Here is a 57,671-nt window from a genome sequence, read left to right on the forward strand (position 1 = left end):
GGAGAAGAATTCCTGCTCGTGATGCCGGCAACCGGGCCGGAAGACGCCATTGCCATCGTCGAGTGCATGCTGACGGTGATCCGCTTCTCCCGGCCTCTGCCTGAATCTCCCGACTTCAGCTACACCTGTTCTGCCGGCATCGCCGCTTGTGTCCCGTCAGACAGCGCGTCGGACCTTTATCGACGCGCCGATCAAGCACTCTATGCCGCCAAGTTAAGCGGCCGGGACAGGGTGCGCGCAGCGTAGGCGCCTGGGCTACGGTTGAACCTCAATTTGGTGTGCCGTTCTCAGAGCAGGCACTTCGTCGCGCGCCGCAGTCGTGGCGGACGGCGATGTGAGACCTGTTCGCTGAGGCAGGAACCAATGTGAGTGGACGCGATTTCTTAAATTCCCGACCCGTGAAGCTCCTGCTCATCGTCGCCTTCCCAGGGGGAGGGCATCGAGGTGCGATTGGCCGAGGGCATCGGCATCCAACACTTCAATTCCGGCTCGGCATATTCGATGATGTGCCCGGGCGAGGAATCAGAGGCGCGCCAGCCTTCTGCACCGAACTGATCGCCATGCGACCAATAGGCCAGGTCAACTTCTGCCGGCCCCTGTTCGGACGGGCGAATCGTGACGAGGATCCTGCTACCGTCTCTCGGTGCGCTTGCCATGTCGCGCCAGCGGTCTGTGTCGTCCATCGTCTTTCCTCCTGCCTCGCTGCAGGTTGCAAGTGTCGCCTCGCCATCGGAAACGGTCAATTGAAAGTTTGCAGAACCGATTGTCTGTCGGGCCGGAGGAAGATGGCCGCCGCTTTTGGGTCCTGGCCGTTGTCGACGACTTCACCCCCGAATGCCTGAAGCTGGTCGCCGACATGTCGCTCTCAGGTCGGCGGCTTGCGCGGGAACTCGATGCCGTCATCGTACGCCCAGGGGCTTCTCCACGAACTGCCGCTGAAAATGACGCCTCAGTCGCCCGTTTGCGGGATCTCCGCCATCACCGGGCCATTACGAAGCATGCTCTGTTTTTATGGTTATTTGACCGTGGAGGAGCCGAGTATTCGGCTACTCCCCGACGGGCCTATATGTCTGTTCTTCGGGAGCCTGCAATATTTCACTTGCCGTCTTGATGACCCGAGTTATCCTCCTCCCGAGGATACTTTTCTTGAGATCCGAGCGTATTGAATCTGTTCCCGACGGCTGAGACGAAGTCATCAAACTTAGGGTTTTCGCGGATCATCTCGACGGTTGTTTTGTGCGAGGAATCGGAACCGTGTGTAGAGTAGACGACGCCTTCGTTAGGAAACGTGATTTCACCGTCCGATTTCCGGATTTCGTAAAGCCTGACCGTTTCGTCAGTATCGCCGTCTAGCGTCCCGGTCACTTTGATTTGGCCAGGGTCCCCCTTTTCTCCCTCGTCAACATCGATGTCGAACGTTTTGCCGCTCGGTAGTTCCAGGTCTTTGATTTTTTTGCCCTCGCTATCTTCGCAAAAGCCGCCAGCGAGATCGTAAATGGAAAAAACTGAGCACTTCCCAACCGTTACTTCAACGAAATAGGTCATCACATTCTCCATCAATCTCGGTTCAAACGACCGTCACGGTGCGCCATCCTCAAGGTGATTGCGTAGGAACTGGGGGATCGTTTGCCCGGTAAATTTGCATCAAGGATGAGTGAACGCGCATCACCATAGTTTGTGGTAAGTTCGAGCAACGCAGTCGATGCCCGAATACGCCACATTTTGTAACCCAAGCCGTCGAACCCACAACCGACGGCCGGTTTCGGCGATGCTTTCTTAATAAGGAACACGCGATTTGTATCAAATCGATAGCAGTGACCTTCGAAAGCGTAGCCATAAGCAAGAACAACTGAATACTCTCTTGACTTGTAGGCGTAAGGAACCTTGTCCTCTCGATACAACTGGAGCCGAACCGCGTTGAGTTGTCCTTCGCCGATGTCGAAGCTCGCGTAATCAAATGTCTCATTCAATTTCACACCATAAATAATCAGAGCGTCAGCCTCGTAACGATCCGTTGCTGGTGCTGGGACGTCGTCTCTATCTCTCATCGATGCCTCCCGAAAAATTGTCAAAGAATTCCACGCCACCTCATGCAATCTTCAAGTTGTTGGAGGTATGCATTGCCACGCTCCCGATAGCTGGCTTCGAGAAAGGCTTCTGCAGCAGCTGCAAAGGTGATGCTGTCCGGTTCAAGGTAAGCCCATGAGCGCATTACAGCTTCCCCAACGATATCTCTTGCTTCCTCAAGGGCGGCCTTAGCGGCAAAGTGGCGTAGCTCGTAAGACGACCTGGACGTCCGCATCGCTTCATCCATAAGGGCAGGCGCTAGCTGTTGCCGCAGATCTGAGAAACGTTTTGGATTGAGATCAGATAGACCGCGTTCGAACAGGAGCGATTGGTAGACCTCAATGAGGCAGTCGAAGAGGGCCGCAGCAAACGGCTTCGATTGGTCGTGAACCTCGCCGCTAACATCACGCATCTTAAGTGAATTGTTGAACGATCGAAGTTGCTTCTCGTCGCTTAACTCGGCGAATCTGTCCAGTTCATTGTGCAGGAGAAGATTCCCCTTAGTTCGACGGAGTAGCCGATCAACTGCCGTGTCGAATTGCAGTAGCCCCAGCAAAGATATGAAATCGGCTATCGATTCATGGTAGGCAAAGAAATCGCAGCCGCGACCGTCTCCCTCAAGAATTCCGAGTTCGCTCAGCAAAATAAGGTGGCCGATTTCATGAGCGATCGCGTCAAAGTTCAGGGCAAAATATGAAGTCGGCGTTTCTGGCTCGCTCTCGCCCAATTCAAGGAAACCAAATCCGGATTGTGCGTTCTCCCAGTGTGGAATCCGTGGAATAATCTCAAGACGTTCGACTGTAGGTTCAAAAAACCAGCCTATTGGGTGCCCAACGTAGCTCTCACAAATATCGAGAACACGACGTGCACAGGCAAAGCTGTGTGTCGAAAGGAAAGCGGGGGAGTCGGGACCGATGTGGTCAAAATGGCCGTCGGGGCCGGGTTCTGCTGGCGGCCTCAAAACCCCCCGATATGGGGGCAGATTCGGCGATGCGTAAGGGATTTTCGGCTCAATCGGATTTGCGACGTACATCCGGCTGTCCGACGGCCCTGCGAGAATCGGGCCCGCAGACGCTCCGATCCACACCACCTCGGGCTTTTCATAACCTGGAATAAATGGCGGTTGCGGAAAAATGAGAAATCGGGTTCCCAGTGACGGCTCGAAAGCTGCCCCACCTGCGCCTTCTGGATGTGTAATCGCATCCAACGTCGCCCCCACCGCTTCATTGCCCACATAAGCGATAAAGTATCATACCACTACAACGCGCCTTTAGACAATACTGCGTCCGACAAATTGTAGTAATCCATATCGTACGCGAATGCCTCGGTGAGTTTAAATTCGGGACTACATGGTGGGGCTTCCGTGATGTATTTGTTGCTACTGAGGTATCTGAGTAAACCGATCGCATCAGCTCTCTTCTGGGCTACGAATCCGTTTGCCAGCCAAGCCTTCAGAGCACCAAGCTGTTCAATAGGCCCGAGACTTACATCGGCGACCGACATGAGTTTATGGAGGCTTCTGGTCATGAAGTGAAGGGAACGTGATAGTTCCTCAAGTTGCTGGCGGACTTTTCTCTCTATGATGCCTTCACGCTCTGCTCTTTTTAAAGTCATCCTGATGTCGAACAGCGCTTCGCCTATCCCCTTGGAGCCCATGTCGGAAGGAGCCATGGGTACCGCGACGTCGGCGTCGTCGGCGAGAACGTTTCTACGATACCATCTGAAGATCAGCCCGTGCCCGGTCATGCCGAATGGCGCAAGCTCAGCCGCCCGAAGGGCGCCTATGCTTGCCGCACCATAGAGCCGGACCCCCTGCGACATCGCCCAGAGGATTTCTTGATGGCGAACCGCTGGTGACTGGGCGAATACTCCGTCGATGAGAGCAATTGTGGATGGAGCGTATTGAACCACCGCTCGAACAACATCTCCACACCCTGCGGGAGGGAGGTAGCGGGCGTCCATGTGCAGCCGTGCCTCAGCGGCGCTAATGGTTGGGCCGAGAAAAATGACGACATCACCACGCAAGATGGAACTCCGGATTGGTTTCTAAGGGGGGAGCAATCACTTTCGCTACATGAAGCGGTATTCGTTCATCGGAGTGTAGATGGACAAGAATTGCCGCCTGAGCGCCCGCAAGCTGAAGAGCCGTCAATATCCGTCTTAGCGGATCCTCCAGAGGTCCGTTGTTTACGTCTGTCTGATACGTCCGCTCACCCTTTGCTAACTGGGCCCGCCAACCCGCCAGTTCGGAAGCCCCGGGATAGCTATAGAGATCGGTCCTAACATCCTCTCGGGCCGCTGAAATGACGCCTAGTCTGGACTGACACGCTTCAAGAAGAGCGCTGGCCAAAGCATTATCGTGAGTGAAGGCACATCCAAATCCTTCAGCGGGCAACGGAGCAAACGGCGCTTGCTCCCCATTCTCCATGATATGAACCCAGTAGACGGGGAACTCATGCGCCGTTGGAATCCGCCAAATGCCAACCCCAAAGCCCGCAGCACGCACCTTGATCACGATTTCGCCGGAAAGCCCTGCGGTAACGGATTGAGTGTTTATTTGGAAACGGTCAAAGAAATGCGGAGTTTCCAGTGCCGAACAGCGGGCTTGACGCTCCAAAATCTCGAAGCAGGCGTGGAGGACCGCGTGTTGGACGCTCGCGCTGGCCGCAAGGCCCGATGTATCGCGCGGAACCCACTTTGGGTGAGGGGATGGTATCGTGTAGGCGGTATCCACCAGCCCTAACGGAACTGAGGTTTTCAGGCCAGAGAACAGATCGACCCCATCTATCCAAGTCAGCGTCTCGGCGGTGTCTCTGACGCCAAGATGTGACCAGAGCCCTTGTTCTTTGCTTTCGCGAAAGGGCGCCGTGAATATCGAGTCAGGGGCGATCCGTTCTGAAGCCCAACCTTCAAGGGACTCCATTAACGCTGATATTGCGGCCAAGGGAAAAGTCATGCCTTTACCTTGGCTTACCGTCACCGACAAAGATTGGGGGCGAACTACCTGAACGACTGGGATTCCGATCCAGTCCAGATTGGTAACCGAGCCCAACCTTGTGATGCCAAATTCGTTCTTCCGCGCCAAAATCCTCTTCGCTGTCTGCCAAGGATCGGGCAGCGTTCGAAGGTGAGCATCAAAGATGATATTCAGCAGCCCTTCGTCCAGTTCCTGCCTCCTCTACTCGATCATCCTGGAAAAACGTCCAACTCGCGTCTCGCTCTGTTCGCAAGCCAAGCGGCTTTTTGCCCCTCGGCAATTCGGACTGCGTTTGCCAGGTCTTTTTTGACAGACGACGGTTGTTTGCTTAAGGCACGCCTCAGTTTCGCGCTGCGCCTGTATAACTCGGGGAGCCAAAACAATTGGCCGCTGTTACGTCCGACATCGATTGCATATTGCAAGGTTACGAGCGCCTCATCATTTCGGCCAAGCCTTTGGAGGACCTGTGCATGCATGTCGCTGTGCATCGAGAAATTGTCATCGGTCCCCAATTGTTGCTGAAGCTGAAGGGCATCTTCAAAGCGCTTTCCTCCGTTTCCGTCGGCGGACGTCATCATTTCCGCCCACCCGCAGTACATGTTGGCCCTCGCTTCGCTCGCTGCCAGCCCGTGTTTTTCAGCCAGCGACAGCATCTTCTCCCCTAAAGCGTAGACGTCATCGTACCTTCCTTGGCACCGGCGAAGTACGATCGCGTAGTAAAGTCCGTGGACCATACTCCCAACGTGTTCGGTGGAGTTAGCCCAATCTAAGCATGCTTGGATCGCCGATTCACTTGCGCCAATCTCGTTGAGAAGCAGGTAGGAGAGAGCACTCTCGCCCAACCCACATACCTTGGCGTCGTGTCCGCCGAAAAAGGCGCGGTTTCGAACTGCTCTGTAAGAATCATATAACCCAAGGCCTTTCGCGACGCAGTCGAGACAGAAGCCGTGCTCACCCGCATGAAAGCTGGTGGCCCACCCGCAGTGATACGACTGAAGCCTTGTTTCCTGGTCCTCGACGGATTGCATGTCTTCAACAAGGATTCGTGCGCGAGATTGTTGAGTCTGGATATTCGGCGCTGTGAACCACCATCCCCAATACAAAGGGAAATGCCTCTCCCGAACGGCAGAAGGTTGTTTTCGCAAGAGCTGTGTCGCTCTCGAATAGATCCGTCGCGCAACTTCGGAGCCTTCCCCTTCAAGCGCAGTTGCAACGACTCCTTGCAGCTTGAGCAGGTTCAAGATGAGGTCAGTGCGATCGGCTTCCCGCGAAGATATGTTACTGATCGCCTCGGCGCACAGTGTGAGGGAAACGTTGGCCTCATGCATTGCGGATCGAAGGACGCTGGCCTCCGCCGCTGCCGATGCGAACCTGGCGGCAGCAACGTGTAAGCCAGCTTCGGCGCACTGCCAGGCAGCTATAGCTGCAGGCAAACTCGGGGTCCGCTCCTGAATCAGAAAGTCTGCAATCCGCCGGTGTATTCGTCGTCGATCGCTCTTAAGGAGACTTCCGTACGTAGCTTCTTGCATGAGAACATGGCGAAACTGATAGGTGCGGGGAGCCGTTGGCAACGGTTCAATGATGCCTTGAGAAAGCAGTCGCTCGATGTGGACGTCAACGGCTCGGCGGCTTGTTTCCTCAAGAAGATAGGTGAGCAGGGAGATGCTGAATTCACGACCTATGACGCTAGCAAATTGGGCAACCTTTCGAGCATCGCCGGTTGACGCCAACCTTGCGGAGAGCAGATCGTTTAGCGAAGTAACGCCGCCGTCGAGGAGCAACCCTTTCCATTCCGAAGCAACTTTCCCAAGTGCGTGCCGTCCCCGGAAAAACTCGGCCAACTCTTCGGCGTAGAGTGGCATCCCATCGCATTGGTCTAGAATGAAATCAGACAAACCTGGAGGGGGACGTTCACCCCAGATGGATGCCACCAGATCCCGGACCGCAGTCGGAGCCAAGCCAGTGAGTTCTATTTCGGTTGTGGCCGCCAACGATCTCCTTATCCGTGAGGTTTGCAATATTAGGACCGGGAGCTTGTGAGCCAACGAACCAAGGCGATCCATCAACTCGACCGTCATCCCATCGGCCCAATGGACGTCCTCGAATACGAGGAGCGTAGGGATAAGGTTGGCATTGCACGTCAGCAGATGAGCGGCGGCTTCGATTACCTCCTGTCGAAACGCCCGACCAGATAGATCTGTCGTACGGATCTGGCCGGGGTTGCTTGATTTTTGCTCGGCTGTGAACGAAAGGATCGTGGTGGCGGAAGCTTCACTTACCTCTCTCTTGGTTGTTTGGAGAGCCTTCAAAAAAGCTTTCGCGTCTCCCTCCCTCAGAGTGGAAGTTCCCACGACGGCCTCAAGAAAGGCAACAAACGAGTGCAACGGTTGGCTTTCCAGGCGTCTATTGCATTGAAACACCACACTATCGTGCTGAGTCTTCGCCAATCGATCCGCGAATTCCCGGATAAGCTTCGACTTGCCTATGCCGGCTTCGCCGACTAGCGCTATCGCGCTTCCGTTACCCACGCAGGCCGCTTCCCAAGCTTTCGAGAGTGCCGTCAGTTCCTTTTCCCGGCCCCTAATGGGTCTGTTTCGGTCTTGAGGCAGCGCTCCTACAGATGACTCCTCCAATCGGCCGTTGGGTTGCCAAAGACCAGTCGGTTCGTCAAAACCTTTGAGTTTGGCTTCTCTCAACAATCCGTATCGAAATTTACTGCGCGTCAGCTGATAAGTTGACTCGGCGACGAGCACCGAATTCGGATCGGCCTCTGCCTGCAGGCGGGCGGCCAGAATTGGCGCCGTTCCTATAATTTCATTGCCTTCAGAGGAAAACACGACGAGGCTCGTTGCGACGCCGACGCGCAACTTGAATGCCAGTCGGGACTTCGCTTTAGATTTGGCGACAAGCTCAATCAGTTCCAGCGACGACTGAACCGCGCTTTCTGCGGCATCTTCGGCTTGTTCGGGATATCCAAAAAAGCAGCAGCCACCGTCTCCAAGGCGCTGATGAAGAAAGCCGCCGTGCCTTTTTATGATCGTTTCAGCGTTTTGATGCAGAGCGGAAACGGAACGGAAAAACTGTTCCGGCTCGCTCTTCAGCAGAAGCTCTGTCGATCCAACTATATCGTAAAATAGGGCAGTTACCTGCCGTCGCTCGCCTGAGAACCGAAATCGCGCGTCGAGGGTCTTCATGATAGATCGCCCAGCATCGGAGAAGCCAAGCAAGGACAGCCGATTTGTTGTCCTAATGCAAGCTTTAACTAGGTTTGCTCAACTATTTCGAGCGGTCGAAGTGAACCGCGCCGGGTTTGCCGGAGGCTCCAACAAAGTGGAGCCGATATGGGCAAGACAACAAACAAGTTTTCCCTGAAGTCCGTGACCGGGCCATCCGCATGGTGTTGGATCACGAAGCCGAGCGTCCCTCGCGGGGGGCTGCCGTTTCATCTATCGCGGCCAAGATTGGCTGCTCGCCAGCCACGCTGTACGAATGGAATTCGATTCCGGGCCCACAGGTTGTCCTCGAGGCCCTTGTACGAGCGGAATGCCTGGCGCTCGAACTTGCTCGGTCGATCGCAGAGGGGTGTCATATCCCGGTTGCTCGTCCGCCAGGTTTGACGTCGATGACCCTCCGCCCGAAGCGCGGTGTTGCGCGTGGAACGAATTGCGGCGTCGGGACGTTTGGTAGCGCGAGTTAGAGGAGAATATCATGGGAAGTACTGCAGACAAGATTAAGGGAAAGACGAACGAAGTCGCCGGCAAGGCACGGCAGGCAGCCGGCAAAGCGGTCGACAATCATGACGAGCAGGCCAAGGGCGCCGTTCAGGAAGCCAAAGGTAAGGCCCAGGTTGCCAAAGGCGACGCCAAAGATGCCGTGAAGAAGGTTGTCGATAAGGCCTAGCGCCTTTCAGCATTTGAGTTTCCCCTTAAGCCCGCGCTGGTCGCGGGCTTTTTTACGAAAGAGATTCCCATGAAGCTCGTAGCAATCGCCGCAGCAGCGGTCCTTATCGGTCTTCTGACAGAAAACGCGTCCGCGCAGGCCGTCGAGGACCCCGCTGTCAATGCCTGCAAGAATACCGGCCCGCTCGCCCTCCGTGAGCGTTCTCCGGATATCACCGATCTCGTCATGGACATGGAAAGCCTTGCCATCAGCAAAGCCGACACCAAGGTCCAGGACGTGGCGATAAAGTCGGTGATCCTCGGGGAAGCCTATATATAGCCCAGAAGGAAAAGACCGGAAAGCCGGACAGGTTCGTATGCTTGCTCGGCGACAAAGGAAAGGTCCTGCTGACGTTTTTTACCGCACAGTAGCTTCGGCAACGGTAACCCCCCGGGAACGTATTTGGCGCGTTGGGACTCGGAGTTGAAATACCGGGCGGGACGCGCCAACGCCGCCCGGAGCCGAACTCCGCCGGAGAGTTAGTGCCTTCTCGCATAAGCTGCTAGCCGCACTTGAATGGTCTTCAACGCTGGCGGCCTGTGCGTCGCAGGGGAGGTGTGCGACGCCTCCTATGTCGCCGTGCTTAGTCAAGAGATGACGCACTGGACTGGTACACCGCGAAGGCTTGATCGTGATCTCAGTCGCTACGCAAAAGACAGGAGCGAACGCGTTCGCGAAGAACTCATGGCCGAACTCGGCAGCTGCTTTCTCTGCGCCGATCTTGGCATCGTCCCTGAGCTCGAACCACGCTCCCGACCACGCAAGCTATCTCGTTGGCTGGCTCAAGGTTCTGGGCTACGACAAGCGCGCCATCTTTTCGGCGAGCGCATGCGCAGCAGGCCCTCCTTGCAGCCGGACCTCGACGAGGAGGAGGCGACGTAAGCCGTCTTCCTCAGCCATGAGAGACGCGGATCACTTCGCGGCCCGATAGCCTCGCGAGCTTCTTGCGGAAAAGCGTTAGGACGGCGCATCCTCCCCCCCATCACTCACACCACCGCACTAAAATCCGCCGCCAGCACCGCATCCTTCAGCGCCCTAGAATACTCATGCTGCGGATCATCCAACACCGCTCGCGCTTGTCCGCGCTCGACGATTTCGCCTTTGCGCATGATGATGATGTTGTCGCTGATGTAATAGGCGGTGGCGAGGTCGTGGGTGATGTAGACGATGGAAAGACCGAGCTCGTTTTTCAAGCGGCCAAAGAGATTGACGATGGCCATGCGCAGCGAGGCGTCGACCATGGAGACCGGTTCATCGGCGACCAGCAGTCGGGGTTGCGGAATCAGCGCGCGGGCGATGGCGACGCGCTGAAGCTGGCCGCCCGATAGTTCGTGGGGAAACCGGCCTTTCACTTCTTCAAGGGTCAGGCCGACATGGACGAGTGCTGCATCCGCCATCTTCTCCGCCTGCTGCCGGTCCGGCCGTTTTCCCGAGAACGAAAAATTGAGGGCCGTCTCGAAGAGATAACGATCGACCCGTTTCAGCGGGTTGAAGGCTTCGAACGGGTTCTGCAGAACCGGCTGAACCTCCTTCATGAAAGCCTTGCGTTCGGCTCTGCTATGGATGGCGACGGTGCTGCCGCTGAATTGAAGCTCGCCTTCCGTCGGTTCGGTCTGCCCGAGGATCATCGCCGCGATCGTCGATTTTCCCGAGCCGGATTCGCCAACGATCGAGAGGATCTCCGGCTCCGCTCCCAGTTCGAAGCTGACGTCCTTGACCGCCGTGATCAGCCGCCGGCCGAGCATGCCGCCTTGGCGGTAGACTTTCGTGACATGCGAGAGGCTAAGAAGAGCGCTCAAACCTGATCTCCCGTAACGGCAAAACACGCCACGCGCCGCTGCGGCTCGACGGTGACGAGCGGCGGAACCTTCTGCGAGCAGATCTCCATGCGCTTCGGACAGCGCGGGTGAAAGCGGCAGCCTTCCGGAGGCATGGCGAGGTTCGGCGGGCGCCCCTCCAGCGAAGGGCGGGCCGTCGCATCGCCGATGCGCGGCAGGCTGCCGACGAGGTGCTGCGTATAGGGGTGGAGCGGTTTGCTGAAGAGTTTGGCGGTCGGCGCTTCCTCGACAAGGCGCCCGGCATAGACAATGCCGATGCGGTCGGAGACCGTCGCGTGAACCCCCATATCATGGGTGACGAATAGGAAGGACGAGCCCATCTCGCGCTGGATTTCGCGGATCATCGACAGCACGTCGCGCTGAACGATGACGTCGAGCGCCGTCGTCGGCTCGTCGGCGATAATGAATTCCGGCGTCAGGATGGTGGCCAGCGCGATGGTCATGCGCTGGCGCATGCCGCCTGACAGTTCGTGGGGATAGGCGTCGAGCAGATGCGGATCGAGCTTCAGCCGCTGCAGATGGGTGGCGACCCTTTCCAAAAAGACCGGGCCGCTGACCTTCATGTGGCGAAAGGCGAAATCGGTGAAGGAATGACGGATCCGGCGCACCGGATTGAGCACGTTCATCGAACCCTGCATGATATAGGACAGATGCCGCCAGCGCAGCGCCAGGCGCTCTTCCGGCTTCATCGCGTAAATATCCTGGGTGCCGCCGTCGAAATGGAATGTCACTTTCCCTGAAACGACCCTCAGCGGCGGCCGGATCGCGCCGGCAATGGTCTTGATCAAGGTCGTCTTGCCGCTGCTCGATTCACCGGCAACGCCATAGACCTCGCCGCGGGCAATCGTCAGGCTGATATCGTCGACGGCGCGCACCTCGCGATCGACGCCGTAGAGGAAGGCACGGTAATAGGCTTTCAGATTCTCAATTTCGACCAAGGGATCCATACTAACTTCCCATCCGGTTCAGCCGGCTGCGCGGATCATTGTATTCGTTCATCGACATGGACAGCAGGAAGAGCGCCAGGAAGAGGACGACGATGACGGCGACGGGGGCGGCCACCCACCACCATATGCCTGATATCAGCGCCGAATGCGCATTGGCCCAATAGATCATCATGCCCATGGTCGGCGTCTCGATATCGGTGAAGCCGAGCACCGACAGGGTGATCTCCATGCCGATCGACCAGATCATGTTGTTCATGGTGGTGGCAAAGACGATCGGCAGAACATAGGGCAGGTGCTCCTCGATGAGGATCTTGCGCATGCTCATGCCGGAATAGACGCTCTGGGTCGTGAAGGATCTCGTCTTCAGGCTGATCGCCACCGAACGGATGAGGCGGGCATCGTAGGACCAGCCGAGCGCGGCCATGATGACGATCAGCGCCGTCCAGGTCATGCTGTCCTTCAGCACGAAATAGAAGAGGATCAGCAGCGGAAATTGCGGGATGACCATGACGCTGTCGTTGATGGCCATCAGCACCCGGTCGACCGCGCCGCCGGCATAACCGGCGACGAGACCGACGACCAGCGAGATGATGCGTGAAATGAAGGCGACGCCGATGCCGAAAAACAGGGTGTTGCGAAGCGCGGTCGTCAATTGCCAGAAAACGTCCTGGCCGCGCGATGTCGTGCCGAGCCAATAATCGCCATCGGGCGGCATATCGGGCGGCAGAAGATAGATGTCGGTCGCGCCGTAAGGTGAGAAATAGGACACCACTATCAATGCGACGATGACGGCAAAGAGCAGCAGGCCGCAGAGGAATTCCATATTCTGGCGCGCGAGGTCGCGGACGATCGTAAACATGCTCTATTCCACCTTGATGCGCGGATCGATCAGCGGGCTCAGAATGTCGATGATGAAGACGGCGGCGGCGACGCCGACAATCGACAATGCGCTGAGGCCGAGCACCAGGCTGTAGTCGCCGGCATGCACTGCTTCGATCAGCAGGTTTCCGATGCCCGGATAGCCGAAGACGATTTCGGTAATGACCGTGCCGTTGAAGATCGCGCCGAGCGACATGGCAAGCCCGGTGAACTGCGGCACCATGGCATTGCGGGCGATATAGGAGCGCAGGATCTTTCGCTTCGGAACGCCGCCGAGCTCGGCGAAGACGACGTAATCCTCGGTGATGATGTTGGAAACGAGCGCGCGCATCCCGATCAGCCAGCTGCCGGCGCCGACCATGATCAGCGACAAGGCCGGCAGGATCGAGTGTTTCAGGATATCGAGGACGAGGGCAAAGGAGAGGTCGAGATTGGCGTTCATCTCGTAGCCGCCATTGATCGGCAGCACCGGCCAGAGATAGCCGAAGACAATCAGAAGCACGAAGGCCAGAATGTAATAGGGAATGGGAAGCAGGGCGATGAAGACGAGGCTGACGGCTTTCAGCACCATGTCCTTGCGGTAATAGCCGGCAAGCGCGCCGATCGCATTGCCGAGCACGAAGGTGATGAGGGTCGATACCGTCATCAGCCCGATGGTCCAGGGCAGGGACCGCAGGATGATGGTCGAAACAGGTGTCGGAAAAGCCGAGAGCGAGGGACCGAGATCACCGGTCGCGAGCCGAAGCCAGAAATGCAGGTATTGCTGCCAGATCGAACCCTCCATTCCGTAAAGCTCGCGAAGCGACTGGCGCATCAGTTCGATCGCATTCGGATCGGACTGCCCCATCTGGGTGATGGCGCCTATGCTTTCTTCGACCGGATCGATCGGGGTCAGGTGGGTGACGAAGAATGTTATCGTCACGCCGAGAAATACAACGAGCAGAAACTGACCGAACCGCTTCAGCACAAAGATCAGATAGGACGTCATAGGGCGGTGGTTCCTCTCTGGTTCCCTTCATCAAGTGGAAAGGATCGACGGACATGCCACATGCCCGTCGATAGGGGGCCGGCGCGCAACACTCGCGCCGGCGTTGGGAGGATTATTTCGGTTGTGCCGGCTTCAGCTTGACCATCATCAGCCTGGAGTTGGCCCAATTCGGCACCGGATCGGTATAGGGGTCGGCGATGGTCGGATAACCGGTCCAATAGGTCGTATCCATCGAGGTGAAGACGTTATACGACATCAGCGGGATCGTCGGCATTTCGCGGGCGACCAGCTTCAGATAATCCTTGCCGAGCTCGACGCCCTTGGGATCGTCGGCGCTGATGCCGCGGATGCTTTCGATGATCTTGTCGAGCTCCGGATTGCTCCAGCGCTGCCAGTTGCGCGGCGGCTGATTGTCACCTTTCTTGGCCACGAACTGCGAGTGCCAGCTGTCCAGGAAGAACGACAGGTCGGGATCGCCGCCCCAGGTTTCGACGCTCCAGGCGATCGCCACCTGGAAATCGCCGGGCTGTAGCGCCGTCTGCCAAAGTTTCGCGGCCGGCACGGCTTTGGCGTCGATACCGAATGCGGCCCATTGCTGCGCAATCAGCGTCCCGGCACGGGTGAAGACCGAGCGTGTGTCGCCCTCGACCGTCATCCGGATCTTGAAGGGCTGTCCATCAGGGGTCAGCCATTTGCCGCCGGCTTTCTTGAAGCCTGCCTTTTCCAGCAGTTCGCCGGCAGCCTTCGGATCCGGTTTCCACCAGCCATAGCCAAAGGCACCGCTGATTGCCTCCGGGTCGGTCGGGATCTGGTCCTTGAACTTCGGCTGCTTGCGCAGAATATCGGCGATCTGTTGCCCGACCGTCGGGTCATAAGGCTTGATCTTGCTCTTGCCGGTATCGATCTCGAAATTCTTCAGCCAATCCTGCATCGGCGCCTGATAGTCCTTCATCGTGGCCGCCGTCGGCGGCACGCCGAGCGCCGAAAGCGTCGCCGCCCCGCGATAGCTCGCCATATCAACCGCCTTGATGTCGATCAGCAGGGCGAGCGCCCAGCGTACATCGGCGTTGTCGAAGGGCGGATTCTGGGTGTTGAAGATCACGGCCGGAAGTGTCGGGTCCGGATGGGCGAAGGGAAAGCCCGGGAACCATGTCTCGATTGTCTTGGATTTTTCCTTCAGCGTGAACATGCCCTCAGGCGTGTTGTCGTGAATGATATCGAGATTGTGCTCGAGCTGAGCGATGGTGCGTTTATCCGGCGGGCCGGGATCGGCATAGGTGACATATTTCGGGGCCGGCTCGCCGAAGCGGGCAAGCGATGTCCGCTGCCAGTCGTCACGCTTCTCCCAAGTATACCACTTGCCCTGCGGATCGTAGGACTTGAGCTTATAGGCGCCGAGCGAGACGGGATTGGCGAAATCATAGCGAAGCGGATCTTCGACTTTCTCGAAGACATGCTTGGGCATGATCCAGGCGCCGTTCCAGCGAACGGTGAAGATGGCGTGGAAGCGCGAATTGGGCTTCTTCAGCTTGAACACCACAGTCGAGGGGTCGGTCGCCTCGACGCTTGCCACCTGCACCGAGAAGGCAGCACTCCAGATCATGCCGGGGTGATCCATCTGCGTCTTCACGGTATAGACCACGTCGTCTGCCGTGAACTCCACGCCGTCGCTCCAGAAGAGCCCCTTGCGCAGTTTCACGGTCATCTCGGTGAAGTCGGCATTATATTGCGGCTTGTCGGCGGCCAGCGAATTATCCCAGGTCGCGCCGCCAAGTCCTTGTTCGGGGTCGATATACCAGAGCGTATCCATGGTCAGCTGCTGCAGGCCGGTCGATACGCCGCCGCCGCCATTGACCCAGATGTTGAACCAGCCGGGATTTTTGATCGTCCCTTCCGGATTTTCGACGATGAGCGTCTCCTTGCGCGGCAAGGAGGTGTAGTCATCGGCCTTGGCCGTCGCTGTCAGGCCGAGTGCGGCCAGCGCGACGCCAAATGCGAGCCTCTTCCACTGTTGCATGAACTCCTCCCTAGAAAGCGACGATACGGCGGCCGCAAAGGCACGCATGGGCACGTCGCGGTTGTCGGTTCGCAGAGGCATCAGGACTTGAACAGTCAGGTCCAGGGCCTCGGTGAACCATCCCTCCGGCTCCCTGCCTCCTCGCAGCGAGCCGAATATCTTCAGCCGGGGGATTACCCGGCGACGGCTGTCACACCGACAGCCGGATGACGTTGTAGGAGAACGGTTTCAGCGCTGCCCGCAGCCGTCCCTCCTCGATCTTTCCACTTTCGACATTGACGGGAACGACCGTCTTCGGCCGTGCAGCCGTGTTGACGGCTTCCAGCTCACCGTGGGTCATCTCCACCTGCTCGATCACCCGGGCATTTCCGAAGCCTTCCAGCCGCACATCGAGATCGAGCGCCGTGCTCGGATGGCGGTTGACGGCAAAGAAGGTCAGGGTCTTGCCGTCCTCGGAATGGACCGCCGATACGTCGAGATAGGGGACGTCGTTCTCCTCGTCGCTGTCATAGGTCGGGCCATCGACGACCAGCTGCAGCGCCGTTCCACGGCCATATCTGGAGGCGTAATAGAACGGGTAGTAGATGGTCTGGCGCCATGCCGCACCGCCGTCCTCGGTCATGATCGGGGCGATGACGTTGACGAGCTGTGCGATGCAGGCGATGCGCACGCGGTCGGAGCGACGGATGAAGGTGTTCAGGATGCCGCCGACCTGCAGCACGTCCTCGAAATTATAGACGTCTTCCAGGAGATGCGGCGCATCCGGCCATTCGTCGCGCGCCAGGATCTCCTTGTCCTGCTGGTTGGAATGATACCAGACATTCCATTCGTCGAAGGAAATGCCGATCGTCTTCTTCGAGCGTTTTTTCGCCTTGATGTAGTCGATCACGCCGCCGATCGTGGTGATGTAGCGGTCGAGCTTCGTGGCGCGGGCGAGATAATTGAGCGTGTTTTTCTCGCGGTTGGCAAAATACATATGCAGCGAGATATGGTCGGCGCTGTCATAGCACTGCTCGAGGACCTGGGCTTCCCACTCGGGATAGGTCTTCATGTCGGAATTGGACGAGCCGCAGACCACGAGTTCGAGGGACTTGTCGAAGCCGCGCATGGCCTTCGCCGTCTCATCCGCCAGCCGGCCATATTCATAGGCCGACTTGTGGCCGACCTGCCAGGGACCATCCATCTCGTTGCCGAGGCACCACAATTTGACATCGTGCGGATTGGACCAGCCGTGCTTGCGGCGCAGATCCGACCAGTAGGTGCCGCCAGGATGATTGCAATATTCGAGGAAATTGCGGGCGGCATCCAGGCCGCGTGATCCGAGATTGACGGCAAGCATCGGCTTGGTATTCGCCTTCTTGCACCAGTCGACGAATTCATTGACGCCGATCTGGTTGGCTTCGCGGGTGCGCCAGGCAAGGTCGAGGCGAACCGGGCGTTCCTCACGGGGGCCGACGCCGTCTTCCCAATTATAGGCCGAGACGAAATTGCCGCCGGGATAGCGGCAGTATGGCGTGTCGAGCTCACGGACCAGATCGAGGACATCCTGCCGGAATCCGTCCTCATCGGCCGTCGGGTGTCCGGGCTCATAAATGCCCCCGTAGATCGCCCTGCCGAGATGCTCGAGAAATGAACTGTAGAGCCTGGAGTCAATGGACGCGATGCAGAAATCGCGGTGAACCACAACGTTCGTCTTCAACGGATCCTCCCGTTTATATATCAGAAATTTTGTTTTCTTGCCTCTAACTTGATATCAGGAATGTTGTTCTGTCAACCGCGTTGCGGTTTTAATCATACTAATGTGGGGATCATAAAAAATTGTTTTATTACAAATATTTGACCGATTTTAGCGGTCGTCAAAACTGGAAAGAAGCGTGATATGTAAATCAAGATTTCCGATTTTGATATTTCAGACATGCAGCCGCATGATGATGTCGCGTCCGTGATTTCCGAAGCCGCGGCCGAAAATATTCACGCCGCCAGTATGGCCGGCATTCTCCGCGATGCCGACCCGGAGCCGGATGGAAGAGTGCTGCGTAAGGGCGAGATCGCTGAGCGTGACATTCGAGGCGGCGACACCGTCGATGAAGGTTCCGCGCGTGGAGATACGCCAAGTCTTCATCATACCATATTGCGAGCCTTCGAGCTTCCACCATGCCGGCGTGAAGGCTCCGCGCTTGTCGCCATAGTCGCCGGGCGACGTCCAGGTTCCAATGGCCATTCCATTGACCCAGAGGGTTATGTCCGACGGCCAGTCCGGATTGGTGCCGGGCACTTCCGACGACAGCTCCAACGAAAATTCGATGGCGCGGATATCCTTGTTCAACACCTTGGCGTTGTTGGGGAATTTATATTCCACATAGCCCCTGCCAAACCAGACGAGACCGGCCTGCATGCGCTGCGGATCGAGAAAATAGTCGGGGACATCGAGCGGGCCGATGACGCTCTCGGTGGAGCAAAGGCCACATGGGGCATGGACGTCACAACTGGTGTAGAGCCCGACCGGCATTTCGACTTCGATGATATTGTTGGCCCTTTGGGCGGCACTTTCCTCAAAACTGATCAGAATTTCGCTGTAGATCGCCGAGCAGATCTTCTGGTTTCCCTTGCGCGCCTTCGTCAATTGGGAATCGACAAGCCGGGCGTCTTCCAAAATCTGGATCCCGGTGGCGACGGTCGATTGAGGCAGCGAAAGAGCACGCGCGATATCGTTGATATTCATCGGCCCTTTGGCGCAAAGCAGCTTGAGCATCTCGAGCCGCGCCGGCGCCGAAAGCGCGCGTATCGCATCATTATTCTCGCCGGCGGCAATCGTCAAAAACGAGCGTTCCATCATTCCCCCAGTATTTCCGATGAAATGATGTATATCGGAAATTATGATACATCAAGTGGGAATGCTTAGGTCGTGGCTGACTTAGATGGTTTAGAATTCTGCGATGCGAGGGACTTAGAGATCCTTCCACGGATTGATGATCTGCAAGCCGATTCCCTCGAAATCGGACACATTGCGCGTTGCGAGTGAAGCGCCGCGCGAGATGGCGATGGCTGCGATCTGCGCATCGAACTGGCTGATCGGCCTGCCAGCCTTGCGGCGATCAGTGGCAATGATGGCGTAGACGTCTGCCGCGTCACGATCGAATGGCAGGACACGGCCACTCATGTCCTCATGGAATATCGGCAGGACTGCTGCCTCGAGATCATTCCGACGCCGACCGTGAGGAAGGAGGCGTAAGCCATATAGAATTTCCGCTTCGGTAATCGCGGTCGTGAATACCGATAGTGGATGTTGTGCCCCGAGCCATTCGATTACAGCCACATTCGGCGCCGGCGTGAGCAGTTCCGAAATGACGTTGGTATCGAGAACGATCACGCGTCAAAGTCCGGCGCGTCCCGGATCGGCTGCCGGGGCGGAATTTCGAGCTCAACCCCTCCGACCGATTGCAAGCGGGCGCGAATGGTATCGGCGAGATTGCGCGCCACCGGCTCGGTAGTCGCAAGTGCCGTACGCAGAATATCGCGTGCTTCGTCTTCCATTGACCGGCCATGCGTGGCGGCGCGAACGCGCAGCCGCTGCTTCAATCCATCATCGAGATTGCGGATCGTCATGCTGGCCATCATTGCCTCCATTCATCAATGACAGCATATAAATCATTGATTGCATATTCTCAAGCAACGGTCCCGAGATGTGTTTCCGTTCTCAGCCTGGCGGTCCACAACAAGAGTGGTCCGCCGGCCCGGGTCAATGCCCGGTCGCCTCAGGCTGCAGGTCGGCATCGGTCAGGGTTCCGAGAAAGGCGACGATGTCGTCGATTTCGGGATCGGTGAGGGCGGGCGCGTCGCCCGGCTTCCGGCCAAAGGGCGGATCCTGGTTGAGGTTATCCCAATAGGCCTGCGGCAGGTCGTCATATCTGCGGACCGAGCCGTCGGCACTTTTCGGGTACCAGCGGCCGGGATCGCTGTCGCGTGTCGCATAGAAGGAAACGACGTCGCGCAGCGAGTGGAAATAGCCGTTATGGAAGAAGCTCTGCTTCAGCGCGACATTGCGCAGCGTCGGGGTGCGGAACAGGCCGCAATATTCGCTGCGTCCGGCAAAGTCGGTGCGCTGAGGGCCGCAGAGGCCGAGATCGTGATAGTTCGGGTCGCTGTTGGCCGGGATCGCCATGTTGCGGGGTGCGGCAAGGCCGAGGAAGCCGAAATCGGAAAATTGCGGCGGCTCGCCGTCATTGGCGGGTTCGCTTAAGTGACAGCTCGAACAGTTGCCCTTGGCTGGGTCCTCGAACAGCTGCCGCCCGTGCAATTCCTGCGCCGTCAGCGTCGCCTTGCCGGCGAGAAAGGCGTCGTAGCGGCTGGAATAGGGATAGAAATCCGGGCCACTTTGTTCGAAGGTGGCGAGCGCCTCGGCGGCGGCATCGAAGGCGTCCTTAGGATTGTCGAACACGGTCTCGCCGAAGGCTGCCGTGATGTCGCCGGCATAAGCGGCCTTCTGCAGCTTTGCCACCACCTCGGCCGCATCCTTGTTGCCCATCTCGAAGGGCGAGAGCAGCGGGATCTTTGCCTGATCGGCGCCGTGATCGACCCGGCCGTCCCAGGTCAGGCCGCCCGTCGGGCCATTGTCGACACTTTCGTCGCCCTCGTCCTCGGAATCGTAATAGTGCTCGGTGAAAGCAGGTACCGCCTGCAAATAGCGCAGCGTCGGAACGGCGCGCAGGCCCGGCTGGTCCCCATGTTTGCCGCCCATTTCCACCGGCATGGCCGATGCCGGGCCGAAGGCGTGCGCCGGATCATGGCAGGACGCGCAGGCCTGAAGTCCCGAGGCTGACAGCGAGGTATCTGAGAATATCTTGCGGCCGAGCGCGCCGAGCGTTTCGGCCCGGGCGAAGGCCTCGGCACGTGACATCGGTCCGGGATGCAGGCCGGCGGCGGTCGCCGCGCTGCTTTGCCGCAGGGGAAAAATGGCAAGACCAAGCGCCATGGCACCCATGCTGACGGCCAGGCCGGAGCGCACAAGCCAGATGATCTTCGTCGTCATGATAAGGATTCCAATAAGTTGGCGCGGGTTTCCTCCATGATCGAACCTCGTTGCAACAAATTGATGACGGCTATTCCCTGCGGCATCACGACAACCCCAGATGTCACAAAGTTGATAGACGGCCGGAATAGCGTCCGAACGCCCCCCGAGCGTTCTTCGCTCCCTCTAGCCAACGCCCCCTAGCCATGAGGTACCCACGTGAAAAGACTGAAACTCCTCCACTCGATCTGTCTCGCCGGATCGGCCATCGTGCCGGTTGCAGTGGCGACGGCAGCCCATGCGGCGCCGGCCGGTTACGACAAGATCGACAATGTCGTCGTCATCTATGCCGAAAACCGCAGCTTCGATAATCTCTACGGCAGCTTTCCCGGCGCCGACGGGCTCTCGAACGCGACCGCCGATCGCGCCCGCCAGCTCGACCGCGATGGCCAGCCGCTGTCCGAACTGCCGCCGGCCTGGGGCGGCCTCACCGCCAAGGGTGTGACGCCTGCCGTCACCGAGGCGCAGTCGGCCCATCTCGCCAACGCCTCCTTCGCGATCGACGATCCAAAGGGGTTCGCAGAGGCGCCTTCGGTCATCACCCGCGACCTCTGGCATCGCTTCTACCAGGAGCAGATGCAGATCGACGGCGGCAAGAACGACAAGTTCGTCGCCTGGGCCGATTCCGGCAGCCTGGTCATGGGCCATTACGACGGCTCCATCCTGCCGATGTGGCAGGTCGCCAAGAAATACGTCATGGCCGATAATTTCTTTCAGGGCGCCTTTGGCGGTTCGTTCCTCAACCATTTCGCACTGGTCTGCGCCTGCACGCCCTATTATCCGGATGCCGACAAGAGCCCGGCCAAGCCCACCATCGCCAAGGTCGATGCGGACGGCACGTCGCTGACCGTGGCGGAGAACGCCCCGAAGTCGGCTCTGGAGGGCGCACCCAAATTTGTCTCCGACGGCACGCTGACCCCCGACTTCTACGCCGTCAACACCATGCAGCCGCCCTACCAGCCGAGCGCCAATCCGCCGGCCAAAGATGGTGATGCGGCCTATGCCGATCCGGCGGCCTCAACGACGCTGCCGCCGCAGCATGAAATCACCATCGGCGACCTCATGTCGCTGAAGGGGGTCAGCTGGGCCTGGTATAGCGGCGCCTGGCAGGCAGCTCTGGACGGCAAGAACGCCACCCCGGTGCCGAACTTCCAGTTCCATCACCAGCCGTTCAACTATTTCGCCAATTTCGCGCCGGGCACGCCGGCGCGTGCGGAGCATCTGAAAGACGGCGGCCTTGGCGGCGAAGCCTTCCTCAAGGATATCGACGATGGCAAGCTGCCGGCGGTTTCCTTCTATAAACCGCAGGGCAACCTCAACGAACATGGCGGTTATGCCGATGTTGCGAGCGGCGACCAGCATCTTGCCGATATCGTTTCCCACCTCGAGAAGAGCCCGCAATGGGGCCATATGCTCGTCATCGTCACCTATGACGAGAATGGTGGCTTCTGGGATCACGTCACGCCACCGAAGGCAGATCGCTGGGGTCCGGGCAACCGCATTCCGGCCTTCATCATCTCGCCCTTCGCCAAGGGCGGCATGGTCGATCACACCCAGTACGACACGACGTCGATCATCCGCTTCATCACCGCGCGCTACGATCTGCCGGTGCTGCCCGGCGTCATCGCCCGCGACAAGGCACTGCGCAACAACGACCGCCCGCCAATGGGTGACCTGACGGCCGCGCTCGACCTGACGCATTGACCGGTTACGAGCGGCCCCGGTGCTGACTGGGGCCGCTCCATCTGTTTCTTTTACGCATTCCGGACGCAAAACCGCTGCGCCTTTTGCTGGAACTGCTTACCGTCACCGGCGCAGCAGCGGCCGCAACGCAGCCTGTGTTTCCTTCAGCAGCGGCAGATAGCGTTCCTTCATCTCCGCCGCCGGCACGAGGGCGGCCGGCGCGCCGATATTGATCGCCGCAACCGTTTCGCCGCGGTCGTTGTCGATGGGCACGGCGATGGAGCAGAGGCCGATCTCCAGCTCCTGATCGATGATGGCGTAACCCTCGGCGCGGACCCGGCGGAATTCGGCGATCAGCTCGTCCGGGTCGGTCCTGGTATTTGCCGTGTTTTGCTTCAGCTCGCTGCGGGCAAGGATGGCGCGTGCCTCGCTCTCGGCGAGAGCCGCGAGCAGCACGCGGCCCATTGAGGCGCAGTAGGCGGGCAGGCGGCTGCCGGGGGTCAAATTGATCGACATGACGCGGCGCTGCGAAGCGCGGGCGATATAGACGATGTCGGTGCCGTCGAGCACCGAAGCCGAAGCGCTCTGGCCGGCCTTTTCCGAAAGATGATCGAGATGCGGCTGCAGCAACGCCGGCAGCGGCGTCGCCGCGAGATAGGCATGGCCAAGACGCAGGATCTTCGGCGTCAGCGTGAAGAACTTGCCGTCATAATCGGCATAACCGAGCTCGGCGAGCGTCAGCAGCGAGCGGCGCACGGTGGCGCGGTCGAGCTCCGTCAGCTTCGAGGCCTCGGCGATCGAAAGCCGCTGCCTTGTTTCACCGAAGGCTTCTATGACCTTCAGGCCGCGGGCAAAGCCGCTGACGAAATCCGTTTCGCGCATGGGTCCAGTCTCCAATGGATTCACCTCAATTTGTGCGATATATGAACAAATGTCAAATATCGCACAAATATATTGCCGCTTGGCCCGCCGCGCTTTATGTCTACGCCAGAGGACGGGATGGGAGTTCCCCGACCGATATAGCCAAGGAGAGGTCCCGCATGGACAAGACAGTCGGGAGCACGGCGGAAGCCGTCTCTGAGATCGGTGATGGCGCGACCGTCATGATCGGTGGTTTTGGTGGCTCGGGCGCGCCGATCGAGCTTATTCATGCCTTGATCGACAAGGGCTCCAAAAACCTCACGGTGATCAACAACAATGCCGGCAACGGGCGCATCGGTATCGCCGCGATGATCGATGCCGGCATGGTCAGAAAGATGATCTGCTCTTTCCCGCGTTCGTCGGATCCGCGCGCCTTCACCGATAAATATCTGGCCGGCGAAATCGAGCTCGAGCTCGTGCCGCAGGGAACGCTGGCCGAGCGCATCCGCGCCGGCGGGGCCGGCATCCCGGCTTTCTATACGCCGACCGCCTACGGCACCGAACTGGCCAACGGCAAGGTCATCGCCGAATTCGATGGCCGCCATTACGTGCAGGAGCGCTGGCTGAAGGCCGACTTTGCGATCGTGAAGGCTGAGATTGGCGACATCCAGGGCAATCTCACCTACAATAAGGCCGGCCGCAACTTCAATCCGCTGATGTGCATGGCGGCGGCGAAGACCATCGTCCAGGTCTCATCCATCGTTCCGGCCGGCGGCATCGATCCCGAGCAGGTGGTGACACCAGGCATCTTCGTCGATCGCGTCGTCACTGTTCCTAATCCCCAGCAGGAAGAAGAGCTCATTCGAGCCGGAGTGGCCTACGTATGACCATCGATCACAGCTCCATCAACACCCGCGAAGACATCAAGCTTTCCAATGCGCAGATCGCCTGGCGCGCCGCGCAGGACATCGCCGACGGCGCCTATGTGAACCTCGGCATCGGCTTTCCCGAAATGGTCGCCCGCTATCAGCCGCCCGGCCGTCAGGCGATCTTCCACACCGAAAACGGCATCCTGAATTTCGGCGAACCGCCGGCGGCCGGCGAGGAGGACTGGGACCTGATCAACGCCGGCAAGAAGGCGGTGACGCTGAAGCCGGGTGCTGCCTTCTTCCATCACGCCGACAGCTTCGCCATGGTCCGCGGCGGCCATCTCGACGTCGCGATCCTCGGCGCCTATCAGGTTGCCCAGAGCGGTGACCTTGCCAACTGGCGGGTGGGCAGCAAGGGCGTGCCGGCCGTCGGCGGCGCCATGGACCTCGTGCACGGCGCCAAGCAGGTCTGCGTCATTACCGAGCACGTCACCAAGACAGGCGAGCCGAAGCTGGTGGAGAAATGCACCTTCCCGCTGACCGGCGTCGCCTGCATCACCCGTCTCTATACCAGCCACGCCGTCATCGACATCGTCAAGGGACGCTTCGTCCTGCGCGAGAAGCTGGCCGCGATGTCGCAGGAGGAATTGCAGGCCATGACCGGCGCGCCGCTGCATGTCGAGGGGCCGGTTGGCGACCTCGTCGTCCCGCAACTCTAAGGAAAAGCCATGACCGAAGCCTTTATCTGCGACTATATCAGAACGCCGATCGGCCGCTTCGCCGGCTCGCTGTCCCAGGTGCGGGCCGACGATCTCGGTGCGATCCCACTGAAGGCGCTGATGGAACGAAATGCCGCCGTCGACTGGGAAGCCGTCGACGATGTGATCTTCGGCTGCGCCAATCAGGCGGGCGAGGACAATCGCAATGTCGCGCGCATGTCGGCCCTGCTGGCTGGTCTTCCGATCACAGTTCCGGGCACGACGATCAACCGGCTCTGCGGCTCCGGCATGGATGCTGTGATCACCGCGGCGCGCGCCATCCGCGCCGGTGAGGCCGAGCTGATGATCGCTGGTGGCGTCGAGAGCATGTCGCGCGCGCCCTTCGTCATGCCGAAGGCCGAGACGGCCTTTTCACGCGCGGCCGAAATTCACGACACGACGATCGGCTGGCGCTTCGTCAATCCGCTGATGAAGAAGCAGTACGGCGTCGATTCCATGCCGGAGACCGGCGAGAATGTCGCCGAGGACTATCATGTCAGCCGCGAAGACCAGGATGCCTTCGCAGTGCGAAGCCAGGCGAAGGCGGCCGCCGCCCAGGCAAACGGACGGCTGGCGAAGGAGATCACGCCGGTGACCATCCCGCAGCGCAAGGGCGATCCTGTTGTCGTCGACAAGGACGAGCATCCGCGCGCGACGACGATCGAAACGCTGGCGAAACTCGCCACGCCTTTCAAAAAGGACGGCGGCACGGTGACGGCGGGCAATGCTTCCGGTGTCAATGACGGGGCGGCGGCGCTGATCGTCGCTTCCCAAGCGGCGGCGCGGAAATACGGCCTGACACCAATCGCGCGTATCCTTGGGGGCGCGGCTGCCGCGGTTCCGCCAAGGGTGATGGGTGTCGGGCCGATCCCGGCCTCGCGCAAGCTGATGGCGCGGCTCGGCATGACCCAGGAGCAGTTCGACGTGATCGAACTCAACGAAGCCTTTGCCAGCCAGGGGCTGGCGGTGCTGCGCGCGCTCGGCATTGCTGATGACGACGAGCGGGTCAACCGCAATGGTGGCGCGATCGCCCTCGGTCATCCCTTAGGCATGTCGGGCGCCCGCATCACCGGCACGGCGGCACTGGAGCTTCTGGAGACCGGCGGGCAATATTCGCTGTCGACCATGTGCATCGGCGTCGGGCAGGGGATTGCGATAGCGCTTGAAAGGGTTTGAGGCCGGGACGCTTCCAGCTTTTGCCGGAGGCTGCCGGCCCGTTGCGCGGGGCACCCGGTTTCGTTAGAGATCGGGCATGCTGATCCGACCCGCAGACAAGAACGATCAAAGCGCCATCTGGAGGATCATCGGTCCGACGATCCGCGCCGGCGAAACCTATGCGCTCGATCGCGATCTGAGCGAAGCCGATGCGCTGGCTTACTGGATGGGACCGGACCGCGAGACCTTCGTCGCCGAAGAGGATGGTGCGATCCTCGGCACATATTACATCAAGGCCAACCAGGCAGGCGGCGGCAGGCATGTCTGCAACTGCGGCTACATGACCGATGCTGCCGCGAGCGGCCGTGGCGTCGCCCGGCTGATGCATGAGCATTCCCTGGACCATGCCCGCTTGCAGGGCTTTCGGGCGATGCAGTTCAATTTCGTCGTCAGCAGCAACGATCGCGCGGTTGGGCTGTGGCAATCTCTCGGCTTCGATATCGTCGGCCGGCTTCCTGGCGTCTTCCTTCATCCGACGCAGGGTTATGTCGACGCATTGGTTATGTTTCGCACGCTTTGATCACGCAGTTTCAATGAGCGAGAATTCAGGCAACGCCAACAACGGCATCGAACCACGCACCAGACGCAGGAAATCGCGGACCGGGGATTTTTCGAGTGCGCGCGGAAAATAGATTGCGCCCGATTCCTGTACCCGGCCGTGGTCCTGGAACATCACGGGTCTGATCCCGAATCCATCGAATAATTTCACAAAGCCGCTGGAGGCGGCCATCACCAGCGGCGAACCCTGCATGATCAACAGAGCCTGCAGCATGGAGTCCACACGTACGGCAAAATCTCGGGTCTGACGCTCGAGCTGACCAGGCCCTTCATCATCTCCGTAACCGGGACTGATCCAGCGCTGACGCAGAAGATCATCGAGGGTGACAGTTGCCGCTTTGGCCAGGTGGTGATCCTTGTCGCAGTAGATGTAGGTCGCCTGTCTTGCCAGGGTTTCGAACTCGACCTGCATGACGGCTTCATATTTGTAGGAGAGCGTTCCGAAGACGAGATCGTAGACGCCGTGCCGCATTCCCTCGAAACGCGTGCCGTCATCGGCTATCTCGACGTGGACGACGACACCCGGATGCGTCCGGCTGAAGGCTTTTATGATCCCCGGCAATATCACGAGCCCCCAAAGATCGCCGGTGGCCACCCGAATAACGGCCTTGGCGCGACCCTGAAGGTGTTCGATCTCTTCTTTCGCTTCATCGAGCGCCGGCAATATCCGCACTGCCCGGCTATAAAGGGCTGAACCGTAAACACTCAATTCGACGCCGGCTCCGGTCCTGTTGAACAGCGGAACGCCGTAGCTGTCTTCGAGTTGCCGGATCGCCCGGGAAAGCGCCGGCTGCGAAATATTCAGCTTCTTGGCGGCACGCGAGATCGATCGCTGGTTTGCCACTTCGACGAATTGGCGTAGCTCCCGCATCTATCTCTCTCCCTATGCGAATTATGCATAACATATAGCATGTTTGCATTTGACCTCAGCGCCATCTGCGCCACATTGTACACAACAATAGTAGACTAATTCGAGCGTGCCAAGTGCTGCGAAAGCCCCAATGGAAGGGAATTTCGTGCTCATGGGCACGTTCTCGACGGACGCTCTACACAGAAGAATAAGCCTTCGACAAGGAAATCGGGGCGCGGGATGGGGATAGAAGGAGGAGGAACCGATGTTTAAAAATAGCATAGGCCGACAGCTGATTTTCGCCGCGACGACGGCGGCGTCGATGATCTTTGCGATCGCTCCATCGGCCGCACAGGACAAGGTCCAACTGACGTTTCGTCAATTCGATCCCCCAACCGAAATTCAAGGCCTGATTGCCGCCGTCGATGCCTGGAATTCCAGTCATCCCGATGTCCAGGTTAAATTGGAGACGATGTCGGGCGGCGACACGCTTGCCCAGTTGGCGCGCGAAATTCCCGCCGGTGCGGGACCGGATGTTCAGCAGCTGGCTTTCGTGTGGACGCGTGATCTGGCGCGATCGAAGCTGCTTCTCGATCTCAGTCCTCTCATCCAATCGAATGCGCCTGGAGCTGGCACCGACGATTTTCTGGCTCTCGACCTCGCCACCCTCGACGATAAGATCTTCGGCCTGCCATGGACGGCAGATACATTCTCGATGGCCTATCGCCCTGATCTCCTGCAGGCAGCCGGTGTCTCAAACTTTCCAGATAGCTGGGATGATCTTGCTGCAACTGCCAAGAAATTGACCACCGAAGGTGGCGGAACTGAACAATACGGTTTCTGCTTCCCCGCAGGCAGCGCACCCGACAGCGGCATGTGGACGCTTGTGAATTATTACCTCTGGAGCAATGGCTCGACCCTGGTCGCGGAGGAAAGCCCGGGGAAATGGAAAGTGTCCGTGACGCCCCAGCAACTGGCGGCGGCAATGAACTATTTCAATCAGTTTTTCGTGGATGGAACAGCACCCGAAAACCTCATCACCGTGAATGCGTGGGGCGATCCCGAGCTGATCGGCGGGCTCGGCCGAGGCGATTGCGCGATCACGTTCTTTCCGCCGCAAACCTTCAGGGCCGCCCAGAAACAATCGGACAACCCCCTGCTGACCGCACCTATTCCGAAAGGGACGGAGAAGCGCATCTCCCATCTTGGCGGACGTGCGCTGGGCATCAATCCCAACACCAAGCATCAGAAGGAGGCCTGGGAGTTCGTCAAATATCTCGTCGGCCCCGAGACCTTCAAAACCTACAACCAATATCCCTCGCAGAAGTCGCTGCTTTCACAGCTCCAGTTTCCTCCGGCCGAGCAGGGCTATGTGACGATGCTGCCATTGGCGCAGACCTTCGAGCGGTACATCTCTTCCCCGATCAAGGTGTCGAGCATGACAGCCCTTATCAATCGCGAGTTCGGCGCCGTATTCTCCGGGCAGCGCAATCCTGATGAGGCTGCGGATGTCATCATCAAGGAACTCAACGACTTGCTCGCCCGCGGCAAGGGCTGACAATGTCTGTTTCCGCAAACCCGGACGGCGCGCTGGCCAAGCGCGTCGAAAGACGAGGATTATTCCGGAGTTGGCATTTCGAGCCTTATGGCCTGGTCATGCCGGCGATGCTCATCCTGGCAATCTTTTTCGCCGGCCCGGCATTCTACAATATTGCGCTGAGCTTTCAGGAACTCAGTCTTTTCGATCTGGGAAAGCCGGGTCAGTGGGTCGGCTTTGCCAACTTTGTCACCGTCCTCAAAGATGAAGGAATTGCCGGCGCGTTGTTCAACACGGCTTTCCTGCTGACATTCGTGACGGTCGTCATTCGACTGGCACTCGGACTTGCGCTCGCGATCCTTCTCAACGCTGAGGTCTTTGCCAGATGGCGCATCGGCTGGCTCGTCCGGTCGCTGGTCCTTGTCCCCTTCGTAACGCCGCCGGTCGTCGCCGTCGCCGCCTGGAAGTGGCTGCTCGACCCCCGCTACGGCGCGGTCAACCAGTTTCTCTTATCGACTGGGCTCATCGACAGGGGAATTCCGTTTCTTTCCAGGACGTCGACGGTCTGGGGGGCGGTCGAAACCATGTTGATCTGGCGCGAGCTTCCTTTCGTCATCATCACTTTCCTCGCGGCGCTGCAGTCGATTCCGAGGGAACTCAGGGAAGCGGCCCGCATCGACGGGGCGTCCGAGTTTCAGATACACCTGCGCATCATCCTGCCGATGCTGAAGCCCGTGATCGCGGTGGTCGCGCTGCTGACGACGATCTGGACCTTCAACAATTTCGTCTACGTCTGGCTCGCCACACGGGGAGGGCCGGGCGACTACACGCAGGTTCTGGCAACGAAGATGTATACGGTTTCGTTTGTCGACTATCGCGTCGGCGAGGGTGCCGCCATCGGCGTTCTGATGAGCTTGATGATGTTCGCCTTTGCGCTCATCTACCTCGGGGTTCTCTCCCGCAGGAAACGGGGAGCGTCGTCATGAATGTTTCGATGGCGCATCGGGCTCGGCATATCAGGTTTGCCAAGGACCTGATCACCGTCATTCTGGGTATCGGCCTGCTGCTGATTTTGGCGTTTCCCTTCATTTGGGTGGTGCTGATTTCCTTCCGCCCGGACAAGGAAATATTCACCCGGACGTTTCAGCTGTTCACCAGCGTTACCCTGGAAAACTACTACACTCTCCTTCAAAACTCGCCGTTCCCGAACTACCTCAGAAACAGCCTTGTCGTCTGCACGATCTCGACTGTTGCGGCCGTTACCATCTCGCTGATAACCGCCTATGGCTTTTCGCGGAACCGCGATTTCCGCGGCCGCGGCCTATTGCTGATCCTGGTGATCTGCACGCAGCTCTTTCCCTACGTGATCCTCATCACGCCGCTTTATTCGATGTTTTTCGCCGTGGGGCTGATCAACAATCCGCTGAGCCTGGTTCTGTCCTATACGGCGATGAACCTGCCATTCGCCATCTATCTGCTGCTCGGCTACCTCGACACAATTCCCCAGGATCTCGATGAGGCGGCCAAGCTCGACGGCGCTTCGACGATCCAGATCATCTTCAAGGTCATTCTGCCGATCGCCTGGCCGGGTGTGGTGACGGTCGCGGTCAACGCCTTCGTGTCGGCGTGGGATGAATTTCTGTTTGCCCTGACACTGATGACAGCGGACGAAAACAAGACCGTGCCGGTGGGGCTTGCCGGCTTTTTCGGCGAATACACCACGCAATGGAATCTGGTGATGACGGCGTCGGTGATTTCGACGCTGCCGACACTTGTCCTTTTCATGCTGCTTCAGCGAAAGCTCGTCTCCGATCTCGCGGCCGGTGCAGTGAAGCTGTAGCGGTGTGAACGCCTCGAACGAACATCGAAGGTCCTTCCATGAACATCATACTCGTGCTTATCGACAGCGTTAACCGCAATGCTCTCTCGGCCTATGGCGGAACCGAGTTCGCGACGCCGAACCTTCAGTCTTTCGCCAAAAAGGCGTGGCGTTTCGACAATCACTTTGTCGGAAGCCTGCCCTGCATGCCGGCGCGGCGTGAGATTTTTGCCGGGTTCAGCGGCATGCAATGGCGTCCTTGGGGACCGCTCGAACCCTTCGACCTACGCCTGCCGAAACTGCTGGAGAGTGCGGGTTACACAACCGCGATCGTCACCGATCACTATCACTACTGGGAGGAGTCGGCGAACGGCTACATCCAGAGCTTCCAGGGCGCGGAATTCATTCGAGGGCACGAGCTGGATTTCTGGGAGCCGCTCGTGCCTGAGGCAGATCTGCCGCAATGGGTGCACAATATCGAAAAATGGCGCCCGGGTTATGGTCACCGCTACTTCTCGAATGTCGCAAACTTCAAGGATGAGGCCGATTTCTTTCCTGCCAAGGTGATGACATCAGCGAGCGAATGGCTCGCCAAACCGAAGACCGGAAAGCCGTTCTTCCTGCAGGTCGAGTCCTTCGACGTGCATGAGCCCTTCGATGTCCCGGAGCCCTATGCCTCGATGTACGGCGACGGTGCGGCGCGAGACCGCTTTACGTTGTGGCCGCCCTATCAGGATGCGGTGCGCCAGGCGGAGTTCATGAGCCAGGCGAGCCCCGAGGAGCTGGCGTTCGTTCGCTCCCAGTATGGCGCCAAACTGACGATGACGGACCGGTGGCTGGGCAAGCTGTTCACCACCCTGGACGAACTGCAACTCTGGGACGACACGGCCGTTATCGTCACCACCGATCATGGACATGATCTCGGTGAACGGGGCGGCTATGGCAAGCAATTCCCGCATTTCGACAGCCACGCGAACATTCCGCTGCTCGTCTGGCACCCCGGCCTCCAAGCCAATGGCGGCGCGATTGAAAATCTGACGTCGACCGTCGACCTCTTCGCCTCAATCCTGGCGATCGCCGGCGTCGAGCCGCCACGACAGACGCACTCGCATTCATTTCTGCCGCTTCTCAAGGGCGAGATCGGCAACGCGCGGAACGCCGTCATTTACGGGACATTCGGGCAAGGCATCTGCTGCACCGATGGCGAATGGACGCTGATCCAGCCACCGGATCGCGACAAGCCGCTTTACGCCTACTCGACCATGGTACCAACCACCATCGAGCCGCAGGACAAGCCCGTCGATCATGGGCGCTACATTCCCGGTATCGACATGCCGCAATGGAAAATTCCCATCACTCCCGACGGCCCCGGAGACCGGCGGAACCTCGACAGCCAGCCGCTGCTATTTAATCGACGCTCTGATCCAGAGCAGAAGCGAGACCTCTGGCAGGACCGACCTGAAGAGCGAGAACGAATGCTGCGTCTTATGCGGCAAGTCATCGAACGGTACGGTGCACCGGCCGAACTGTTCCAGAGACTGGGATTGGACTAGAGCCTTTCCTGGTCAGATTGTAGCATTCTGCCGGAGCAGGTTTTCGTCAGGGCAGAGGCGATTGGCGAAGGGCATACACTTTGGTACGTCCGAGCCGATCGCCTCTGCCCTGGCGCAAAGATGCCCGGCCCTTCGGGTTGGCTGAAACGGGCCGGCTGATCGACCGGCCGGCTTGGCCGTAGAGCTTGGCTACGACGCGCGCCGGCCGGTCGACCATCCGACTCCGTTTGAGCCAACAGAATGTTGCAATCTGACCAGGAATGGCTCTAGCTTCGAGGATCAGAGCGCATCGCCGATAGGGCCATCGCCGGTTCGACACAAAAAAAGATGTGAGTGCGCTGTCGAATCCGCCGCGGCTCAAACGTCTTGAGATCGCAGGCGCGAAATGCGGTAGGCTTGCCGCATGCGTCGCGATCACTCTGTCGGCATGGAGGTTATGAAGCCATGGGTGTTTCCTATCGTTGGGTCATCGTCGCCGCGGGCGCATTGATGACATGCGTCGCACTCGGCGCGATGTTCTCGCTGGCGATTTTCCAGGAGCCGATCGCGACGGCGACCGGTTGGTCGCATGTCGGCATAGCGAGCGCGATGACGCTGAACTTCATCGTCATGGGTTTCGGCGGCTTCTTCTGGGGGGCGGCAAGCGATCGCTTCGGCCCGCGCGTCGTCGTGCTGATAGGCTCCGTGCTGCTCGGCCTGGCGCTGGTGCTGGCGAGCCGGGCCGAGACGCTGCTGCAGTTCCAATTGACCTACGGCATTCTTGTCGGACTGGCGGCAAGCACGTTTTTCGCGCCGATGATCGCGGCGACGACCGCCTGGTTCGACGAAAACCGCGGGCTTGCGGTGTCGCTGGTCTCCGCCGGCATGGGCGTTGCGCCGATGACAATCTCCCCTTTCGCGCGCTGGCTGATCTCGGCCTATGAATGGCGGCCGGCCATGCTGATCATCGGCGTTGCCGCCTGGGTGCTGCTGGTGCCGGCCGCGCTGCTGGTCAGGCGCCCACCTGCCGAGACCACTGACACCGGAACCGAGTTCGCGGCCGACGGCGCTCGGCCGCAACTGTCTAAAGTCTTTCGATCGCCGCAATTCATCGTGCTTGGCCTGACCTTCTTCGCCTGCTGCGCGGCGCATTCCGGGCCGATCTTCCACATGGTGAACTATGCGACGATCTGCGGCGTCGCACCGATGGCGGCCGTCAGCATCTACAGCGTCGAGGGCCTGGCGGGACTGGGCGGCCGATTGCTCTATGGCAGCCTTGCCGACAGGATCGGGGTGAAGCCGGTGCTCGTCGCGGGCCTGCTGGTGCAGGCGGCAGCCCTTGCGACCTATCTCTTCGTCAGCCAGCTCGGCGAATTCTACGCGCTCGCAATCGTCTTCGGCAGTGCCTATGGCGGTGTGATGCCACTCTATGCCGTGCTGGCGCGTGAATATTTCGGGCCGCGTATCATCGGCACGGTCTTCGGTGCGGCGACGATGCTCTCCAGCCTCGGCATGGCCTTCGGCCCTCTCATCGGCGGCTGGATATTCGACACCTTCGCCAATTATTCCTGGCTGTTCATCGGCTCCGCGATGGTCGGGCTGGGGGCTGCGGCGATAGCGCTCGCGTTCCCGCCTCTCGCCCGCCAGAAACCGCAGCCGGCCTTCGGCATGGCGCCGTAACAGGCGCCTTGCCAATCCTCACGGGCGGTATCGAGAGTGGACATCGGTGACGACGCCCACTCAAGGTTTTCGCATCGTCGCGATTTTTGCCGCCAAATCGCCAACACCGCAGGCTGCACAGTCGCCTCCACCGTAACAAATGGACGACGAGGCCGGACCGCGATCATTCAGATCCGCTGGCTTGTGTGCCATTCTGGATGGCGAAAGAACAAAGCGTTACAAGGCAAGGAATAACTTGATTCACGCAAAAGTAGAGTTCGTATTGGTGTAGTAGCGGACGATGCGGCGACGCTCTCTGCTAGGGAAGTAACGGCTAAGACGCACCAATCCTTAAATATTCACTTGAGGAACCCTCAGTTCTTCGGCAGTATACTGTTTATTAACTATTGGCTGGGGGCCATGCTGCAGCAATGAGGGTTATAGGGATTGCTCTGGCATGTGTCATGTTGCTGTCGCAGCCGGCTCTGGCGCAGTCTCCTCTCGACGTCATCAGGAGCTTGACCGACGGCGTCACGCGTGATGCTGCGCCACCAGATGCTGGTCGCCGAACGTCTAAACCGATACCGACTCTTCGGTCGCAGCTGACAAGATCGCAAGTGCAACGCCTGCAGCGTGCCCTGGAAGCGCTCGGTTACTATCATGGTCCGATCGACGGAGATGCCGGGGTCGAGACGTGGAGTTCGGTTATAGCGTGGGCACGCGACCGGGGATGGGAGGCTCCAACAACCCTCCGTGTCGCGCATCTCAATTCCCTGGAAGCTGAACGCGCGCAGGGACAGGTTGCAGAACAGGATCGTCCAAGCTCTGGTCCAGAAGATGGGACTGTTCGTCGCGTTCAAACGGCCCTCTCACGGCTCGGCTACTATTCGGGGCCGGTGAATGGGCAGACAGACCAAGCGACCATGGCTGCGATGGCGGCCTGGGCGGCGGATCGGAGCTGGGAAGCCCCGGCATCGATCCGCGAGGCACATGCCGTCAACATGGAGGAGGAGCTCTCCCATAGGACAGGCCCGGTTGTCGGCGATGCGGTCTTGCCACCGTGGCAGCCGGACGACACCGGGATCGGGAGCAAAATCTGCGCCTCCACCGGCTACAGCAAGGTCTGCCTTCGTCTTGCCTGCGATGCCGAAGCCGGTGTGGTCCTTGATTTAGAAGAGGTGGCGGGCTACTCGACACCGTCGGGCTCTGGCGCGGGTCTGACGGTGGATCGAGGCCCTGAGGCAACGCTTCCCCTCGATGGCATCCGCAAGAGACCGGTCCTCGATGCCGCTCGTGATGCAGCGCTCATCGCCCGCCTTTCCTCCGGGCGGTCGCTGAACCTCAAGTTGGGGACATGGTCGATGTCCTTCGGTCTCGCGCAATTCGGCCCCGAATACGACCGGGTTGGAAAGGCATGTGCTACCCTCGTCGCCCGGCTCCGTAGCGGCCAGGATCCCTACCCTGGGCAGTTCGCCCGCCTTGCCGACGAACTGGCCGAGGTCACCGCGTCCGAAGGAACCTGGACCTCGCAGCCGAATACGGATCTTGCTGGCAATGACATTCGACATGGGCTGGCCGATCCGCTTCTGCGTGGCCTGACGGAAGGCGAATGTATGGCGATCTGCTCGGAAACTGACATGTGCCGGGCCTATACGTTCAACCCGAGCGGCGGGGCATGTTTCCTGAAGTCCGAAAAGGGCTCGCCCAAACCCTACGCAGCCGGAAAGAGCGGCGTTTTCGATGGCCGGAAAGCGGGTTTAGCACCTCCACCCACCCGCGGACCGGGACCGATCGTGGATGGAGCGGTCGGGTGGCGAGAGGGCGAGACACTGGAGGGCTTTCAGGCTCGCGTAAAACAAGCTGCTCGCAGGCTCGGCGGGTCATGCGACGAGGAGAAGGAGACGCTCCGGCGTCTGGCCGAAAAATTCCAATGGACACTGCCGCATCAGGGACCGCTCCGCGCCGGGAACAGTTTTGAAATCGAGTGGTCGGGCAACACGCTCGAAGATCGCATACCGGTTTGGTTCATGGTCAAAGCAGAACAGCCCGTCCGTTTTAAAGGCAAGGGGCATGTCGCGTTGGGTCCTGACGCACCCAATCCGTTCGCGATGAAAACCGGTCTCGGCAAGACACGCGCCATGGTCGCCCTGGCGACGCGTGGCGCCGCAGCGAGTGGTTCAGTTTCAACCATTCCGCTGCAAGCCGGGCCATTGAACCTATCCGTCTCATTAGTGGGCTATCTGCGCGCCTGCGAGGAGGAGATCGTTCTGAAGGAAGAGTCAGAGCGGCTCGAAATCGCACCGGCGCCTGCTGAGATCGTCCTCAACACCGCCGAGGGCCGCGCGGCGTTCACACATAGTATCGATGTCCCTAAATTCTCCCGCCGCATCCTCCTCAACGATACCCGCTTTCTTCTGCTGGATGCGGCAAGCGGGACGGAAATCGTCGAGCGGGCAGGCACACACCTGCAGATCTCGCCGACCCACCGCTTCATCGGCGTCGAGCATAATGGCCGGCTCGACATCGTCGACATGGTCGATGGGCATACGGCTGCGACAGCGGATGCCGGCGACCTTCGCTGGGCGCTCGGCGACAGCGTCGTCTTCACCACGCTCGCGCCTTGGGCGGAGGTGAATTTTTCCTCCACCTTCGGTGATCATTTGCGCATACGGGAGCAGATTACCGGGCCGTCTTGCTGCACCGCGGAACGCGGTCAGACGCGCGTGGCGATCGATCTGGAGAATGCCGCCTACGCCATCTGGGGTGGCGCCGGCTACCGCGTTGGTGCGCTCCAGAACCCGGATTACGCCTCGACGGCAAATTCCTCCGGCGCTTACAGTTCTCAAGGTGGCGAGACCATTCCCCTTCATTTTCATATGTTCTGGTCGCTTGGCATGGTGTCGCCCGTCAGTGTCGCTCGGGAATTCGATGTTGCCGGCGGCTTCAAGACGACCAGTACCTGGGAAGACTGGGAGGTCGCGGACGCCGACAGCCGCCGCCCCCGCGATTTTACGGAGAGCCTGTCGCGCACATTGGGCAAAATTGAGCTTCAGGCAGTCATGATCGATACGGCCGTGGCATCGAACGACCAAGGCTCCATCAGAGCCGGCAACGACACACCTCTCGCCGCAGCCTTGCCCGAACAACTCTTGCGCCTCGGCGTCGCGCTCGATCCAATGGTCGACGGTGAACGCCTCGTCGCGTCCTACGCGGCAGGTGAGAATAGCGACCTTCACGCGCTTGATCGTGACAAGCGGCTGAAACGATCCGCAGAGGCGATGGGGCGCTTCCGCCGCGAGGCGGAGCGTGCGGGCTGGCGCTTCGACTGGGCTCTGCCCGTCGGGGACGAGGGTCCGATCTCCGACTGTGAACATCTTCTGCTCGGAGAATCCTCGAACACGGGGGGCACGGGCTCGCTGTTAGCGCCTCGCGATGTTGTCGAGGTCTCGACGGTCCGCACGTCTCGCGGGCCAGTATGGGTGGCGCGTGCGGAGTGTGTCGCGGGCGCGACGTTCGGGAGCCTCAGGCCCTATGCTGCCCTTTACGTCATGGATATCGCGCGCCCCGCGCCGGCGGCGAGTGCGGCACTTCAGGCGGAAGGCGCATTTTTCTTCGAAAACAATGCCCATCGTCTGTGGTACGAGCACTCTTTTCGTATCAAAGCCAATGACGACCTTCTGCTGACCTATGCGCCCGGCAACGGCGTCATTACCGTGCGTGACCGCGCAACGCAGAAATTCCTCTGGATCGGCGAGAATCTTCCGAATGGCGATCTCCTCGTCGAGGCCTGGTTGACGAAAGACCGTCGCCATGCGGTGCAACTTAATTCTGACGGCAACTTCTATATTCACGCCATTCTAGACGATAGGCAGTCGCTCCTGTCCGGGCGCATCGCCGACGACGAGATCGCGGTCTGGACCAAGGACTACTTTTACGACGCGACAGCCGAGGCCGCCGCCCTCATCGATCTGAAGTTTCCCGGTAGGGTTGGACAGTATAGTCTCGACCGGTTTGGCACGGCGCGCCTGGTTCCAGATCTGGCGCGCGCTGTCCTTGATCGCGGGCAGACGCCGCAGGCCGTCTCCGAGGTGGGCGTACCGCCGTCGTTGACAGGCGAGATCGCGCTCGAGGAAAACGGCGGTCGCGTAAGAGCCGTATTGCACTTCGATCCGGCCGAGACGGTGCATATGTCCGTTTTTCAGGACGGTGTGCTGACCGAAACGGTTGATGCGGCCACCGTCGCAAATGCAGTGTCGTTCGAGAGGCTCAAGGACGCGCGTTGGGTGTCGGTCATCGGATTCAATTCTGCGGGCCTGGCGAGCCTCCCGGTATCCGCTGATCTCGGCGAGCCTCTTGCGCGCCGTGCGGTCACCCGCGCGCTCGTCATCGGCGTGAACACTTACGAGGATGAGCGCCTCCGTTCGCTCAACTACCCTCTGCGCGATGCAGGCACGGTGCTCGAAACGCTGACCGAGCCGCTTGGCAAAGAGCCACCGTTCCGCGGCGAGGTAGGGCCGAAGGACAGGCGTGCCACGCCCGAGGCCATACTGGAGGCGACGGCGCGACTGCTGGACGGGCTGGCCCGTGGGGACCACGCGGTCCTGTTTCTGGCCGGCCATGGCATGCAGGATCGCAATGGGCGTTTCTATTTCGCGACGTCGGCCACCGATCCAACGGATCTCGAACACACAGCCTTGCCTTTCGACCGGCTGGCCGCGCTGTTCGAAAGGACCGAGGCGCGCATCACCATCCTTCTTGATGCCTGCCACTCGGGCGCCGCGGGGACCGGGTCTTTCACCACCAACGACGATCTCGCCAACAGCCTCGCTGCCCTCAGATCCAATCTCACCGTTCTCGCCGCTGCGAAAGGGCGGCAGGAGTCGCTCGGGCGGCGCGAGGTCGGGGGCCTGTTCACCAACGCGATCGTTACCGTCCTCGGAAAGGAACGCGATCGTTATGACCACAACCATAATGGTCGCATTGAGGCCTCCGAACTGTATCGCGGCGTCAAGACGCTGGTTTTCGCGGCGAGCGACGGCAAGCAGACACCCTGGATCATCAACAGCCGACTGGTGGGAGACTATGCCCTCTTTTAGATTTCGCGACGCGTATAAAGCGGTTGCGGTCCTAACCGTTGCCATGCTGCTTCTGCCTCCGGCGGCCTCCCTTGCTGCGTGCCTCATCTGCGACGAGGTCGTCGAGCTGGATGGAGTGCGGGCAAATTGCTTCCGTCAGGACTATGAAAAGTTTCTTTCAACTGCTCGAAGCGCGGAAACGAGCAATGCGGAGGTCGATCTCTCCGCCTGCGCCGGGGACGACGGACGCGAACGACGCGGTCTTGATCGGATGCCCGGGCTATTACCAGCCGGAAGTGAATCCAGCGCGCGGAACCAGCGTGAGCTACGCTCGGTCTACATTTTCGATGAGGCAAGCCTTATTTGCCTCAAGCGATTGCTGGATGGGCACGAAGGTACGATCGATCCGTCGGTGCGGTTCGATCTGGTCGAGAACTGCAAGCCATGAGCCAGCCATCATCCAAGCGGCGGGTCGGGCTCTCTTTCTTCCACGTTTCGGATGCCGGCTGGTCGCTTCTGAGCAGCATTGTCACCGTAGTGACCTTCGTCGGCGCGGTGGGGGGTATCTTTTGGGCGGTCTTCGAGTACCGCGAGAGCCAGGAGACCGAACGCACGAAATATACGCTCACTCTCATCGAGACATGGGAAACGCAGGGCTATCGGCAAGCCTATGGTGAACTTCGTAAGTTCTATACGGCGTTCATCGAGACGGTCCCGCCCGCCGACAGGAGGACGGCCGAGACGAGCGGACACGCTAGGGACAACCTTCTGCAGTCCTTTAACCGTCGGATCGCGCAGGAGCCCGCGCACCAGGAGCAGGTTAGGGAGGTCGTCTATTTCTTCAACCGGCTTGGTCTTTGCGTGAGCGCGTCGCTCTGCTCCAAGGAAACAACCGCGGTCTTCTTCAATGATACCGTGCAGTCTTTCCTAGATGCTTACGGCCCTTATATCGAAAGCAGCAAGGAAACTTTGCCAGGCCGGGGCGCGACACTTGTCGATCTCTCTCGGGAACTCAATCCCGCTGGTCGGGACTAGGCACCATATCTCCCGCTTTCGTGCATTGCCCTTGGTCGAGTTCCCCTGATAAGACTTCTCATATTCGTTTCATCACCTATGTCCTTGGTTTTTCGGGAGGCAATCGTCGCCATGGTCGAACTTGCGCAATCGCTCGCATCCATCAAGCTGCCGGACCTGTCCGGCAAGGCCGTACTGATCACTGGCGCCTCGACCGGGATCGGCGCGGCGCTTGCCCGCGCCTTTGCCGCTCAAGGGGCCAAGGTCGGCGTGCATTACAATGCCAGCCGCGAACCGGCGGAGAAGCTTGCCGAGGAGATCCGGGCTGCCGGCGGCACGGTGCATCTGATCCAGGGTGACGTGTCGAGGGAAGGCGAGACCGAGCGTGTCGTCGAGGAGACGGCGAAGACCTTCGGTCATCTCGACGGGCTCATCAACAATGCCGGCGGCATGCTGGGGCGCAAGCCGACCTCGGACTATACCGACGCGCATTACGCCGCGGTCATGGACCTCAATGCCCGCTCGGTGCTGGCGGCAACGCGTGCGGCGCATCCCTGGCTGAAGAAGCAGGGTGGCTTCATTATCAACACCACCTCGATCGCCGCGCGCAATGGCGGCGGCAATGGTGCGATCCTCTATGCGGCATCAAAGGGCTTCGTCTCGACGATCACGCGTGGTCACGCCAAGGAATTCGTCGCCGACAGGATCCGCGTCAACGCGGTGGCACCGGGTGTCATCGCCACGCCGTTCCACGAGCGTTATACCAATGACGAGCAGATGGAGCTGCAGCGCAAGTCGATCCCGATGGGGTTTGTCGGCACGTCGGAAGATTGCGTCGGCGCCTATCTCTTCCTCGCCTCGCCGACGCTATCGGGTTACATCACCGGCCAGATCATCGAGGTCAATGGCGGCCAGCTGATGCCATAGGCCCTTCCTTCGGCGCGCAACATCGTTCCTTTTTCCCTTTCACGAGGGAACTTTCGAACCGCCGTTACGTTATCCGCTTGGTCTTTTTACCAAGCGGGGCACCATGAGCTTTTCATTTTCGGAACTCGACTTCCTCAAGCCGGAACTCGGGGCGGAATATATTGGTTCGGGCACCCATTTCGCCATCTTTTCAGCCCATGCGGAACAGATCGAACTCTGCCTCTTCTCGCCTGATGGAAAGAAGGAGGTCGCCCGGCTGCCGCTGCCGAAGCGCGAAGGCGACATCTGGTCCGGCTATATTGCCGGCGTCGGACCGGGCACGGTCTACGGCTATCGCGCTCATGGTCCCTACGATCCTGCCGCCGGCCATCGCTTCAATCCGAACAAGCTGCTGCTCGATCCCTATGCCAAACAGGTGACGGGCGAGCTTAAATGGGACGACGCGCTGTTCGGTTATCAGATCGGCGAGGACGACCTTTCCTTCGACGAGCGCGACAGTGCGCCCTTCATGGTCAAGGGCGTGGTGCAGGACCCGGACTTCGATTGGGCGGGTGAAGAGGCGATCCGCCGCCCCTGGCCCGATACCATCATCTACGAGGCGCATGTGCGCGGCCTGACGATGACGCATCCAAAGGTGCCCGACCGGCTGCGCGGCACCTTTCTCGGCATGTGCAGCGATCCCATCATCGACCATCTCGTCAAGCTCGGCATCTCGGCGATCGAGCTGCTGCCGATCCAGTATTTCCTCGACGATCGTTATCTCCTGGAAAACAACCTCAGCAACTATTGGGGCTACCAGACGCTCGGCTTCTTTGCGCCGCAATCGCGCTACATGTCCGGCGACAAGATCACCGAAATCAAGACCATGGTGAAGAAGTTCCATGCCGCCGGCATCGAAGTCATCATGGATGTGGTCTATAACCACACCGCCGAAGGCAGTGAGAAGGGACCGACACTGTCCTTCCGCGGGCTCGACAATGCGAGCTATTACATTCTCTCCCCCGACGATCCGCGCCATACCTTCGACACGACGGGGACCGGCAACACGCTGAATGTCGCCAACCCGATGGTGATGCGCATGGTTCTCGACAGCCTGCGCTACTGGGTGGGCGTCATGCATATCGACGGTTTCCGCTTCGATCTCGCCAGCACGCTCGGGCGGCAGGATCTGGAATTCGACCGCCAGGGCGGCTTCTTCGGCGCCATAAGGCAGGATCCGATGCTATCGGGCGTCAAGCTGATCGCCGAGCCCTGGGATATCGGCGAGGGCGGTTATCAGGTCGGCGGCTTCCCGCATCCCTTCCGCGAGTGGAACGACAAGTTCCGCGACGACGTGCGCCGTTTCTGGAAGGGTGATGGCGGCATGGTGTCAGAGGTGGCGGCGCGCGTCACCGGCTCGGCGCTGCAGTTCAACCATTCCGACCGGGGAGCGACCTCCTCGATCAATCTTCTGTCGGCCCATGACGGCTTCACGCTGATGGACACGGTCTCCTTCAACGACAAGCACAACGAGGCGAACGGCGAGGACAACCGGGACGGCCATTCGGATAATCATTCCGACAATATGGGTGCCGAGGGTGCGACCGATAATGCCGATATCAACGCCGCGCGGGCACGGCGGCGCCGCAACATGATGGCGACGCTGATGCTCTCCCAGGGCGTGCCGATGATCCTGGCCGGCGACGAGCTCGGCAACAGCCAGGACGGCAACAATAACGCCTATTGCCAGGACAACGAAATCGGCTGGACCGATTGGGCAGGGCTCGACGATCCTTTCCTCGATTTCTGCCGGCAGGCAGTCGCCTTCCGCAAGGCCCATCCCGTTCTGCGGCAGGAGCGGTTCCTGACCGGCGAAACCGGCGAGGACGGCCGCATCGAGATCGCCTGGTACAGACCGGACGGCGGCTTCATGGATGACGATGCCTGGAACGATGATGAGCTGCGGGTGCTCGGCGTCTATCTCTCGAAGAGCGCGAATGCGCCCGAGACCGAGACGATGGATGACCTCTTCCTCATCTTCAATGCCGGCGGCGACTGCGAATTCCACGTGCCGGAGATAAATGGACTGACGAAATGGTCGCGGATTGCCGACACCGGGGCGGAGAGGGATGCTTTCAAGGTTCGCGATCAGGATAATCCGGTCATGGTCTATGCCCAGAGCGTGGCCGTCTTTGCGCCGGAGGGACAGACCGAGCCGCTGAAGGATATGACCAAGGCCGGGCGCCGGTGGTGGTTCCAGTTCGGCCGCAGGAGCAAGTAACGGGTCGCAGAGAACATGAATGCCGAAGCCATCAGCGACCTTGGTCTCGTCTATGTCAGCGATACCGAACCAGGCATCCGCAGACGAAGGAAGGGTAAGGGTTTCAGCTATGTGATGCCCGACGGCACGACCCTTGCCGACGAATTGCAGCGGGCGCGCATCGGCGCGCTCGGTCTGCCGCCGGCCTATGAAAATGTCTGGATCTGCCTCCACGACAACGGCCATCTGCAGGCGACCGGCTTCGATGCGCGCGGGCGCAAGCAATACCGCTACCATAAGGAATGGCAGTCCTTCCGAAGCGCGGGTAAATTCCATCAGCTGATCGAGTTCGGCCGGGCCCTGCCTCGGATACGCCGCACCGTGCTGCGCCATCTCGACACCGGTGCGGAGGATGTCAACGGCGTGCTGGCGGCTTTAACGACGCTGCTCGACGAGGCGCACTTACGCGTCGGCAACCAGGCCTATGTCAGGGAGAACGGCACCTATGGCGCAACGACGCTGCTGAAGCGGCACCTGAAGATCGTCGACGGGCAGATCGAGCTGAAATTCCGCGCCAAGGGCGGCAAGCGTGTCCAGCGCAGTCTCAAGCATCCCAGGCTGCAGAAGATCCTGGAGGAGATAGCCGACCTGCCCGGCCGCCAGCTCTTCGTCTGGAAGGATGAAAGCGGGGCGCTGAAGCCGATCGATTCCGGCCGGTTGAACGCCTATCTGGCCGAGATATCTGGGATTCCCATTTCGGCGAAGACCTTCCGCACCTGGGCCGGATCGCTGGCGGCCTTCGGGGCGGCGCGCGAGGCGATCCTCAGTGGCGGCCGGCCGACGGTAAAGCAGATGTCGGAGGCTGCGGCCGAGGCGCTGCACAACACACCGGCGATCTCGCGCTCGAGCTATATCCATCCGGCGATCATCGCGCTCGCCGGCAACGATCATCCGCTGATCGAGAGCGGCAACGAGCCGCTGCGGGGCTTGCGGGCCGAGGAAAACAGGCTACTTGATTTCCTCACAAGCGAGATCGAAGAATGAGCCCCAGAAATCCGCCGACATCGGACGTATCTTTGACGCATCCCGACCGGCTCTACTGGCCGGATGAGGGCGTGACCAAACAGGCGCTGGCGGATTACTACGCGGCGGTCTGGCCATTTATGGCGCCTTATGTCGTCAATCGGCCGCTGGCATTGCTGCGACTGCCGGACGGGATAAAAAGCCACCAGCGGTTTTTCCAGAAACATGCCTGGAAGGGGATGAATCCGCATATCGAGGAGATCGCCGATCCGCAGGAGGCGGACGGCGAAAAGCTGCTGCGCATCGGCGATTTCGACGGTCTCGTGGCGCTGGTGCAGTCGGCTGTGCTCGAAATTCATCCCTGGGGCACGACGGCCGACAATTGGGAAAGACCCGATATGATCACTATGGATCTCGATCCCGGCGAGGACGTGACCTGGAGCGCTGTCATAACCGCAGCGCTTGAATTGAAGACGCGGCTGGAAGCACGTGGCCTGGCGGCCTTCGTCAAGACGTCGGGCGGCAAGGGGCTGCATGTGGTCACGCCGCTTGCGCCGAAGGCCGGCTGGGCGGAGGTGAAGGATTTCGCCCATTCACTGGCCGAAAGCATGTCGTCCGACGCGCCGGAGAAATATCTGGCAACCGCGACGAAGGCAAAACGCGGTGGGCATATCTACATCGACTATCTCCGCAACGGCCGCGGCAACACGGCAGTCGCGGCCTATTCGACGCGGGCGCGATCGGGTGCGCCGGTTTCGATGCCGCTGGATTGGTCGGAATTGAACGAGGTGAGCGGTCCCGCCGCTTTCACGCTCGGAAACGTGCCGCAACGGTTGGAGACCCAGCCGAGAGACCCGTGGGGAAATTTCTTCGATGCGGCGGTGCCGCTCGAATGAACGGCTCTTAATTCAGCCCGCACCGTCGAGCTCAGGATAGTGCCTGAAAATCCCTTCCTCGTTGAAGGCGAGGCGGCGGTTGGAGGCGAGATAGCGGGCGATGTTCGGACGTTTCGCCACCGCATCATACAGCGCCAGCAGGGCGGGATATTCCGCTTTGCTGTTCGTCATGGCCTTCGGAAAGGCATAGGTCAGACCGGCGATCACCTGGAAGAGCGAGAGGTCGACATAGGTGAGCGCATCGCCGACCATATGGTTGGCGCCTTTCGGGTTCTGCCGCAGCACCCGCTCGAAATAGCCGAGGAATTTTGGAATGCGGTCGCGAATGAAAGCGGCCGAGCGGGCTTTTGCCTCTGGCTTCTGATCCTCGTAGTAGAGCGACATATCGATCGGGTGGTGCGTATCGTGCGCTTCGGCGACGAAATCGGTGACGGTCAGTTGCAGGCCGTTGACGACATGGCGAAGGCCTTCATCCTTAGGCGCAAGGCCGAGCTTCGGACCGAGATAAAACAGGATGTTGGCGACATGCGGGACAATGAGGTCACCGTCCTTCAGGAAGGGCGGTGCAAAGGGAATGTGTGGTTCGCTTTCGCTCTCCATAATGTCGAACATGGCGCCGGTGCCGCGCCCGGGCTGCCGGGTGATGTCGATATAGTCGGCGCCGGCTTCTTCCAACGCCAGCCGCACGAATTCGCCGCGGCCTTGAATGCCGTCCCAATAATAAAGTTCGTATGCCATAGCGCTCAATCTTTCGGTTGACGACCGAAGTCTTTTCGCAGTTCGTCCTTGGCCTTTTCAAGGGTGCCACGCCGCTTTTTCGTCAGCTGTTCGCCGGCGCGATTGATGTAGAAGGTCAGCATCGACATGGCGGCGCGATAAGGGCTCGACTTGCGGCGATCGCTCTCATCGGCAGAGTGCTTGACGGAGCGGGCAATCTTCTTCGGATCGTCCGATTTGAACACGCCTTCCTTCAGGTCCATCGCATCACTGTGCTCGGTGACGTCCTGCGACCATTTCTTCTTCGATTTGGCCATGTCGAAAATCCTTTTACCGGATGCGGTCGGCGGCAAGCCACCGGCTGTCGATCCTTGGTTGGCGGTCGGTTTGCAAAGGGATTGAACCGGTACGGAGCCCAAAAGTTCCGGCCGCGGGCATGGCTTGCAAGCCCCGGATTCGGGAACAAAAGCCGATTTTATCAGGTTTCCGATGGGAAAGCCTGCACACGGGCCGCACATAAGAAGGAGCCGAGAACATGGAAAAACACATCGTCAAAGCCGATGGAAACGGCGCGATCGACGTGAACGGCCAGGTATCGCCGGTCACCTATACCGTCAGCCTCAAGCAAGGGAAGGGGCGTTCCTACGAGGTCGACATCCGCCTGATGGCGCCGCGTGACTGGCTGTTGCTGAGGGGCTTTGAGCGGGATGCCGTGCTGGTCAGTCAGAGCGGCGCGCGCATTCCCGTCTATCACGATGGCGGCAGTCGTCACGATGGCGGCAGCCACCACGATGATGGCCGGCTCGATCCTGCCGACACGCTCTCGATCGAACTGACGGCGCGCGACGACAGCTGCACCAGCGAGGTGGATCTGATGCGCAAATATCCCGAGTTCGACGGCGCCGACGCATAAAGCAGAAGTTACAGCAAAGAACAGAGATACTCTAGGCGCCAGGCCGCTGCTGGACGGCATTCTTGACCGCCTGGTCGAGCGCCGTGCTGCTGAAGGGTTTCGACAGCAGCACCGAGCCGGGGAGACGGTTTGCATCCGGCAGGCTGCTGTTGCCGGTGGCAAAGACCAGGCCGACCGACGGAAAGGCCTCGCGGGCCTTGGCGGCAAAGACCTGGCCCGACATGCCGGGCAGGCCGACATCGGCGACGATGATGTCGACAATGGTGTGTCCGAGGATTTCCACGCCCCTTTCGCCACTATCAGCTTCGATGACGTCATAGCCGAGATCCTGCAGAATCTCGGCAGTATCCATACGGATGAAGGCGTCGTCTTCCACGAGCAGCAGCTTCAGCTTTTCACGGGCGATCTCGGGATGTTTGGGAACGGCCACTGCGACATTGCTGGCCCCCTGGCGGCGTTGCGTCCTGATAGTAAGCACGTGGCGGATCTTGCGGGCGAGTTCCTCGCGCGTATAGGGCTTGGAGAGCAGTTCGAGGCCGGGATCGAGCCTGCCGCCATGGACGATCGAATTTTCGGTATAGCCCGATGTGTAGAGCACGGCGATGTCAGGCAGACGCTCGCGCGCCATGCGCGCAAGCTCCGGGCTCCGCAACGGCCCAGGCATGACGACATCGGTAAAGAGCAGATCGATATGGGCGCCGCTTTCGATCACGGTGAGTGCGCTTTGCGCATCCTTGGCCTTCAACACGTAGTAGCCGAGATCTGACAGCATCTCGACGACGGTGACGCGCACGCCCTCATCGTCCTCGGCGACAAGGATGGTTTCCGTGCCCCCGGCTGCGGGTACGCTGTCGGCGGCCGTGACGCGATCCTCGCTCCGGAACGAGCGGGTCAGGTAGAGCTTGACGGTCGTGCCTTCGCCGATCTCGCTGTAGATCTTCACGTGGCCGCCGGATTGCTTGACGAAGCCATAGACCATCGACAGGCCAAGACCGGTGCCCTTGCCTTCCGGTTTCGTCGAGAAAAAGGGCTCGAAGGCCTGCTCCATCACCTCCTGCGTCATGCCGGAGCCGGTATCGCTCACGGCGAGCACGACATATTGGCCGGCGGTGACTTCAGGATGGGTGCGGCTGTAGGAATCGTCGAGAAAGGCGTTACCGACCTCGATCGTCAGCTTGCCGGCGCCATCCATTGCGTCGCGGGAGTTGATCGCAAGGTTGAGCAGTGCGTTCTCGATCTGGGTCGGATCGGCGAAGGTGTTCCAAAGGCCGCCGGAGACCATGGTCTCGACTTCGATCTCCTCGCCGAGCGCGCGGCGCAGCATGTCGTCCATGCCGGTGACGAGACGGCCGATGTTGATGACCTTCGGTTCCAGCGGCTGGCGGCGGCCGAAGGCGAGCAGCTGGCTTGCCAGCCGCGAGCCGCGTTCGACGGCGGCAAGCGCGTTGGAAATGCGTTCCTTACCCCGGCCGCTATCTGCCACATCCTTGCCGAGAAGCTGCAGATTGCCTGAGATCACCTGCAGCAGATTGTTGAAGTCATGGGCGACTCCGCCGGTGAGCTTGCCGATCGATTCCATCTTCTGCGACTGCTGGAGTGCTGCTTCGGCCTGCTGGCGTTCGGCGATCTCGGCCGCGACGCGGACCTCGAGCATTTCGTTGAGTTTCCGCAGCTGATCTTCCATGTCGCGGCGCTGGTCGATTTCGACTTTAGCGGCACGGAAGAGCCGGATATTGTCGATCGCGACGGCCGATTGGCCGGCGAGGCTGACGAGGCTCGCCTCGGCCGCTTCGGAAAAACGGCCGGGCTGGCCGTGACCGAAGAACAAGCCGCCGATGACGCTTCCGTCGCGTGATTTCACCGGCACGGCAAGATAGCTTCTGACCGGCAGATGCCCCTTCGGCATGCCTGAGTGCGGCGTATTCTGCCCGTAGCGCGGGTCGAGCAGGATGTCGTCGGAGCGCACGATGCCTTCGCCGTCGAAGGTCGGCGCGAAGACCTTGGTATTGCGCGGCATCGGGAATTTCTCGAAGTTCTTCCGATCGACACCGGAGAGCGCATAGAGCATGTAGCTGCCGCCCTCGCCATCGTCGACATTGTAGAAGAAGGCGCCGAATTCGGCGCCGGTCAGCGTCACGCCGGCATCGACGACAATCTGGGTGAGGCGTTCGACACTGGGCTCGGCGGTGACCGCGGCACCCGCCCGGTTGACGACCGCAAGCGCCTCCGATTTCGCGCGCAATTCTTCCAGCGCCGTCTGTTCGCCGCGCTTGGCCGACACCTGGTCGCTGACATCAAGGGCCGCGCAGAGGATGCCGGCGACCTTGCCGTCATCGTCGCGCAGCGGCGTGTAGGAGAAGGTGAACCAGGTGTCCTCGGTGCGGCCGTCGCGGCGCATCGGAATGAGCAGCTCTTTGAAGAGCTGCGAGCTGCCTTCCAGTGTGCTGGCGACGATCGGCGAAAACTGTTCCCAGATATCCGCCCAGACCTCGCGGAAGGGTCTTCCGAGTGCGTCGGGATGGCGCTGCGGGAAAACAGGCACGTAGGCGTCATTGTAAAGAAAAGCGAGCTCTGGACCCCAGGCGACGAATTTGGGCTGGCGGGAATTCAACACCATTTCGGCGATATGCTTGAGAGACGCAGGCCAGCTTTCGACCGGACCGAGACCAACGGCGTGGAAAGCCGGATGCCGTAACAATTCGCCGATTTCGCCGCCGCCTCTCGGCCAGCCGTTCCCGACGCTTCCCATTCAAAATCGCTTCCTTGTCGTCCGCGCACCGGTGTAGCTGGCCACCTCGGGGGTCAGCCCTTCCAAACCGTCAACATAGAGGCTTCCGATAGGAGGGAAAGGGCGCGGTCGAAATATCCTTAACTGCCGGGCGTTCCACACTTTTAGCAGTCAGCGGACGGCCGCCTACAGGCTGTTATTTTCGATAGAGTTTCTGCGATGCGGCGAAGGCGCGGCCGATGTAGACGGAGACCAGTTGCACCGGTGCGCGCGGATCGCGGAAAACCAGCCCGACGAGATTGTCGACGACAAGGATGAACCCGAGCGCGAGACCGAGGTAGAGTAGCGCGGCGATGATGAGGAGCGACATCTCCATCCCTCACACGATCGCAGTCGACACGCGGTTGCTGGCTAAAAAGAGGATTTCGGTATGACCGTCGTTCATGGCAACTTCCTCGTCCCGCCATAAACAGTCATCGTATCTTCTTGTTCCCCGTTATCGGGGCAAGGCTCAACTTTTTTTGGAAACCTCAAAGCTTGCAGCGTCATCCGGCCTCTGTTCACCCCCGCATGGAAGCCCACCCCTGCAATTCAATATCGCACAACCAATTCAGGCATATGACAAAAAGGATCAAGGGCGTCGAGTCGACGCCCTTTTTAATCGAGATGCTCAGTATTCTAGTGTTCAGGACGCGGTCTTGCGGCTCGCGGTGCGCTTCGGCGCCGGCGTGACCACGCCATTCGTCTTGGCGCCCGTCGCAGTGCGCTTCGCCTTGGGCTTGACCTCTTTGCCGTTGGGAGACGCAGCCGAGCCCTCGAGCGCGTCGCGCTCGTGTCGTGCCTGTTCCCAATGGATGGACTCTCGCCCTGTCGGATAACCCTCTTCTTCCCAGAGGGTGTATGCACGTTTTTTGATCCACTGTTCCCGAGTTTCTGCCATCGCTGATCTCCAGTCACATGATGCCGTCGTTCGAACGCGATACTTCTTGGATGGTTCCAGAGGAGGGGAGCTCTTTCAAGCGAAATCGCGCCGCAACCTGAAATATTTCGCATCGCAGCATATTAGGGTTGAGAATCGGCACTCATGCGGGCCGAAACGCCGCCGCCTTGTGCAGATCTGAGACGAAATCCCGGCGCTGCTCCGCCTCGTCGCGGATGCGCAAGCGGTTTTCCGGATGCAGGATATGGCCGCGCTCCGGCGTCAGCTTCACCTTCGGCCCGAGCAGCGCATAAAGCGCGGTAGCACCGAGCGTGACGACGAGCTTCGGCTGCAGGATGCTGAGCTCGGCGCCGAGCCACCAGGCGCAACGCCTGATCTCGCCGGCATTCGGTTTGCAGCCGCCGTTTGCCGCGCGGCGTGAACTTGAAGTGCTTGACGGCATCCGCCACTTCGAGCGCCAAGGCCGGACCGACGTTTGCGGCTATGTTCATGATGGCGATCCTCAGTCTCCTCGGGATCAATCGATCCGTGCCGGCATCGTTCCCGCAATGGAATGGGCAGCGCGCTTTCAAATGGACAGGAGGGGGATAGCTTTCGGCGCATTCGCGCGGTCCCGGGCCGGCAAAATGGTCACGGCGAAAAAATTCGCGTCATGGGAGAGCGGCGGCGCGATTGAACGCCGGCGTTTCGCGGCTATATTGGCCAGCGATGTTCTATCTCCTGTCGACCTACTGGCCGCATATCCTCTTTGTCGTCTCGATCGCCATGGGGGCCGCGGCGGCGATCCATGCCGCCATGACCAAGGAGGAAGTGCGTGCCGCGATCGGCTGGGTCGGCGTTATCATTCTGTCTCCGATCATCGGCGCGGTACTCTATGCGATTGCCGGCATCAACCGCATCCGCCGCAAATCGTTGAGCGTCCGCCGTGACGCGCTGCTGCTTGCGGCCGAATTCGACGAGTTGGAGACCTTCGACGCCGAGGCAGAGACGGTGATCAGTCAGTTCGGCCGCCGCTTTGCGGCGCTGCAGACGCTGGGCGACCGGGTGACGCGCAATCCGCTGACTTCAGGCAATACGATCGATGTGCTGGAAACCGGCGACGAGGCCTATGCGGCGATGAAGACCGCCATCGACGAGGCAACGCGCAGCATCCTGCTTGAAACCTATATTTTCGACCGCGACGCTGTCGGTCTTCGCATCGCCGATGCGCTGATTGCGGCGGTCAGGCGTGGTGTGGAGGTCCGGGTGCTGATCGACGCGGTCGGTGCGCGTTATTCGGTGCCGAGCATTCTCGGCCATCTGAGGGAAGGCGGCGTCACGGTTGCCGTCTTCAACGGCAATGTCATCATGGGCTTGCGGCTGCCCTATGCCAATCTGCGCACCCACCGCAAGATCCTGATCGTCGACGGGAAAATTGCGCTGACGGGCGGAATGAACATCAGGGCGGGCTTCAGCGAGGAGGCAACAGGCGAGAGCTTTGCCCACGACACGCATTTCAGCGTCACCGGCCCTGTCGTGGCCGACCTTTTCGACCTCGCCGCCGAAGACTGGCGCTTCTCCACGCAGGAGTTGTTGAACGACGAGCCCTGGCGCATCGAACCGCCGCAGCGCAGCCCCGGCGATCCCATCCTGATGCGCGTCGTCGCCTCCGGCCCGGACCGCAGCGTCGAGACCAACCATAAGATGCTGATGGGCGCCTTTTCCGTGGCGCGCCAATCGATCCGCATCATGTCGCCCTATTTCCTGCCGGACCGTGAACTCATCAGCGCCCTGGTGACGGCGGCGCGGCGCGGCGTCGAAGTCGATATCGTCGTGCCTGCGGTCAACAACCTCGTGCTGGTCGACCGGGCGATGACGGCGCAATTCGACCAGATCCTCAAGAACTACTGCCGCATCTGGCGCTCCACCGGCAGCTTCAGCCATTCGAAGCTGCTGACGATCGACGGCACCTGGGCCTATGTCGGCTCTTCCAATCTCGACCCGCGCTCGCTGCGGCTGAATTTCGAGGTCGATCTCGAAGTGCTGAACGAGGGCTTCGCCGCCGAGATCGACGAGCATATCGAGGAAACCTTGAAAACGGCAACGCCGGTGACGCTTGAGGGGCTGCAGGCGCGACCCTTCGCGGTGCGGCTGCTCGAGAAGGTGCTATGGCTGGGGTCGCCCTATCTCTGACGGATTTTTTGTGATCGGACGTGGCAAGTTCGGCTTGCCTGCATATACTGCTGAGACAAGCCTTTTCGATCAACGGAACAAGTGCGCCTGCCGATGCACGCCAGAAAAGACAGCCTTCCCGCCAGCATTCTCGCCTCGATCAGGAGCAGGAAAAAGCGGCTCGACGCGGCCTATACGGAGACAAGGCCGCGCAGTGCCGGAACGCTGATCGCCTCCTATAACGTGCACAAATGCATCGGCACCGACCGCCGCTTCGATCCGGAGCGCACCAGCCGGGTGATCCATGAAATCGGCGCCGACGTGATCGCGCTGCAGGAGGCCGACACGCGCTTCGGCGAGCGCACGGGCATTCTCGATCTCGGACGGCTGGAGCGGGAGACGGGGTTGATCCCGGTGCCGGTTGCCGGCATGGCGAAGGCGCATGGCTGGCACGGCAATGTCGTGCTCTTCAAGAAGGGGCTGGTGCATGACGTGCATCAGGTCAAGCTGCCGGGGCTGGAGCCGCGCGGCGCGCTCGTTGCCGAGATCGAACTCGAGAAGGGCGGGGTGCTGCGCATCATCGCCGCGCATTTCGGATTGCTGCGCCATAGCAGAGCCCAGCAGGCCCGCATGCTGGTCGAACTGATCAATAACAGGCACGAGATGCCGACCATCCTGCTGGGGGACCTCAACGAATGGCGGCTCGGCGACCGTTCTTCGCTCAACACCTTCCAATCCGCCTTCGGACCGCTGCCGCCCGCCGTCCCGAGTTTCCCCGCCGGCCTGCCGCTTCTGGCGCTCGACCGGATCATCGCCAACCGCAAGGGGATCATCTCGGAGGTGGAAGCCCATGATACGCCACTGGCGCGTATCGCCTCCGACCACCTGCCGATCAAGGCGCTGATCGATCTGGAACCGGTGCCGGGCTGATGTCATGGCGACAGTCGGTGCTGTCGCCGTTGTCACTTCGGCCGGCGCTTTCACCTGGCCATGGCTGAAACGTCACCAGCCGGATGGCGTTCAACATGATCTCGAATATCCGCTTGCGCATCGATATCTCTCCTTAGCGATCATATGCCGCCTCTTGCCTCGCGCCTTCAAACGAGCTTATCGTCGGCCTCGAATGACTTGAGGTTATGGATGAAGCGTGGACGCCTGCCATTGACGGCCTTGCGCAGTTTCGAGGTCGCCGGCCGTCTCGAAAGCTTCACGCTGGCGGCGCAGGAGCTGTTCATCTCGCAGGCAGCGGTCAGCCGGCAGATCCGCGAGCTGGAGAGTTTGCTGGGCGAAGCGCTCTTCGAGCGCCGCCATCGCGGCGTCCATCTGACCACTTCGGGCAGCAAGCTGCTGGCGATCCTGACGTTATCCTTCGACCGGATCGACGAATGCCTGGAGGAAATCCGCAGCCGGCCGGCAACGGCAGCGGTGACGATCAGCGCGGAACCCTCCTTCGCGGCCTGCTGGCTCGTTTCCCGTCTGCCGGAGTTTCGGGAACGGCATCCTGAGATCGACGTGACGATCGACGCCGATTCGCGCCTGATCGAGTTCCGGGGCGGGCAGGCCGAGATTGCCATCCGCCACAGCGCCAGCGTGACCGCCTGGCCGAGGACGGAAAGCGGGCATCTCGCCGATGTCAGGATGGTGCCAGTCGCCGCGCCTGCGCTGCTCAAGGCAGGGCCTGCGATCGACCGCCCGGAAGATATGCTTCGTCATACGCTGTTGCATGAGGAGACCCGCGACGTGTGGCTCCGCTGGTTCCAGACGGCAGGCATCGCCATGCCGGAAACCGCGCGGGGGCCGGTCTATGCCGACAGCGGGCTGGTCATGCAGGCCGTCCTGCGCGGGCAGGGCATAGCGCTGATGGACGATATCTTCGCCGAGGAAGAGATCAGGGCGGGGCGATTGCTTCGCCTGTCCGACCTTGCCGTTGCCCACGGCGCCTACTGGCTGGTCGCGCGTAGTTTCGAGCGGCTCGCCCCGCCCGCCTCACTCTTTGTTCGCTGGATCAGCTCCCGGATCGAAACATTCTGAAGGCGGCTATCGGCAGTGACGCTCGACCTCGGGCATCGAAGGCTTCATTGAAGCCGTTTCGCAGGAGGTTGCCCCCTTCGGCATCGAATTCATCATCGCCGAGCCAGGTCCGGCGCGGACCGATTTCGGGCGCGGCTTGGTCGCGCCGCAGTCGATGGAAGCCTATGACGCGACGCCGGCCGGCGAAATCCGCCGCGCCATCGCCGACGGCAGGTTCGAGGCCAAGGGTGACCCCGTCAAGATGGCGCAAGCGATGATGGAGGCTGCCGAACAACACTCGGCTCCGAAGCGGCTGGCGCTTGGCGCCGGTTGCTACACCTCGATCCGCAAGGCGCTGGCCGAGCGGTTGGCTACCCTCGACGCCTTCAAGGAGGTGTCGATCTCAGTAGACGTCGATAGCTGACCCACGGCCAGCAAATGTCGCTGCCGGCGCCGGCCGGGTCGATGTCAGCCGGCGCCGTATGTCCAATCCTGCAATTGGCGCTAAAGGGCGCCCGCTGCCTGCAGCAGCTTGCGATCGAGATCGACCGCCACGCGGGGCTCCTTGTCGAGGACCATGGTCGCTGGTTTGTCGGTTGTATAGGCCGGCCAGTCGGGCAAGCCCTCGGCGCTCGGCTTGCCGTTGCGCGCGAAGTTGACCCAGGCCTGGCTCACCTTCCTGGAAAGCGCCAGCGCGTCGCTGCCACCGCCGGTCGATGTCTTGACCAAGGCGGCGTTTGCAAACACGTAGGGCAGTTCCGCACAATGCCAGGCCATGGCAATCCCATCCAGGACCGGTGACTCGTAGGCAAACATGTAGGAGTAGACCGGAGCCCCGTTCTGCTTTGCCTTCAGGTCGAGATCACGGATGGCTCCCGGCCGGAAGCGCAGATCGAGGAAATAGGCGTCGGCGATCTTTTTCTCGGGGTAGGCGGCCATGAATGCCTTGCCGACCGCGTCGGCCTTGTCGGCGAAGCGCTCCTTCAGCTTGGCCTGAGACTTGTCTTCGTCCCAGTTGTTCTTGTTGTCGGCAAAAAGCTCGCCCGCCTTGTGACTGATCACCGTCTCGAACTCGTTGAGGGTGTTCCCGACCATCAGGGGAATGTCCTTGGCCTGGTCGACCCACTCTGTCCCGACAGGGTTCGCGGGAATGTAGTCGCCGTCCTGAACAGGTGCGTAGCGGGCGTCCTTCGCACCCTTGGCGGCCGCGTCTTTGACGGCTTTGTCGGCTGCGGCAAGGAGATCGTAGTAGTCGATGTCGGCAAGCTTGTCGATTTCCTCAGCCTTGAGACCGAGGTTGGCAAGCGTCAGTTCGGCCACCTTCCGCGAGGATGCCTGATCGACGACGGAATCGGTCCGGGAGCCGCTCTGGACGATGGCCTTCTGGAAGAGGCCCTTGGCTGACGGCGTCCCCATCAGGGCGCGCACCTTGTAGCCGCCGCCGGACTGGCCGAAAATCGTCACGTTGCCGGGATCGCCGCCAAAGGCCTCGGCATTGTCGTGGACCCATTTCAGCGCAGCAACGAGATCGGTGACGCTGGCATTGCCCGACCGTTTATATTTCTCTCCGTAGGCGGAAAGATCGAGGAAGCCGAGCACGTTGAGCCGGTGGTTGAGGGTGACGACGACGACATCGCCGTCCTTGCTCAGATTATGGCCGTCATACGAGGTCAGCTCGATGCCGGAGCCATTGGTGAAGCCGCCCCCATGGATCCAAACCATGATCGGCCGCTTCTTTCCGTCCTTGATCGCTGGCGTCCAGATGTTCAGAAACTGGCAGGCTTCGCTCATCGGCAGATAGCGGTGCGGATTGAAGAGTTCGTCGCCGGCCACTTCCTTCATGCGGGGGATGAAGCAGTTCTCACCATAGGTGACTGCGGGACGGATGCCTTTCCAAGGCGCGACCTCTTCCGCTGGCATGAAGCGGTCGGCATGTGCATAGGGGACGCCAAGATAGCTGTAGATGCCATCGTCGAGTGCGCCGACGAGACTGCCCTTGTTGGTTTCGACGACCGTCTTGCTCTGCGAAGCAACAAACTCTTCGGCGAGAGCGGGCGCGCCGACAATGGAAGCTGTCATCGCCGCCAGCGCGGATATCAAAGCGCAATAATATAGGAACGTCCTTTTCATCAACTTATCCTCTTGTCGTTGATTTCGAGTTTCAAAAGCCCGACGGCCGCCATCCCCGGCCGTCGGTGACTAACTAGGTCGGCGCCGCCGCTTTTTCAGGCCACAGTCGGTTTGCTGGAGAGGGGATCACGCCGGAGGGTTGGACGGGTCTTCTTGCCGGCCGGCCTCCAATGAACCAGGAGATGCGACGCAGCGTGGGCCGCTTCTGCGCGTTTTGGTTCTGCCCGACGTCGAGCTTTTTGAGCGTGCATGATGGAACACCACTCGGTGGCCGAGTGGTGGCGATTGGCCAACTATCCGCACAGGCACGGCGAGATACATGGAAATCTCGCCGCTTGCCCGGACTGCGCTAGCGTCCGCCACTAGTCAGAAGGATGACGAAGGGACCACGCCGATCGTTGGGACGGGTGGTCTGTGCTCCGGCACCTTGTTTCCTTGCTCGTCGCTGGCGCTCAGTGCCTCGCGCACTTCATCCTCTTCCCAACCCGCCTCGATGGCGGAAGCCACGAGCGTTTCGATTTTCTCGGTTTCCGAGTTGTGCGAAGTCTCATCGAGGTGGCGTCTGGCGGTCTCGAGACACTGACGGAGGTTCGAAGCGCGGCTGGCGTCGTTACGGTCGTAGCTTGGCGATGCGACGTAGGTCATTTGGAAGCTCCCTGCTGATCGAGAGGAACACCTGAAGAGAGAGCCGGTTCCACTGCGTGTCTTCGGTAAGCGCGACCCGGGTGCCGCCTCGGGGACTAACGGAACCTACCCGCGCCGGCGCGCCTGCATCCGCGGCTCCGGAAATCAATGAGACTTCGACCTTTCGTGACCGACTAAGGGACATCGGATCATGTACCCTGAG

The 57,671-nt window shown here is 60.2% G+C and carries 51 protein-coding genes and 3 pseudogenes (1 of these 54 only partly in view); 27 read left to right on the forward strand and 27 right to left on the reverse strand.

The features are described from left to right. Positions 1-246 carry the end of a GGDEF domain-containing protein gene (locus tag FFM53_RS31575; protein ID WP_138389739.1) on the forward strand. 651 nt of this gene lie to the left of the window's left edge, so the window shows 246 of its 897 coding nt (coding positions 652-897); its start codon lies beyond the left edge, outside the window; it ends in the stop codon at positions 244-246. A gap of 137 nt (positions 247-383) precedes the next feature. Here the strand turns inward: FFM53_RS31575 and FFM53_RS31580 are convergent, their stop codons facing one another. The 7 genes from FFM53_RS31580 to FFM53_RS31615 form a co-directional block, all read right to left on the reverse strand. After that, positions 384-683, reverse strand: coding sequence for a hypothetical protein (locus FFM53_RS31580; protein WP_138389738.1), 300 nt, complete (start codon positions 681-683; stop codon positions 384-386). Positions 684-1,095: 412 nt separating this feature from the next. Beyond that, positions 1,096-1,545 (reverse strand): hypothetical protein, encoded by a 450-nt coding sequence (locus tag FFM53_RS31590; RefSeq protein ID WP_138389737.1) that lies wholly within the window; start codon positions 1,543-1,545, stop codon positions 1,096-1,098. Between the two features lie 11 nt (positions 1,546-1,556). After that, positions 1,557-2,048 carry a hypothetical protein gene (locus FFM53_RS31595; RefSeq protein ID WP_138389736.1) on the reverse strand — a complete coding sequence of 164 codons (492 nt, stop codon included), beginning with the start codon at positions 2,046-2,048 and terminating at the stop codon, positions 1,557-1,559. 20 nt (positions 2,049-2,068) lie between these two features. Further along, positions 2,069-3,274, reverse strand: a complete 1,206-nt coding sequence (locus tag FFM53_RS31600; protein ID WP_246413330.1) for a gluzincin family metallopeptidase — start codon at positions 3,272-3,274, stop codon at positions 2,069-2,071. A gap of 50 nt (positions 3,275-3,324) precedes the next feature. Further along, positions 3,325-4,092, reverse strand: a complete 768-nt coding sequence (locus FFM53_RS31605; protein ID WP_138389735.1) for a TfuA-like protein — start codon at positions 4,090-4,092, stop codon at positions 3,325-3,327. Continuing rightward, positions 4,082-5,152 (reverse strand): YcaO-like family protein, encoded by a 1,071-nt coding sequence (locus tag FFM53_RS31610; RefSeq protein WP_343075055.1) that lies wholly within the window; start codon positions 5,150-5,152, stop codon positions 4,082-4,084. The genes FFM53_RS31605 and FFM53_RS31610 overlap by 11 nt, the downstream gene beginning before the upstream one ends. Before the next feature lie 101 nt (positions 5,153-5,253). Next, the gene (locus FFM53_RS31615; RefSeq protein WP_138389733.1) at positions 5,254-8,238 is read right to left on the reverse strand and encodes an ATP-binding protein; all 2,985 of its coding nucleotides are present in this window, start codon (positions 8,236-8,238) and stop codon (positions 5,254-5,256) included. A 147-nt stretch (positions 8,239-8,385) separates the two neighbouring features. Here FFM53_RS31615 and FFM53_RS31620 point away from each other — a divergent pair. The 4 genes and pseudogenes from FFM53_RS31620 to FFM53_RS31635 all read left to right on the forward strand — a co-directional run. Next, a pseudogene (locus FFM53_RS31620) lies at positions 8,386-8,537 on the forward strand (IS3 family transposase); the annotation flags it as partial. A gap of 215 nt (positions 8,538-8,752) precedes the next feature. Further along, the gene (locus FFM53_RS31625) at positions 8,753-8,944 is read left to right on the forward strand and encodes a CsbD family protein (protein WP_138389732.1); all 192 of its coding nucleotides are present in this window, start codon (positions 8,753-8,755) and stop codon (positions 8,942-8,944) included. A gap of 69 nt (positions 8,945-9,013) precedes the next feature. Beyond that, on the forward strand, positions 9,014-9,262 hold the full coding sequence (locus FFM53_RS31630; protein WP_246413332.1) for a hypothetical protein: 249 nt from the start codon (positions 9,014-9,016) through the stop codon (positions 9,260-9,262). 282 nt (positions 9,263-9,544) lie between these two features. Next, positions 9,545-9,865 (forward strand): annotated as a pseudogene (locus FFM53_RS31635) (zincin-like metallopeptidase domain-containing protein); the annotation flags it as partial. Positions 9,866-9,969: 104 nt separating this feature from the next. Here the strand turns inward: FFM53_RS31635 and FFM53_RS31640 are convergent. The 10 genes from FFM53_RS31640 to FFM53_RS31685 all read right to left on the reverse strand — a co-directional run bounded on the left by FFM53_RS31640 (position 9,970) and on the right by FFM53_RS31685 (position 20,681). Continuing rightward, positions 9,970-10,782: an ABC transporter ATP-binding protein gene (locus tag FFM53_RS31640; protein WP_138389731.1), complete on the reverse strand. Its 813-nt coding sequence runs from the start codon at positions 10,780-10,782 to the stop codon at positions 9,970-9,972. Continuing rightward, positions 10,779-11,768: an ABC transporter ATP-binding protein gene (locus tag FFM53_RS31645; RefSeq protein WP_138389730.1), complete on the reverse strand. Its 990-nt coding sequence runs from the start codon at positions 11,766-11,768 to the stop codon at positions 10,779-10,781. Before FFM53_RS31645 ends, FFM53_RS31640 begins: the two co-directional genes overlap by 4 nt. Position 11,769: 1 nt before the next feature. Further along, positions 11,770-12,627, reverse strand: coding sequence for an ABC transporter permease (locus FFM53_RS31650; protein WP_138389729.1), 858 nt, complete (start codon positions 12,625-12,627; stop codon positions 11,770-11,772). Positions 12,628-12,630: 3 nt separating this feature from the next. Then, complete coding sequence (locus FFM53_RS31655) at positions 12,631-13,635, reverse strand: ABC transporter permease (RefSeq protein ID WP_003548897.1); 1,005 nt, start codon at positions 13,633-13,635, stop codon at positions 12,631-12,633. A 112-nt stretch (positions 13,636-13,747) separates the two neighbouring features. After that, positions 13,748-15,652, reverse strand: coding sequence for an ABC transporter substrate-binding protein (locus FFM53_RS31660; RefSeq protein WP_138389728.1), 1,905 nt, complete (start codon positions 15,650-15,652; stop codon positions 13,748-13,750). A gap of 190 nt (positions 15,653-15,842) precedes the next feature. After that, a complete protein-coding gene (arfA, locus tag FFM53_RS31665; RefSeq protein ID WP_138389727.1) occupies positions 15,843-17,351 on the reverse strand; it encodes an arabinosylfuranosidase ArfA in 1,509 nt (502 codons plus the stop codon). 210 nt (positions 17,352-17,561) lie between these two features. Next, positions 17,562-18,488, reverse strand: a complete 927-nt coding sequence (locus tag FFM53_RS31670; RefSeq protein ID WP_171598072.1) for an ArsR/SmtB family transcription factor — start codon at positions 18,486-18,488, stop codon at positions 17,562-17,564. Between the two features lie 111 nt (positions 18,489-18,599). Beyond that, entirely contained in the window at positions 18,600-19,022 is a 423-nt protein-coding gene (locus FFM53_RS31675) for a type II toxin-antitoxin system VapC family toxin (protein WP_138389726.1), read from the reverse strand. Further along, a complete protein-coding gene (locus tag FFM53_RS31680) occupies positions 19,019-19,267 on the reverse strand; it encodes a FitA-like ribbon-helix-helix domain-containing protein (protein WP_027687869.1) in 249 nt (82 codons plus the stop codon). The genes FFM53_RS31675 and FFM53_RS31680 overlap by 4 nt, the downstream gene beginning before the upstream one ends. A gap of 124 nt (positions 19,268-19,391) precedes the next feature. Next, positions 19,392-20,681 carry a cytochrome-c peroxidase gene (locus tag FFM53_RS31685; protein ID WP_138389725.1) on the reverse strand — a complete coding sequence of 430 codons (1,290 nt, stop codon included), beginning with the start codon at positions 20,679-20,681 and terminating at the stop codon, positions 19,392-19,394. A gap of 198 nt (positions 20,682-20,879) precedes the next feature. Here FFM53_RS31685 and FFM53_RS31690 point away from each other — a divergent pair, with 198 nt between their 5' ends. Continuing rightward, positions 20,880-22,424 (forward strand): acid phosphatase, encoded by a 1,545-nt coding sequence (locus FFM53_RS31690; protein ID WP_138389724.1) that lies wholly within the window; start codon positions 20,880-20,882, stop codon positions 22,422-22,424. Positions 22,425-22,526: 102 nt separating this feature from the next. Here FFM53_RS31690 and FFM53_RS31695 read toward each other — a convergent pair whose 3' ends face one another. Continuing rightward, a complete protein-coding gene (locus FFM53_RS31695; RefSeq protein ID WP_138389723.1) occupies positions 22,527-23,285 on the reverse strand; it encodes an IclR family transcriptional regulator domain-containing protein in 759 nt (252 codons plus the stop codon). Between the two features lie 158 nt (positions 23,286-23,443). On the opposite strand from FFM53_RS31695, the gene FFM53_RS31700 reads away from it, so the two are divergent. The 4 genes from FFM53_RS31700 to FFM53_RS31715 all read left to right on the forward strand — a co-directional run bounded on the left by FFM53_RS31700 (position 23,444) and on the right by FFM53_RS31715 (position 26,626). Then, a complete protein-coding gene (locus FFM53_RS31700) occupies positions 23,444-24,151 on the forward strand; it encodes a 3-oxoacid CoA-transferase subunit A (protein WP_130705548.1) in 708 nt (235 codons plus the stop codon). Then, positions 24,148-24,852 carry a 3-oxoacid CoA-transferase subunit B gene (locus tag FFM53_RS31705; protein ID WP_138389722.1) on the forward strand — a complete coding sequence of 235 codons (705 nt, stop codon included), beginning with the start codon at positions 24,148-24,150 and terminating at the stop codon, positions 24,850-24,852. The genes FFM53_RS31700 and FFM53_RS31705 overlap by 4 nt, the downstream gene beginning before the upstream one ends. A 9-nt stretch (positions 24,853-24,861) precedes the next feature. Beyond that, on the forward strand, positions 24,862-26,067 hold the full coding sequence (gene pcaF, locus FFM53_RS31710; RefSeq protein WP_138389721.1) for a 3-oxoadipyl-CoA thiolase: 1,206 nt from the start codon (positions 24,862-24,864) through the stop codon (positions 26,065-26,067). 76 nt (positions 26,068-26,143) lie between these two features. After that, the gene (locus FFM53_RS31715; protein ID WP_138389720.1) at positions 26,144-26,626 is read left to right on the forward strand and encodes a GNAT family N-acetyltransferase; all 483 of its coding nucleotides are present in this window, start codon (positions 26,144-26,146) and stop codon (positions 26,624-26,626) included. Here FFM53_RS31715 and FFM53_RS31720 read toward each other — a convergent pair whose 3' ends face one another. After that, entirely contained in the window at positions 26,627-27,535 is a 909-nt protein-coding gene (locus FFM53_RS31720; protein WP_138389719.1) for a LysR family transcriptional regulator, read from the reverse strand. Between the two features lie 244 nt (positions 27,536-27,779). Here FFM53_RS31720 and FFM53_RS31725 point away from each other — a divergent pair, with 244 nt between their 5' ends. From FFM53_RS31725 to ligD, 12 genes are all read left to right on the forward strand, one after another. After that, positions 27,780-29,072, forward strand: a complete 1,293-nt coding sequence (locus tag FFM53_RS31725) for an ABC transporter substrate-binding protein (RefSeq protein WP_138389718.1) — start codon at positions 27,780-27,782, stop codon at positions 29,070-29,072. A gap of 2 nt (positions 29,073-29,074) precedes the next feature. After that, positions 29,075-30,037 (forward strand): carbohydrate ABC transporter permease, encoded by a 963-nt coding sequence (locus FFM53_RS31730; RefSeq protein ID WP_138389717.1) that lies wholly within the window; start codon positions 29,075-29,077, stop codon positions 30,035-30,037. Beyond that, positions 30,034-30,891 carry a carbohydrate ABC transporter permease gene (locus FFM53_RS31735; protein WP_138389716.1) on the forward strand — a complete coding sequence of 286 codons (858 nt, stop codon included), beginning with the start codon at positions 30,034-30,036 and terminating at the stop codon, positions 30,889-30,891. The genes FFM53_RS31730 and FFM53_RS31735 overlap by 4 nt, the downstream gene beginning before the upstream one ends. Positions 30,892-30,929: 38 nt before the next feature. After that, positions 30,930-32,423 carry a sulfatase gene (locus FFM53_RS31740; RefSeq protein WP_138389715.1) on the forward strand — a complete coding sequence of 498 codons (1,494 nt, stop codon included), beginning with the start codon at positions 30,930-30,932 and terminating at the stop codon, positions 32,421-32,423. 444 nt (positions 32,424-32,867) lie between these two features. Next, positions 32,868-34,082 (forward strand): MFS transporter, encoded by a 1,215-nt coding sequence (locus FFM53_RS31745; protein ID WP_138389714.1) that lies wholly within the window; start codon positions 32,868-32,870, stop codon positions 34,080-34,082. Between the two features lie 497 nt (positions 34,083-34,579). Beyond that, positions 34,580-39,157, forward strand: coding sequence for a caspase family protein (locus tag FFM53_RS31750; protein ID WP_246413334.1), 4,578 nt, complete (start codon positions 34,580-34,582; stop codon positions 39,155-39,157). After that, a complete protein-coding gene (locus FFM53_RS31755; RefSeq protein WP_138389712.1) occupies positions 39,144-39,584 on the forward strand; it encodes a hypothetical protein in 441 nt (146 codons plus the stop codon). The genes FFM53_RS31750 and FFM53_RS31755 overlap by 14 nt, the downstream gene beginning before the upstream one ends. Further along, complete coding sequence (locus FFM53_RS31760; protein WP_138389711.1) at positions 39,581-40,171, forward strand: DUF4760 domain-containing protein; 591 nt, start codon at positions 39,581-39,583, stop codon at positions 40,169-40,171. The genes FFM53_RS31755 and FFM53_RS31760 overlap by 4 nt, the downstream gene beginning before the upstream one ends. A 111-nt stretch (positions 40,172-40,282) precedes the next feature. Next, complete coding sequence (locus FFM53_RS31765; RefSeq protein ID WP_003548952.1) at positions 40,283-41,077, forward strand: SDR family NAD(P)-dependent oxidoreductase; 795 nt, start codon at positions 40,283-40,285, stop codon at positions 41,075-41,077. Positions 41,078-41,180: 103 nt separating this feature from the next. Then, the gene (glgX, locus tag FFM53_RS31770) at positions 41,181-43,337 is read left to right on the forward strand and encodes a glycogen debranching protein GlgX (RefSeq protein ID WP_138389710.1); all 2,157 of its coding nucleotides are present in this window, start codon (positions 41,181-41,183) and stop codon (positions 43,335-43,337) included. A 15-nt stretch (positions 43,338-43,352) separates the two neighbouring features. Then, entirely contained in the window at positions 43,353-44,360 is a 1,008-nt protein-coding gene (locus FFM53_RS31775; protein ID WP_138389709.1) for a DNA topoisomerase IB, read from the forward strand. Next, positions 44,357-45,235, forward strand: coding sequence for a non-homologous end-joining DNA ligase (ligD, locus tag FFM53_RS31780; protein WP_138389708.1), 879 nt, complete (start codon positions 44,357-44,359; stop codon positions 45,233-45,235). Before FFM53_RS31775 ends, ligD begins: the two co-directional genes overlap by 4 nt. A gap of 12 nt (positions 45,236-45,247) precedes the next feature. Here ligD and FFM53_RS31785 read toward each other — a convergent pair whose 3' ends face one another. Together FFM53_RS31785 and FFM53_RS31790 are read right to left on the reverse strand one after the other, a co-directional pair. Next, a complete protein-coding gene (locus FFM53_RS31785) occupies positions 45,248-45,973 on the reverse strand; it encodes a glutathione S-transferase (RefSeq protein ID WP_138389707.1) in 726 nt (241 codons plus the stop codon). Positions 45,974-45,978: 5 nt separating this feature from the next. Further along, complete coding sequence (locus FFM53_RS31790) at positions 45,979-46,269, reverse strand: DUF3175 domain-containing protein (RefSeq protein ID WP_138389706.1); 291 nt, start codon at positions 46,267-46,269, stop codon at positions 45,979-45,981. Between the two features lie 218 nt (positions 46,270-46,487). Between FFM53_RS31790 and FFM53_RS31795 the strand changes: the two genes are divergently transcribed. After that, the gene (locus FFM53_RS31795; RefSeq protein ID WP_138389705.1) at positions 46,488-46,865 is read left to right on the forward strand and encodes a hypothetical protein; all 378 of its coding nucleotides are present in this window, start codon (positions 46,488-46,490) and stop codon (positions 46,863-46,865) included. Positions 46,866-46,896: 31 nt separating this feature from the next. Here the strand turns inward: FFM53_RS31795 and FFM53_RS31800 are convergent, their stop codons facing one another. From FFM53_RS31800 to FFM53_RS31815, 4 genes and pseudogenes are all read right to left on the reverse strand, one after another. Then, the gene (locus FFM53_RS31800) at positions 46,897-49,614 is read right to left on the reverse strand and encodes a hybrid sensor histidine kinase/response regulator (protein ID WP_138389704.1); all 2,718 of its coding nucleotides are present in this window, start codon (positions 49,612-49,614) and stop codon (positions 46,897-46,899) included. Between the two features lie 175 nt (positions 49,615-49,789). Next, positions 49,790-49,963 (reverse strand): hypothetical protein, encoded by a 174-nt coding sequence (locus FFM53_RS31805; protein WP_018071066.1) that lies wholly within the window; start codon positions 49,961-49,963, stop codon positions 49,790-49,792. Between the two features lie 315 nt (positions 49,964-50,278). Then, a complete protein-coding gene (locus FFM53_RS31810) occupies positions 50,279-50,533 on the reverse strand; it encodes a DUF2934 domain-containing protein (protein WP_138389703.1) in 255 nt (84 codons plus the stop codon). 142 nt (positions 50,534-50,675) lie between these two features. Then, positions 50,676-50,982 (reverse strand): annotated as a pseudogene (locus tag FFM53_RS31815) (uracil-DNA glycosylase family protein); the annotation flags it as partial. 259 nt (positions 50,983-51,241) lie between these two features. On the opposite strand from FFM53_RS31815, the gene FFM53_RS31820 reads away from it, so the two are divergent. The 4 genes from FFM53_RS31820 to FFM53_RS31835 all read left to right on the forward strand — a co-directional run bounded on the left by FFM53_RS31820 (position 51,242) and on the right by FFM53_RS31835 (position 55,118). Then, positions 51,242-52,705 (forward strand): phospholipase D-like domain-containing protein, encoded by a 1,464-nt coding sequence (locus FFM53_RS31820; protein WP_138389878.1) that lies wholly within the window; start codon positions 51,242-51,244, stop codon positions 52,703-52,705. A 93-nt stretch (positions 52,706-52,798) separates the two neighbouring features. Continuing rightward, positions 52,799-53,614 (forward strand): endonuclease/exonuclease/phosphatase family protein, encoded by an 816-nt coding sequence (locus FFM53_RS31825; protein ID WP_138389702.1) that lies wholly within the window; start codon positions 52,799-52,801, stop codon positions 53,612-53,614. 210 nt (positions 53,615-53,824) lie between these two features. Then, the gene (locus FFM53_RS31830; RefSeq protein WP_138389701.1) at positions 53,825-54,715 is read left to right on the forward strand and encodes a LysR substrate-binding domain-containing protein; all 891 of its coding nucleotides are present in this window, start codon (positions 53,825-53,827) and stop codon (positions 54,713-54,715) included. Between the two features lie 136 nt (positions 54,716-54,851). Then, on the forward strand, positions 54,852-55,118 hold the full coding sequence (locus tag FFM53_RS31835; RefSeq protein ID WP_246413336.1) for a Rossmann-fold NAD(P)-binding domain-containing protein: 267 nt from the start codon (positions 54,852-54,854) through the stop codon (positions 55,116-55,118). An 80-nt stretch (positions 55,119-55,198) separates the two neighbouring features. Here FFM53_RS31835 and FFM53_RS31840 read toward each other — a convergent pair whose 3' ends face one another. Further along, positions 55,199-56,824, reverse strand: coding sequence for a carboxylesterase/lipase family protein (locus FFM53_RS31840; protein WP_138389700.1), 1,626 nt, complete (start codon positions 56,822-56,824; stop codon positions 55,199-55,201). Between the two features lie 366 nt (positions 56,825-57,190). Then, complete coding sequence (locus FFM53_RS31845; RefSeq protein WP_138389699.1) at positions 57,191-57,469, reverse strand: hypothetical protein; 279 nt, start codon at positions 57,467-57,469, stop codon at positions 57,191-57,193. Between the last annotated feature and the right edge of the window lie 202 nt (positions 57,470-57,671).

The sequence above is a fragment of the Rhizobium indicum genome, assembly GCF_005862305.2.
Classification (GTDB): Bacteria; Pseudomonadota; Alphaproteobacteria; order Rhizobiales; family Rhizobiaceae; genus Rhizobium; species Rhizobium indicum.

What these genes read in the sequence shown, in the direction of transcription:
- FFM53_RS31580 (WP_138389738.1), bottom strand. Translation starts at nt 683, where the DNA reads ATGGACGACACAGACCGCTGGCGCGACATGGCAAGCGCACCGAGAGAC.
- FFM53_RS31590 (WP_138389737.1), bottom strand. Translation starts at nt 1,545, where the DNA reads ATGACCTATTTCGTTGAAGTAACGGTTGGGAAGTGCTCAGTTTTTTCC.
- FFM53_RS31595 (WP_138389736.1), bottom strand. Translation starts at nt 2,048, where the DNA reads ATGAGAGATAGAGACGACGTCCCAGCACCAGCAACGGATCGTTACGAG.
- FFM53_RS31615 (WP_138389733.1), bottom strand. Translation starts at nt 8,238, where the DNA reads ATGAAGACCCTCGACGCGCGATTTCGGTTCTCAGGCGAGCGACGGCAG.
- FFM53_RS31625 (WP_138389732.1), top strand. Translation starts at nt 8,753, where the DNA reads ATGGGAAGTACTGCAGACAAGATTAAGGGAAAGACGAACGAAGTCGCC.
- FFM53_RS31630 (WP_246413332.1), top strand. Translation starts at nt 9,014, where the DNA reads ATGAAGCTCGTAGCAATCGCCGCAGCAGCGGTCCTTATCGGTCTTCTG.
- FFM53_RS31645 (WP_138389730.1), bottom strand. Translation starts at nt 11,768, where the DNA reads ATGGATCCCTTGGTCGAAATTGAGAATCTGAAAGCCTATTACCGTGCC.
- FFM53_RS31650 (WP_138389729.1), bottom strand. Translation starts at nt 12,627, where the DNA reads ATGTTTACGATCGTCCGCGACCTCGCGCGCCAGAATATGGAATTCCTC.
- FFM53_RS31655 (WP_003548897.1), bottom strand. Translation starts at nt 13,635, where the DNA reads ATGACGTCCTATCTGATCTTTGTGCTGAAGCGGTTCGGTCAGTTTCTG.
- FFM53_RS31660 (WP_138389728.1), bottom strand. Translation starts at nt 15,652, where the DNA reads ATGCAACAGTGGAAGAGGCTCGCATTTGGCGTCGCGCTGGCCGCACTC.
- FFM53_RS31670 (WP_171598072.1), bottom strand. Translation starts at nt 18,488, where the DNA reads ATGATGGAACGCTCGTTTTTGACGATTGCCGCCGGCGAGAATAATGAT.
- FFM53_RS31680 (WP_027687869.1), bottom strand. Translation starts at nt 19,267, where the DNA reads ATGGCCAGCATGACGATCCGCAATCTCGATGATGGATTGAAGCAGCGG.
- FFM53_RS31685 (WP_138389725.1), bottom strand. Translation starts at nt 20,681, where the DNA reads ATGACGACGAAGATCATCTGGCTTGTGCGCTCCGGCCTGGCCGTCAGC.
- FFM53_RS31695 (WP_138389723.1), bottom strand. Translation starts at nt 23,285, where the DNA reads ATGCGCGAAACGGATTTCGTCAGCGGCTTTGCCCGCGGCCTGAAGGTC.
- FFM53_RS31700 (WP_130705548.1), top strand. Translation starts at nt 23,444, where the DNA reads ATGGACAAGACAGTCGGGAGCACGGCGGAAGCCGTCTCTGAGATCGGT.
- FFM53_RS31705 (WP_138389722.1), top strand. Translation starts at nt 24,148, where the DNA reads ATGACCATCGATCACAGCTCCATCAACACCCGCGAAGACATCAAGCTT.
- pcaF (WP_138389721.1), top strand. Translation starts at nt 24,862, where the DNA reads ATGACCGAAGCCTTTATCTGCGACTATATCAGAACGCCGATCGGCCGC.
- FFM53_RS31715 (WP_138389720.1), top strand. Translation starts at nt 26,144, where the DNA reads ATGCTGATCCGACCCGCAGACAAGAACGATCAAAGCGCCATCTGGAGG.
- FFM53_RS31720 (WP_138389719.1), bottom strand. Translation starts at nt 27,535, where the DNA reads ATGCGGGAGCTACGCCAATTCGTCGAAGTGGCAAACCAGCGATCGATC.
- FFM53_RS31725 (WP_138389718.1), top strand. Translation starts at nt 27,780, where the DNA reads ATGTTTAAAAATAGCATAGGCCGACAGCTGATTTTCGCCGCGACGACG.
- FFM53_RS31730 (WP_138389717.1), top strand. Translation starts at nt 29,075, where the DNA reads ATGTCTGTTTCCGCAAACCCGGACGGCGCGCTGGCCAAGCGCGTCGAA.
- FFM53_RS31735 (WP_138389716.1), top strand. Translation starts at nt 30,034, where the DNA reads ATGAATGTTTCGATGGCGCATCGGGCTCGGCATATCAGGTTTGCCAAG.
- FFM53_RS31740 (WP_138389715.1), top strand. Translation starts at nt 30,930, where the DNA reads ATGAACATCATACTCGTGCTTATCGACAGCGTTAACCGCAATGCTCTC.
- FFM53_RS31745 (WP_138389714.1), top strand. Translation starts at nt 32,868, where the DNA reads ATGGGTGTTTCCTATCGTTGGGTCATCGTCGCCGCGGGCGCATTGATG.
- FFM53_RS31755 (WP_138389712.1), top strand. Translation starts at nt 39,144, where the DNA reads ATGCCCTCTTTTAGATTTCGCGACGCGTATAAAGCGGTTGCGGTCCTA.
- FFM53_RS31760 (WP_138389711.1), top strand. Translation starts at nt 39,581, where the DNA reads ATGAGCCAGCCATCATCCAAGCGGCGGGTCGGGCTCTCTTTCTTCCAC.
- FFM53_RS31765 (WP_003548952.1), top strand. Translation starts at nt 40,283, where the DNA reads ATGGTCGAACTTGCGCAATCGCTCGCATCCATCAAGCTGCCGGACCTG.
- glgX (WP_138389710.1), top strand. Translation starts at nt 41,181, where the DNA reads ATGAGCTTTTCATTTTCGGAACTCGACTTCCTCAAGCCGGAACTCGGG.
- FFM53_RS31775 (WP_138389709.1), top strand. Translation starts at nt 43,353, where the DNA reads ATGAATGCCGAAGCCATCAGCGACCTTGGTCTCGTCTATGTCAGCGAT.
- ligD (WP_138389708.1), top strand. Translation starts at nt 44,357, where the DNA reads ATGAGCCCCAGAAATCCGCCGACATCGGACGTATCTTTGACGCATCCC.
- FFM53_RS31785 (WP_138389707.1), bottom strand. Translation starts at nt 45,973, where the DNA reads ATGGCATACGAACTTTATTATTGGGACGGCATTCAAGGCCGCGGCGAA.
- FFM53_RS31790 (WP_138389706.1), bottom strand. Translation starts at nt 46,269, where the DNA reads ATGGCCAAATCGAAGAAGAAATGGTCGCAGGACGTCACCGAGCACAGT.
- FFM53_RS31795 (WP_138389705.1), top strand. Translation starts at nt 46,488, where the DNA reads ATGGAAAAACACATCGTCAAAGCCGATGGAAACGGCGCGATCGACGTG.
- FFM53_RS31800 (WP_138389704.1), bottom strand. Translation starts at nt 49,614, where the DNA reads ATGGGAAGCGTCGGGAACGGCTGGCCGAGAGGCGGCGGCGAAATCGGC.
- FFM53_RS31805 (WP_018071066.1), bottom strand. Translation starts at nt 49,963, where the DNA reads ATGTCGCTCCTCATCATCGCCGCGCTACTCTACCTCGGTCTCGCGCTC.
- FFM53_RS31810 (WP_138389703.1), bottom strand. Translation starts at nt 50,533, where the DNA reads ATGGCAGAAACTCGGGAACAGTGGATCAAAAAACGTGCATACACCCTC.
- FFM53_RS31820 (WP_138389878.1), top strand. Translation starts at nt 51,242, where the DNA reads ATGTTCTATCTCCTGTCGACCTACTGGCCGCATATCCTCTTTGTCGTC.
- FFM53_RS31825 (WP_138389702.1), top strand. Translation starts at nt 52,799, where the DNA reads ATGCACGCCAGAAAAGACAGCCTTCCCGCCAGCATTCTCGCCTCGATC.
- FFM53_RS31830 (WP_138389701.1), top strand. Translation starts at nt 53,825, where the DNA reads ATGAAGCGTGGACGCCTGCCATTGACGGCCTTGCGCAGTTTCGAGGTC.
- FFM53_RS31840 (WP_138389700.1), bottom strand. Translation starts at nt 56,824, where the DNA reads ATGAAAAGGACGTTCCTATATTATTGCGCTTTGATATCCGCGCTGGCG.
- FFM53_RS31845 (WP_138389699.1), bottom strand. Translation starts at nt 57,469, where the DNA reads ATGACCTACGTCGCATCGCCAAGCTACGACCGTAACGACGCCAGCCGC.